The following is a 54,580-nucleotide window of genomic DNA, read 5'->3' as shown; positions in this document are numbered from 1 at the left end:
TACGAGAAATGCTGGGGAGAACTGATCAGCCCTGGCGCTGCTTGTGGCGCAGGTTGTCGCAGATCACCATGACCCGGCCGTGACGGCGGATCACCTTGCACTTGTCGCAGATCTTCTTGACGCTCGGCTTGACCTTCATGCTTCAGGTTCTCCGGGTCTAGATCTGACGTTCTTACTTGTAGCGGTAGACGATCCGGCCGCGCGTGAGGTCGTAGGGGCTGAGCTCCACCACGACCCGGTCGTCCGGCAGGATGCGGATGTAGTGCATGCGCATCTTGCCGCTGATGTGCGCGAGGACCTTGTGACCGTTCTGCAGCTCGACCTTGAACATCGCGTTCGGAAGAGACTCGATCACGGTGCCCTCGATCTCAATGGCGCCTTGCTTCTTAGCCATGAACTGCGAGATCCACCTTCCGGGACCGGCTACCGTATGCGGCACGCTCGTGCGAACCTGGGTCCACCCCGTCCCCCGAGAGGGAAGAGGGCGTGCTGGAGCACGCTACGAGTGAGCCGACGGTCCATCCTACGCCAGTGGGCCCGATGGGCCAAAACGAGGCCGCCGGGCGCGGCCGGCGCCGCCCGTCCGGCCGTCACAGGCCGGGGCTGACCACCAGCGGCTCGACCTGGGCGGTGCAGGCGCTGCAGCGGCGCGCGGCCTGCGGTATCTCGGTCAGGCACTCGGGGCAGGGGCGCTTCGGGGACTTCGGCTTCTTCGGCAGGTAGCGGGCGGTGGCCTTGGTCACCGGCAGCACGACGCAGAAGTACAGCACCGCGGCGGTCATGAGGAACGCGATCAGCACGTTGAGGAACTGCCCCCACGGGAAGATGACCCCGCCCAGGTTGGCCTTGTAGGAGCTGAAGTCGCCCGCGGCACCGACCACCACGCCGACCAGCGGGGTGAGGAAGGCCGACACGAAGCCGGTCACCACGCCGGTGAAGGCCGCACCGATGACGACACCGACGGCCATGTCGACCACGTTGCCGCGCATCATGAAGTCGCGGAATCCCTTGAGCACTGCACTCTCCTGCTTGATCGAAGCCGCTGAAGCCAGTGAAGCCACTGCCAGCCGATAAAAATAGGACAAAAGCCCTGGAGGTCCAAACCCCCAGGGCTCTGATCCGTTGTCGGACGCGGTAGTTGACCGCCTCCGCGACTACCCGAGGGGGTCCGGAGCTGCGGTGATGCCCAGCTTCGCGAGTTCGGCGCGGCCGCCGTCGAAGGCCGTCAGGACCAGCGGGCCCTGCTCGGTGACGGCCACCGAGTGCTCCCAGTGCGAGGCCCAGGTGCCGTCGGTGGTCACGACGGTCCAGTCGTCCTCCAGCACGGTGGTGTGCGGGGTGCCCAGCGAGACCATCGGCTCGATCGCCAGCACGGTGCCGGGGATCAGCTTGGGGCCCTTGCCGCGCCCCCGCTCGACGTAGTTCAGCACGTGCGGCTCCATGTGCATCGCGGTGCCGATGCCGTGGCCGCCGTAGCCCTCGGTGATGCCCCACTTGCCCTTCGGCGGGAGCGGCTGGCGCCGGATGAAGCCCTCGATCGCCTTGGAGACGTCCGCCAGGCGGTTGCCCTTCTTCATCTGGGCGATGCCGGCCCACATCGAGCCCTCGGTGACCCGGCTGAGCATCTCCACCTCGGGGCGCACCTCGCCGACCGCCACGGTGATCGCCGCGTCGCCGTGCCAGCCGTCCACGATGGCGCCGCAGTCGATCGAGATGACGTCGCCCTCCTGGAGCACCCGGTCGCCGGGGATGCCGTGCACGACCTCGTTGTTCACCGAGGCGCAGATCACCCCGGGGAACCAGAGCCCGCCGTGGTCGGCGCGGAAGTTCGAGGTGGCGCCGTGGTCGGTGATGACCTTGTCCGCGATGTCGTTGAGCTCCTGGGTGGTCACCCCCGGAGCGACCGCCTCCCGGCAGGCCTTGAGCGCCTCGGCGACGACCAGCCCGGCCACTCGCATCTTCGCGATCTGCTCGGGGGTCTTGATCTCCACCATCTGGTCACGCCTTCCTAGGGTTCCCGCCCGGTCCTTGCCGGGCGGCCGTGCACTCGTTCCACCGTACGACGCCGTACGGCCGCGCTGCCCCGGCGAGGGGCGGCGCGGCCGTACGGCGTCGCTCGGTAATGTCAGTTGTCCTGCTTCAGCGCCTCGATCGCGCGCTGGGTCACCTCGTCCACCTTGCCGAGCGCGGGGATCGTCGCCACCAGGCCCTGCTGGGCGTAGTAGTCGATGATCGGCTCGGTCTCGGTGTGGTAGACCTCCAGCCGCGTCCGCACCTTCTCCTCGGTGTCGTCCGAGCGCTGGTACAGCTCACCGCCGCACTCGTCGCAGACGCCCTCGGCCTTCGGCGGGTTGTAGTCCACGTGGAACACGTGACCCCCGTCGTTGCGGCACAGGCGACGGCCGGCGATCCGGCGGACGACCTCGTCCTCGGGAACCTCCAGGTCCAGCACGCCGTCCAGCGCGATGCCCTGCTCGGCCAGGAACTCGTCCAGCGCCTTGGCCTGGCCAAGGTTGCGCGGGAAGCCGTCGAGCAGGAAGCCGTTGCCGGCGTCGGGCTGGAGCATGCGGTCCTTGGCCATCCCGATGGTGACCTCATCCGGTACCAGGCGACCCGCGTCCATGAAGCTCTTGGCCTCGAGCCCCAGCGGGGTGCCCTGACCGATGTTGGCGCGGAACAGGTCGCCGGTGGAGATGTGGGGAATGGACAGGGTCTTGGCGAGCAGGTGCGCCTGAGTACCCTTCCCGGCCCCGGGAGGTCCGACGAGGACGATACGCATCAGCGGAGGAACCCTTCGTAATTGCGCTGCTGGAGCTGGCTCTCGATCTGCTTCACAGTTTCGAGTCCGACGCCGACGACGATGAGAACGCTGGTGCCGCCGAACGGGAAGTTGGTCTGCTGCCCGAAGGCCACCAGGGCGATCATCGGGATCAACGCGATCAGGCCCAGGTAGAGCGAACCCGGCCACGTGATGCGGGTGAGCACGTAGTTCAGGTACTCGGCCGTCGGCCGGCCGGCCCGGATGCCCGGGATGAACCCACCATACTTCTTCATATTGTCGGCAACTTCTTCGGGGTTGAAGGAGATGGCGACGTAGAAGAAGGCGAAGAAGACGATCAGCAGGAAGTAGGTGGCCATGTAGACCGGGTGGTCACCCTTGACGAAGTTGGTCCTGATCCACGTCGCCCAGCCGGCCTGGCTGCTGGTCAGCTGGACCACCAGGGCGGGGATGTACAGCAGCGACGAGGCGAAGATGACCGGGATGACACCGGCCTGGTTCACCTTGAGGGGGATGTAGGTCGAGGTGCCGCCGAAGGCGCGGCGCCCGATCATCCGCTTCGCGTACTGCACCGGGATCCGGCGCTGCGCCTGCTCCACGAAGATGACCAGCATCACAACGATGACGCCGACCGCGACCACGGACAGGAACTCGACCCAGCCGCCGCCGATGGTGCCGGAGGTCTTGATCGCCCACATCGAGCCCGGGAAGCCCGAGGCGATCGAGGTGAAGATGAGGATCGACATGCCGTTGCCGATGCCGCGGTCGGTGATCAGCTCACCCAGCCACATGATGAACGTGGTGCCGGCGGTCATCGTGATCACCATGACGGCGATCCGGAACACCGACTGGTCCGGCACGATCTGGTTGGCGTAGATGCAGCCCGAGAACAGCGCGCCGCTGGAGGCCGTCGCCACGATGCCGGTGCCCTGGAGCACGGCGAGCGCGATGGTCAGGTAGCGCGTGTACTGGGTGATCTTCGCGGTACCGGCCTGCCCCTCCTTCTTCAGCGCCTCGAGCCGCGGGATCACGACGGTGAGGAGCTGGAGGATGATGCTGGCCGTGATGTACGGCATGATGCCGAGCGCGAAGATCGTGAGCTGGAGGAGCGCGCCACCACTGAACAGGTTGACGAGCCCGAACAATCCGCTGCTCTTGGTGTCCTTCACACATTCGTTGACAGCTTGGAAGCTGACCCCGGGTACCGGGACGTGGGAGCCCAGCCGGAACAGCACCATGATGCCCAGCGTGAACAGCAGCTTCTTGCGCAGGTCGGGCGTCTGGAACGCCCGCGCGAACGCACTGAGCACGGTGCCTCCTGCGCCTCCCGCGCGTCGTCGGCGGGAGGGTCGGTCCTGAATGGGGAGTTTGCGGTTCGGGCCCCCGTACAGACGGCACAGGCGAGCCTACGCGCAGCCTACAAGGGAACTCCACGGACTCTAACAGTGCGCGGCCGCTCGAAAGAAGCGCGTACGGCCCCTCCCCCACTCACGGGGTACGGGATGCCCGGGTTTGCCACACAAAAGAACGAGGCCCGTACCCGCTTGAGTGCGGCTACGGACCACCGGGACAACGCACGAGCCCCGCACCTCCGTGAAGGAGGTGCGGGGCTCGTGGGGAGTCAGCGGGCTCAGACGAGCTCGGTGACGGTACCGCCGGCGGCGGTGATCTTCTCGGCGGCGGAGCCGGAGACGGCGTCGACCGTCACCTGCAGCGCGACCGAGATCTCGCCGGTGCCGAGCACCTTGACGAGGGAGTTCTTGCGAACCGCGCCCTTGGCGATCAGGTCCTCGACAGTGACCTCGCCACCCTGCGGGTAGAGCTCGGCCAGCTTGTCGAGGTTGACAACCTGGAACGTGATCTTGAACGGGTTCTTGAAGCCCTTCAGCTTCGGCAGGCGCATGTGGAGCGGCATCTGGCCACCCTCGAAGCGCTGCGGAACCTGGTAGCGGGCCTTGGTGCCCTTGGTACCACGACCGGCGGTCTTACCCTTGGAGCCCTCACCACGACCGACACGGGTCTTGGCGGTCTTGGCACCCGGGGCGGGACGCAGGTTGTGAACCTTGATCGGCGAGTCGCCCATAATCAGTCCACCTCCTCGACCGTGACGAGGTGACGCACGGTCTGGGCCATCCCGCGGATCTCGGGACGGTCCTCCTTGACGACCACATCGTGCATGCGCTTCAGACCCAGCGAGCGCAGCGTCTCGCGGTGGTTCTGCTTGCTGCCGATGTAGGACTTGGTCTGCGTGATCTTCAGGCGAGCCATCAGGCACTCACCCCTGCAGCACGAGCCCGCAGCAGAGCGGCGGGAGCCACGTCCTCCAGCGGCAGGCCACGACGGGCGGCGATCTCCTCGGGGCGCACGAGGCCCTTCAGAGCGGCCACCGTGGCGTGCACGATGTTGATCGCGTTGTCGGAGCCGAGCGACTTCGACAGGATGTCGTGGATACCGGCGCACTCGAGCACGGCACGCACCGGGCCACCGGCGATAACACCGGTACCGGGGGCAGCCGGCTTCAGGAGCACGACGCCGGCAGCCTTCTCGCCCTGGATCGGGTGAGGGATGGTGCCCTGGATACGGGGGACCTTGAAGAAGTTCTTCTTGGCCTCCTCAACACCCTTGGCGATGGCGGCCGGAACCTCCTTCGCCTTCCCGTAACCGACACCTACGGTGCCGTCACCGTCGCCCACCACGACCAGCGCGGTGAAGCTGAAACGACGACCACCCTTGACAACCTTGGCGACACGGTTGATCGCAACGACGCGCTCGACGTAAGCGGTCTTCTCGACGGCGGGGGCATTGCCCCGGTCGTCACGCTTACGGTCACGCCGCTCGCCACCGCCGGTGCCGCCGCCGGCGCCGCTACCGCGGCGCTGGGGTCCAGCCATTGGAATTACCTCTCTCGATTACGTCCGTCGACTGAGCCGACGAGCGGCTTAGAAGTCGAGCCCGGCCTCACGGGCAGCATCGGCCAGAGCGGCGATGCGGCCTGCGTACCGGTTGCCCGCGCGGTCGAAGACGACCGACTCGATGCCGGCGGCCTTGGCGCGCTCGGCGACCAGGCTCCCGACCTTCTTGGCCAGCTCGGTCTTGTCGCCCTCGACGCCCTTGATGGACACGTCGAGGGTGGACGCCGACGCCAGGGTGTGACCCTTGGCGTCGTCGATGACCTGGGCGACCATGTGACGGTTCGAGCGCGTCACAACGAGGCGCGGACGCACCTCGGTGCCGACGACGCGCTTGCGAACGCGGATCGCGCGGCGCTTGCGAGCGGCGCTCTTGTAGGCGTTGCCCTTGCCGATCTTGACAGAGACGCTCATCGCTTACTTACCACTCTTTCCGACCTTGCGGCGGATGACCTCGCCCGCGTACTTGACGCCCTTGGCCTTGTACGGGTCGGGCTTGCGCAGCTTGCGGATCTTCGCGGCGACCTCGCCGACCTTCTGCTTGTCGATGCCGTCCACGTGGAACTTGGTGGCCGACTCGACGACGAAGGTGATGCCCTCCGGGGCCTCGACCAGGATCGGGTGGCTGTAGCCGAGCTGGAACTCCATGTTGGAGCCCTTCGCCAGGACTCGATAGCCAACACCGCTGATCTCCAGCGACTTGCGGTAGCCCGCGGTCACGCCGGTGATCATGTTCGCCACCAGCGTGCGGGAAAGGCCGTGCAGGGCCTTCGACAGACGCTCGTCGTTGGGGCGGGTGACGAGCAGCGTGCCGTCCTCGCCCTTGCCGATCTCGATCGGCGCGGCGACATGGTGGGTGAGGGAGCCCTTGGGGCCCTTCACCGAGACCGCCTGGCCATCGATGGTGACGTCCACGCCGGCGGGAACCGGGATGGGCAGCCGTCCAATGCGCGACATTGCTGTACCTCCGTTTCCCGAATTACCAGACGTAGGCGAGAACTTCTCCGCCTACGCCCTTCTTGGCTGCCTGCTTGTCGGTGAGGAGACCGGAGGACGTGGAGATGATCGCCACGCCCAGGCCGCCGAGCACCTTCGGCAGGTTGGTGGACTTTGCGTAGACCCGCAGGCCCGGCTTGCTGATCCGCTTGATGCCAGCGATCGAGCGCTCACGGTTGGGACCGAACTTGAGCTCGATGGTCAGCTTCTTGCCGACCTCGCCCTCGACGGGCTCCTCAACCTTGTAGGAGGAGATGTACCCCTCCTGCTGCAGGATCTGGGCGACGTGCGCCTTGATCTTGCTGGCCGGCATCGCCACGGAGTCGTGGTACGCCGAGTTAGCGTTACGCAGACGCGTGAGCATGTCTGCGATGGGGTCGGTCATGGTCATGATGGCCTCAGGCCTCTCTCGCCGTGGTTTCTCCGCACCAGGTCCCCCGTGTTCCTGAGGAACACGGGGCACAGGCGCAGGGGACCTGCGACGTAGTAAGTCTGGGTGCGAGCCCTCGAAGAGGGTCAGCGGCCGCTACGGAGCGACCGTGACAGGGGGCCCGACCCCACTACCTTACGGGATTCCGTACGGGAGCCCAAAAACGGGCGATGTGGGATCGGGCACCCTGCTTCGCGTGATGCGACTAGAGCGGTTGCCCTCTAAGGGAAGAGGACTACCAGGAGCTCTTGGTCACGCCCGGCAGCTCGCCGCGGTGCGCCATCTCACGGAGGCACACACGGCAGAGGCCGAACTTGCGGTACACCGAGTGCGGGCGACCGCAGCGCTGGCACCGGGTGTAGGCCCGGACGCCGAACTTCGGCTTCCGCTCGGCCTTTGCGATGAGGGACTTCTTCGCCATTGGCTCACGCCTCCTTGAACGGGAAGCCCAGAGCGCGCAGGAGCGCCCGGCCCTCGTCGTCGGTCTGAGCGGTGGTCACGACGGTGATGTCCATACCGCGCTGACGGTCGACCTTGTCCTGGTCGATCTCGTGGAACATAACCTGCTCGGTCAGACCGAAGGTGTAGTTGCCACGGCCGTCGAACTGCTTGGGGGAGAGACCGCGGAAGTCACGGATACGCGGCAGAGCCAGCGACACCAGACGGTCCAGGAACTCCCACATGCGGTCACCACGGAGGGTGACGTGGGTGCCGATCGGCTGGCCCTCGCGCAGCTTGAACTGCGCGATGGACTTACGAGCCTTGGTCACGGCCGGCTTCTGACCGGTGATCGCGGTCAGGTCGCGGATCGCGCCCTCGATCAGCTTGCTGTCACGGGCGGCCTCGCCGACACCCATGTTGACGACGACCTTGACCAGGCCGGGCGTCAGCATGACGTTCTCGTACGAGAACTGCTCCTGCAGCTGACCCTTGATCTCGGAGTTGTAACGCTCCTTGAGACGGGGGGTCACCTTCTCAACAGACGTCTCAGACATCAGATGTCCTCACCGGTTCGCTTGGCAACGCGGATCTTGTTGCCCTCGTCGTCGAAGCGGTAGCCAACGCGGGTGACGACCTTCTTGCCGTCCTTCTCCACGACCAGCTGGACGTTGGAGACGTGCACCGGGGCCTCGACGGTGACAATGCCACCCTGAGTACCCGGGCCCGGCTTGGTGTGCTTCTTGACCCGGTTGACACCCTCGACCAGGACCTTGTTCTCGGCGGGCATGGCCTGGATGACCTTGCCCTGCTTGCCGCGGTCCTTGCCGGTGATGACCTGGACCAGGTCACCCTTCTTGATCTTCATGCTGTTCGCCATGGGTTAGAGCACCTCCGGCGCCAGCGAGATGATCTTCATGAACTTCTTGTCGCGCAGCTCGCGGCCCACCGGGCCGAAGATGCGGGTACCGCGGGGGTCACCATCGGTGTTCTTGAGAACCACGGCGGCGTTCTCGTCGAACCGGATGTACGAACCGTCGGGACGGCGGCGCGACTTCACGGTGCGGACGACGACGCACTTGACGACGTCACCCTTCTTGACCGAACCGCCGGGGATCGCGTCCTTGACGGTCGCGACGATGACGTCCCCGATACCGGCGTAGCGGCGACCGGAACCACCGAGAACGCGGATGCAAAGGATTTCCTTCGCGCCCGTGTTGTCGGCGACACGCAGTCGCGACTCCTGCTGGATCACAGCTTTCTCCTGATCGTCAACGAGAGCTGACGGGCCGGCCGCTGCTCACACCGGCGCCCGCGAGGGACCCGTTGCACATACGGCCGTACCACATCGACTTCGTTACTTGGCCTTCTCGAGGATCTCGACGACGCGCCAGCGCTTCGTCGCGGACAGCGGGCGGGTCTCCGCGAGGAGGACCCGGTCGCCGATGCCGCAGGCGTTCGCCTCGTCGTGCGCCTTCAGCTTGTTCGTACGGCGGATGACCTTGCCGTACAGAGCGTGCTTGACGCGGTCCTCGACGGCGACGACGACGGTCTTGTCCATCTTGTCGCTGACGACGAGGCCCTCACGGGTCTTGCGGAAACCGCGCGTCTCGTTGGTGTTCTCAGTCATCAGGCGTTCTCCACCGTCTCGATGCCCAGCTCGCGCTCGCGCATCAGGGTGTAGATCCGCGCGATGTCCTTACGGACGAGCTTGAGCCGTCCGTGGTTGTCGAGCTGCCCGGTCGCCGCCTGGAAGCGGAGGTTGAACAGCTCCTCCTTGGCCTCACGGAGCTTGGCAACGAGACCCTCGTTGTCCAGCTCGCGGAGGTCAGCAGCCTTGGTGCCGGCCGACATCAGCTCTCACCTGCCTCGCGCCGGATGATCCGGCACTTCATCGGGAGCTTGTGAGCTGCGCGGGTCAGCGCCTCACGAGCCACCTTCTCGTTGGGGTACGACAGCTCGAACATGACCCGACCCGGGTGCACGTTCGCGATCCACCACTCGGGCGAACCCTTACCGGAACCCATGCGGGTCTCGGCCGGCTTCTTGGTGAGCGGACGGTCCGGGTAGATGTTGATCCAGACCTTGCCGCCACGCTTGATGTGACGGGTGACGGCGATACGAGCGGACTCGATCTGCCGGTTCGTCACGTAGGCCGGGGTAACGGCCTGGATGCCGTACTCGCCGAAGGCGAGCTCGGTGCCACCCTTGGAGGCGCCGCGGCGCTTCGGGTGGTGCTGCTTGCGGTGCTTGACCCGACGGGGGATCAGCATTTGGGTCAGGCCTCCGTTCCGGTGTTCTCGGCAGCCGGGGTCTCGGCGGCGACCGGGGCCTGAGCCTCGGTGCCGGCGGGACGACGGCCACGGCCACCGCGCTCGCCACCACGGCGCTCGCCACCGCGGGCGGGACGACCACCCTCGGGACGGGCCGGACGGTTGCCCGAGCGGGCAGCGGCGTTCTCAGCGCGGACCTCGGCGATGTTCTTGACGTCGCCCTTGTAGATCCAGACCTTCACACCGATACGGCCGAAGGTCGTCTTGGCCTCGAAGAAGCCGTAGTCGACGTTCGCGCGCAGGGTGTGCAGCGGCACACGGCCCTCGCGGTAGAACTCCGAACGGCTCATCTCGGCGCCGCCGAGACGACCGGAGCACTGGACCTTGATGCCCTTGGCGCCGGACTTCATGGTGCCCTGCATCGACTTGCGCATGGCACGGCGGAAGGAGACGCGGGAGGACAGCTGCTCCGCGACGCCCTGAGCCACGAGCTGGGCGTCCAGCTCGGGGTTCTTGACCTCGAGGATGTTCAGCTGGACCTGCTTGCCGGTCAGCTTCTCCAGGTCGCCGCGGATGCGGTCGGCCTCGGTGCCACGGCGACCGATGACGATGCCGGGGCGCGCGGTGTGGATGTCGACGCGGACGCGGTCGCGGGTGCGCTCGATCTCAACCTTCGAGATGCCGGCGCGCTCCATGCCCTTCGTCATCATGCGACGAATGGCGACGTCTTCCTTGACGTAGTCCTTGTACAGCTTGTCGGCGTACCAGCGGGACTTGAAGTCCGTGCTGATGCCGAGGCGGAACCCGTGCGGGTTAACCTTCTGGCCCATTACCGGGTCCCTTCCTTGCTGCTGACGACCACGGTGATGTGGCTGGTCCGCTTGCGGATCCGGTAGGCACGGCCCTGGGCACGCGGACGGAACCGCTTCAGGGTCGGGCCCTCGTCAACGTACGCCTCGCTGATGACGAGGTCGTCCACGTTGGAGTGGTTGTAGTTGTGCGCGGCGTTGGCAATGGCGCTGTTGAGCACCTTGCTGACCGGCACGGTAGCGGCCTGCGGAGCGAAACGCAGGACCGCCTGGGCCTCCGTGGCGTTCAGGCCACGGATGAGGTCCACCACGCGGCGGGCCTTCATGGGCGTGACGCGGATGTACCGCGCCTGGGCCCTGGCTTCCATGGTTGTCCCCTTGCTGGTGTAAGTCATTGAGTCGGTAATCTCGCTGGCGACTAGCGACGCTTCGACTTGCGGTCGTCCTTGACGTGACCGCGGAAGGTACGCGTCGGCGCGAACTCGCCGAGCTTGTGGCCGACCATCGACTCGGTGACGAACACCGGGACGTGCTTGCGGCCATCGTGCACCGCGATCGTGTGGCCGAGCATGGCCGGGAAGATCACGGAGCGACGGGACCAGGTCTTGATGACGTTCTGGGTACCCGCCTCGTTCTGAGCGTCCACCTTCTTGAGAAGGTGGCCGTCAATGAAGGGGCCCTTCTTGAGACTGCGCGGCATCTGACCTGCTCCTAGCGCTTCTTGTTGGTCTTGCGGCGGCGCACGATGAGAGCGTCCGACGCCTTCTTCGGGCGACGGGTACGACCCTCCTTCTGGCCCCACGGCGAGACCGGGTGGCGACCACCGGAGGTCTTACCCTCACCACCACCGTGCGGGTGGTCGATCGGGTTCATGGCCACACCACGCACGGTCGGGCGAACGCCCTTCCAGCGCATACGGCCGGCCTTGCCCCAGTTGATGTTCGACTGCTCGGCGTTGCCGACCTCGCCGACGGTCGCGCGGCAGCGCGCGTCGACCAGGCGGATCTCACCGGAGGGCATGCGCAGGTGCGCCATCTTGCCCTCACGCGCCAGCAGCTGGATGCCGGCACCGGCGGAGCGGGCCATCTTGGCACCGCCGCCGGGACGCAGCTCCACCGCGTGGATGGTGGTACCGACCGGGATGTTGCGAAGCGGCAGGTTGTTGCCGGGCTTGATGTCGGCGCCAGGGCCGTTCTCGACCCGGTCGCCCTGCGCGATGCCGCGCGGCGCGATGATGTAGCGCTTCTCGCCGTCCGCGTAGTGCAGGAGCGCGATGCGCGCGGTGCGGTTCGGGTCGTACTCGATGTGCGCGACCTTGGCCGGCACGCCGTCCTTGTCGTGACGACGGAAGTCGATCACGCGGTAGGCGCGCTTGTGACCGCCACCCTGGTGGCGAACGGTGATCCGACCGGCGTTGTTACGGCCGCCCTTGCTGTGCAGGGGGCGAACCAGCGACTTCTCCGGCGTGGACCGCGTGATCTCTACGAAGTCGGCCACGCTGGAGCCACGACGGCCCGGCGTAGTCGGCTTGTACTTGCGGATGCCCATTTGGCTCTCTCGTCCTCGTCCTTATCGACGATCACGATCTCCGTTAGGAGACCGGACCACCGAAGATGTCGATGCGGTTGCCCTCAGCCAGCGTCACGATGGCGCGCTTGGTGTCCTTGCGCTTGCCAAAGCCCGTCTTGGAGCGCTTGCGCTTGCCCTGACGGTTGAGCGTGTTGACGGACTCGACCTTGACCGAGAAGACCGTCTCGACGGCCTGCTTGATCTGGGTCTTGTTGGCACCGGGCGACACGACGAACGTGTACTTGTTCTCGTCGAGGAGCGAGTAGCTCTTCTCCGAGATGACCGGCTTCACCAGGACGTCACGGGGGTCCGTGAACGTCTTGCTCGTGATCTCTGCAGCCATCAGGCGGCGCTCCCTTCGAGCTCGCCCTCAGCAGCCACGGCCTTGGCGGACGCGGCGGGACCCGCCACGAAACGCTCGAAGGCGGCCTGGGTGAAGACCACATCGTCGGAGACGAGCACGTCGTAGGTGTTCAGCTGGCCGGCGTCCAGGATGTGCACGTGCGGCAGGTTACGAGCGGACTTGAGGCCCAGCTCGTCCGCGCGCTCGACGACCAGAAGGACGTTCTTGCGCTCGGTGATCTTGCCGAACAGGCTCTTGGCGGCCTTGGTCGACGGCGCCTCGGTCGCGGTCACGTCGGTGATGACGTGGATGCGGTTGTGGCGGGCCCGGTCGGTGAGCGCACCGCGCAGGGCGGCGGCGATCATCTTCTTCGGGGTCCGCTGCGAGTAGTCGCGCGGCACGGGACCGTGCACGACGCCACCGCCGGCGAACTGCGGCGCGCGGGTCGAGCCCTGACGGGCGCGGCCGGTGCCCTTCTGGCGGTACGGCTTCTTGCCGCCACCGCGGACCTCGCCACGCGTCTTGGTCTTGTGGGTGCCCTGACGGGCCGCAGCGAGCTGCGCCACGACGACCTGGTGCATCAGCGGAACGCTGACCTTCGCGTCGAAGATCTCGGCCGGCAGCTCAAGGCTGCCGGTCTTGTCGCCCGAGGGCGACAGGATGTCAATGGTGCTCATATCCTCACAGCCCCTTCGCCGCGGTGCGGACGAGGACGAGGCCGCCGTTCGGGCCCGGGATTGCGCCCTTGATCAGGAGCAGCCCCTTCTCCGCGTCAACGGCATGGATGGTCAGGTTCTGGGTGGTCACGCGCTCGTGGCCCATCCGGCCGGCCATCCGTACGCCCTTGAACACACGACCCGGGGTGGCGCAGCCACCGATCGAGCCGGGCGAGCGGTGCTTGCGCTGCACACCGTGACCGGCGCCGAGGCCCCGGAAGTTGTGGCGCTTCATGACACCGGCGAAGCCCTTGCCCTTGGAGGTGCCGGTCACGTCGACCTTGACACCCGCCTCGAACAGCTCGGCGGTGATCTCCTGGCCCAGCGTGTACTCGGACGCGTCCGTGGTACGCAGCTCGACCAGGTGCCGGCGCGGGGTGACACCGGCCTTGGCGAAGTGACCCGCGAGGGGCTTGTTCACCTTGCGGGGGTCGATCTCGCCGAAGCCGATCTGGACGGCGTCGTAGCCGGCCGGGCTGTCGGCGGTGTGGACCTGGGTCACGACATTGGGCCCAGCCTTGACGACGGTCACCGGAACGATCCGGTTGTTCTCGTCCCAGACCTGGGTCATGCCGAGCTTCTCGCCCAGGATGCCCTTAATCTGCTTAGCCATCTTCGGTGTGCCTCTCAGAGCTTGATCTCGATGTCGACACCAGCCGGCAGGTCGAGACGCATCAGCGAGTCAACCGTCTTCGGCGTGGGGTCGAGGATGTCGATCAGACGCTTGTGAGTGCGCATCTCGAAGTGCTCGCGCGAGTCCTTGTACTTGTGCGGCGAGCGGATGACGCAGTACACGTTCTTCTCAGTGGGCAGCGGCACCGGGCCCGCGACCTGCGCACCAGTGCGAATGACGGTCTCGACGATCTTCTTCGCCGAGGAGTCAATCACCTCGTGGTCGTAGGCCTTGAGCCGGATGCGGATCTTCTGTCCCGCCATGGCTACTCAGTAGTCCTTTGTGTCGTCTGCTGCTTCTACGGCCGGATTCATCCAGGTGGACTGTGTCCGGTGGTGCCTGTGGATGGTTTCCTCCGACCCACGCGGTCGGGCGTGTCGCCCTGTCGCTTGCAAAAAGTCCGCGAAGAGGTTTCCCTCTGCGGATTTCCTACGGATCGGTGAGGTCTTGCATCCACCAGGCGCCGGATCGAGGCCCCGCCCACGCTTCCCGGAAGATTCCCGTACGTCCGCCCCGCAGCTGCCGCGGTGTCGCCTTCACACCACTGCGTCCACATACTTCTCGTGAACACATGAACGGCCATCACGGGAACGACGAGTACATGGGACTCGCTTCCAGTCCTCCCGGCGGGAGGCGCGTAGCATCGGCACTCAACCGAGCAACTTGGACATACTGCCACATGGAGCAGCGACAAAGCCAATCGGGGCCGGCGGGGATCTCCCCCGCCGGCCCCGATGGGGTCCGTCCCGGTCAACCGGCGCGTCCGGTCACCCGGTCCGCCCGGTCAATAGGCGCGTCCGGTCGCTCAGCGCTTGCGCCAGATCATCCAGCCCTGCTGCTTGTTGGTCCGCTCCACGTACCACTCGTCCGGATGTTCCTTCCAGTAGGACTCCGGCGCCTTCCCCTCCTCGGCGAGCGGGGTGACGATCGCGGTCGCCGCGGCCGGGACGGGCTGCCAGCGCGGGTCCAGGTACCAGACCCGGCCGTCGTAGACCTCGAAGGCCTGGGCCATCCGCAGGCTGCCGTCGAGGTCCCAGGCGAGCACCAGGTTGTCCTTGGGCTTGATCCCGGCGGCCTTGGTGAAGCCCGTCGCGAGCGGCTTGCGCCAGTCCGAGTGCGGGTAGGCGACCTGCTCGGTGATGGTCGCGGTGGCGAACCCGGCGAACAGCGCGAGCGAGAGGCCGACCGCCCAGAGCACCCGGCGGCCGCCGGCCACCAGCATCAGGGCGACGGCGCCGAGGATGATGAACGCCGCGGCGGTCGAGCGCATCATGTTCAGCCTGGACCAGTCGGCGGCCAGGAAGGTCACGTCCGGCATGCCCCAGCCGATGAAGACCTGGGTGTGGAGCAGCTTGCCGGCGGACCAGATCACCAGCTTGGCGAGGACGAGGGTGAGCACCACCGAGCCCGCCACCGTCAGGACGACGTTGCGCAGGCTGAACCGGGCGAGCACCGCGACCCCGGCCACGAAGGCCACCGGGACGAGGTAGGCCACGTAGCGGGCGTAGACCCAGTTGTCGATGCGGGCGTCGTCCGGCAGGGCGGCGGCCGAGGCGAGCGCGGTGCCGACCAGCAGGGCCACCATCACGCCGCCGACGATCCGGTGCGGGCGCGGGAAGCGGCCGCTGAACAGCGCGACCAGGCAGACCACGACCGCCAGGCCGCCGATCCCCCAGGTGGAGACGATGAAGTACCAGATCTGCCCGGTGGTCCTGGTCAGCGTGCGCTGCAGGATGTCGGGGTTCTTCAGGCCGTCGATCAGGTAGCTGCCGACCTTGCTCGGCTCGACGGTGAACTGGCGGTCGAGCCACCAGGACAGCGCCTTGGCGCCGACCGAACCGACGGCGAGCGCGCCCAGGCCGACCAGCGTGGTGCGCCACGGGGCCCAGCGCAGCACCAGGACGCCGACGAGGACCACTCCGGTGAGCGCCACCACGACACCGCCGCGGTCGTGCGTGGCCATCGTGTACGCGGCGGCCGCGCCGGTGCCGGCCGCGTACCAGTAGCGGTGCTTGACCGGGCCCTCGCTCAGCCAGCCGTGCATGCAGAGCAGCCAGGCCAGGATCAGCACCGGCAGCACGGTGTCCGACATGACGAACTCGGAGTAGAAGATCACCGGCGGCAGCAGCGCGGTGGCCCCGGCGAAGACGTACGCCAGCAGCCGGCGCAGACCGAGCCGGCGCAGCGCCAGGTAGGCCAGCGGGAAGACCAGCGCGTTCAGCAGCGCGTTGATCCCCATGATCAGGTGGTAGGCCATGACCGGGTCGTCGGCGATCCGGAACGCCGGGGAGATCAGCAGCGGGTAGCCGCCCGGGATCACCACGCCGACCGGCATCTCGGTGGTCGGCCGGCCGGCCAGCACGCGGGCCAGCACCAGGTACCCGTCCTCGTCCGCGTGGACGGAGGGGTAGCTCATGTGCCGGACGAGGACGAGCCGGAAGAGCACCTCCGCGGCGTACCCGGCCACCAGCGCGGCCGGCCAGAACCAGCGCCGCCCGCGGGCCTCCTCGAACCGCCGCACCGCCCGGGCCGCCAGACCCGCCGACCGCGAGGCGCCGACCCGTCTCGTCCCCTGGACACCGTCCAGCTGCTCGTCGACGGTCTCTGCTGAAGTCTGCACTGAACTCCGACTCTTCCCCTGGTAGCCCGGCTCTGAGGTGGATCCGGCAGGCCGCCCGGCCCGTTCGATGGTGGAGGTCACGCTAACAACTCGCGGAGGGCCCGTGCCCGGGCGCCCCGGCCCGCGGCCCGTGCCGGGACCTCAGCGCTGCGGTGGACCCGGCACCCATAGCACACTCCGCGCAGCGCTCAGCCTAGCGGCACGCGGCGGAGGTGCCCCGACGACCACCGGCGGCCGGCCCGTGGGGCCGACCGCCGGAGTCGTGTCGATCGCGGTACCGCTAGGCCTTGCCGACCAGCTCTCGCCGGTTCGCCGCCGCCGTGCGGGTGGCGGGCTCGATGGTCTTCAGGTGCTTGGGCATCCGGCGGATCATCGCGAGCAGGAGCACCAGGCCGGCGCGGGCCAGGTAGATCGTCGCCTTGATCGGGGAGGCGCTGGGCGTGCCGGTGGTCCGCTCGCGCATCGCCACCGGGACCTGCCTGATGACGAAGCCGCAGCGGGCGGCGCCGACCATGCTCTCGATGGTGTCGCCCAGGTACTCGACCGGGTACCACTGCGAGAAGAACTCGATCATCGGCTTGTTGCAGGCCTTGAAGCCCGAGGTGGTGTCGGTGAGGCGGGTCCGGGTGACCCTCGACAGCACCACCGAGAGCAGCTTCATCGCCCAGCTGCGCGGGCCGCGCACCTTGTAGCTGCCCTGGCCGGCGAACCGGGCGCCGATGACCAGGTCGGCCTCCTGGAGCTTCTCCAGCAGCGCCGGCACGTACGCGGGGTCGTGCTGGCCGTCGGCGTCGCACTGGATGGCGACGTCGTAGCCGTGCAGGTGCGCGTAGCGGTAGCCGAACCGCATGGCGCCGCCGACACCGAGGTTGTACGGCAGCTGCGCGACCCGGGAGCCGGCCGCGGCGGCCACGGCGGCGGTGTTGTCCACGGAGCCGTCGTCGACCACCAGGGTGTCCACGCCGGGGAGCTTCTGCTGGATCTCGTGGAGGATCTTGGGCAGACCCTCCGCCTCGTTCCAGGCGGGGAGGATGATCAGAACCCGCTTGCCGTCGATCATGCCGTCACCCCGGAGTCCGTCGCCTTGCCGGCGTCGTTGCTGCTGCGTGCGATCGGGTACCCGTGGTGCTCGGCCAGGTGGGCCCGCATCATGGCGACGTCCTCGGCCAGGGTCCGGGTCTCCGCCTCCAGCCGGGAGGCCTCCCAGCTCAGGTGCAGCGAGACCATCAGGACCAGGACGAAGCCCGCGAAGAGCACGAGGCTCACGCCGGAGGCGATGCCGAGCCGGCGGGCGGTCGAGTCGAGGATCGTCGGGAAGAACCCGAGCGGCGCCACGACGACGCCGATCGCGAGCCAGATAGCCGCGTACTTCTCCCGGAGCTGCTGTCGGCGCAGCAACTCCAGGATGTAGACGAGCACCAGCACGCCGGTGATCGAAGTGATGACGGTGAGATGCACGACTGGAGGCGCCTTTCAGCGGCAGTGGCGTGGCCAAGGGTAATCACATATTAAAGGCGCGGCGTGAACGTCCCGCCGCCGCCGGCTGTGGGCCCGGCGAACGGGCGTCATACCTCCGACGACTGGTGTGCCGCCAGGGGCGCCCGGTGTTCCGCCACGGGCCGGGCCGGGGCGGACAGCGAGCGGGCCAGCGCCCACAGCATGGCAGCAGCGCTGACCGACGCACCAGCCAGGTAGGCGAGTTCGACCCTCGTCGCGATGTCGCCGGGCACCAGGGTGACGGCCACCAGCACCACAGAACCGGCCAGCCAGGAGAACAGCTGGCGCTGGTGGCGCCCGAGCGCGAGCAGGGCCTGGCCGAAGACGGTCGCCAGCATGTAGCAGAGCGTGCCGAGGGCCAGCCAGAGGAAGTCCACCGAGCCCAGCACGTCCTGCGCCTTGAAGAAGAGCCGGATCGCCCAGGGGCCGAGGACCACCGTCGGCAGGCCGGCGGCGGCGCTCATCAGCACCACGATGCCGCCGGTGCGCAGCAGGACCTTGCGGAACTCCCCGTGGTTGCCGGCCGCGGCGGCGCCGGAGAGCGAGGAGACCAGAGAGGCCTGGATCGCCGCGTAGGCGAAGAGCGGCACCCGGGCCAGCACCACGGCGTTCAGCAGGGCGGCGATCAGCGCCTTGGAGGACGGCGAGAGCACGCCGACGCTGACCACGGCCGCGTTGACCATCAGCTGGGCCAGCAGCGTCGAACCGGTCAGCAGGCCGAGCCCGGTGACGACGTCGCGCCAGACCGGGGCCGGGCCGCCGCGCCGGTCCGCGAGGACCGAACGCATCCCGATCGCCGAGGCGGCGAGCGGTGCGGCGACCAGGATCAGCGCGAACGCGAACGCCGAGTGCGCGCCGAACACCGGGATCAGCGCGGCGAGCCCGATCCGCAGCCCGCCGTCGACGGCGAGCTGCATGCCGTACGCGCCGAAGTTGCCCAGGCCGGCCAGTGCCCCGCGGGCCACCGAGCTCACGGCCAGGCCGACCAGGGCGCCGCCCAGGCCGGCCACCAGGCCGAGGTCGCCGGAGAAGAAGCGGTCCGCGATCGGCCGGGCGGCGGCCGCGATCACGGCCAGCACCGCCACCAGGACCCCGGCGGTGACCAGCAGGACCCGCCGGATCGCCGGTCCGGGGCCCTGTCCGGCCACGTCACGGGCGGCCACCAGGCGGGTCAGCTCCAGCTCGACCGGCGAGAACAGCCCGTACCCGACGGACATGACCACGGTCCAGAGCATCGAGACGCCGGCGACCTGGGTGGTGTCCAAGCTGTGCCCGGCCAGGGCCAGGAAGATGTACGAGGAGACACCGAGGACCACGGTGCCCCCCGCGACGAGCCGCACACCGGGGGGCAGCGCCCCCAGCAGCTTGGCCACCGGGTTCGTCATCGCAGGGTGGCCTTGGCCTTCAGCGGCTCCCACCAGGCGCGGTTCTCGCGGTACCAGGCGATGGTGGCGGCGAGGCCGTCCTCGAAGCGGACCTGCGGGGCGTAGCCGAGCTCTTCGCTGATCTTGGTGATGTCCAGCGAGTAGCGCAGGTCGTGGCCCTTGCGGTCGGCGACCGGCTCGACCATCGACCAGTCGGCGCCGGCCGCCTGGAGCAGCAGCTCGGTGAGCTCCTTGTTGGTGATCTCGGTGCCGCCGCCGATGTTGTAGACCTCGCCGGAGCGGCCCTTGCGCATGGCCAGCTCGATGCCGCGGCAGTGGTCGGAGACGTGCAGCCAGTCCCGGATGTTGCCGCCGGTGCCGTAGAGCGGCACCTTCCTGCCGTCCAGCAGGTTGGTGGTGAACAGCGGGATGACCTTCTCCGGGAACTGGTAGTGCCCGTAGTTGTTGGAGCAGCGGGTGACCACCACGTCCATGCCGTGGGTGCGGTGGTAGGCGAGCGCCAGCAGGTCCGAGCCGGCCTTCGAGGCCGAGTACGGGGAGTTGGGCGCCAGCGGCCACTCCTCGGTCCACGAGCCCTCGGAGATGGAGCCGTAGACCTCGTCGGTGGAGACGTGGACGAAGCGGCCGACGCCGTGCTTCTTGGCCGAGTCCAGCAGCACCTGGGTGCCCAGGACGTTGGTGACCACGAACGGGCCGGCGCCCTCGATGGAGCGGTCCACGTGCGACTCGGCCGCGAAGTGGACGACCACGTCGTGGCCGGGCATGACCTGGTCGACGGCCTCCGCGTCACAGATGTCGCCACGCACGAAGGAGTAGCCGCTGTGACCGGCGACGGGCGCCAGGTTGGCCTCGACGCCCGAGTAGGTGAGCTTGTCGAAGACGGTGATCTGATCCGTTGCGTCGGCGCCGAGCAGCTGGCGGACGAACTCTGAACCGATGAAGCCGGCGCCGCCGGTGACGAGGATGCGCATAGTGCGGGCAGTCTACCGGTGTGCCCCGGGGCCCTCGCCCCGGGTCAGCGGCGGGCTCCGAACCTCACATAAGCTGCGCGCATGCGTGGAATCCTCTTGGCGGGCGGCACCGGGTCACGACTGTGGCCGCTGACCCGAGCAGTCTCGAAGCAGCTCCTCCCCGTCTTCGACAAGCCGATGATCTACTACCCGCTGTCGACCCTGGTCATGGCGGGCATCAGCGAGATCCTGATCATTACCACCCCGCAGGACCAGGAGCAGTTCCAGCGGCTGCTCGGCGACGGCTCCCAGTTCGGCCTCAAGCTGGAGTACGCCGTCCAGGAGAAGCCGGAGGGCATCGCCCAGGCCTTCGTGCTCGGCGCCGACTTCATCGGTGACGAGCCCGTCGCGCTGATCCTCGGCGACAACATCTTCCACGGCAGCGGCCTCGGCACCCGGCTCGCGCAGCGCACCGCGCCGCAGGGCGGCATGGTGTTCGCCTACCCGGTCGCCGACCCGACCGCGTACGGCGTGGTGGAGTTCGACGACAACGGCCAGGTCATCTCCATCGAGGAGAAGCCCACCCAGCCCAAGTCCCGCTACGCGGTGCCCGGCCTGTACTTCTACGACAACCGCGTGGTCAAGATCGCGGCCGGCCTGCGCCCGAGCGCGCGCGGCGAGCTGGAGATCACCGCGGTCAACGAGGAGTACCTCAAGACCGGTGAGCTGCACGTCACCATCCTCGACCGCGGTACCGCCTGGCTCGACACCGGCACGTTCGTGTCGATGGTGCAGGCCTCCGAGTTCGTCCGGGTCATCGAGGAGCGCCAGGGCTTCAAGATCGGCTGCATCGAGGAGGCGGCCTGGCGGGCCGGCCTGATCGACGACGCGCAGCTGCGCGAGCTGGCCGAGCCGCTGTGCAAGAGCGGCTACGGCGACTACCTGATCGCCCTGCTCGAAGAGGAGGCGGCCCGGTGAAGTTCCGTGAGCTCTCGATCCCCGGCGCCTTCGAGGTCACCCCGCAGCAGCACGGCGACCCGCGCGGCCTGTTCATGGAGTGGTACCGCTTCGACCGGCTCGAAGAGGTGGTCGGCCACCCGCTGAAGTTCGCCCAGGGCAACCTGTCGGTGTCCGCCAAGGACGTCGTGCGCGGCATCCACTTCGCCGACGTCCCGCCCGGCCAGGCCAAGTACGTCAGCTGCGTGCGCGGCGCCGTGCTCGACGTGATCGTGGACCTGCGGGTGGGCTCCCCCGCCTTCGGCCGCTGGGAGTTCGTCCGGCTGGACGACGCCGAGCGCAAGTCGGTCTACATCCCCGAGGGCCTCGGCCACGGTTTCTGCGCGCTGACCGACGACGCCACGCTGTCCTACGTCTGCTCCGAGACCTACAACCCGACCGGTGAGCACGCGGTGCACCCGCTGGACCCGGACCTCGGGATCGAGTGGCCCACCGACGCCCCGCAGCTGTCCGCCCGGGACGACGCCGCGCCCTCGCTGGCCGAGGCGCTCGCCACCGGCCTGCTGCCGGACTACGAGAAGTGCCTCGCCTTCACCGAGAGCCTGCGCACCCGCTGAACCGCCCGATGCCCGGGCCCGCCGCCCTCCGGCGCGGGCCCGGGCATCGTCGTCCGCCCCGGCGGGAGCCGCCGACCGGCTCAGTATGATGGGCCCGCCGCGGGGTCCTCGCCCCGTACCCGGCCCCGACTCAGACCAGCGGATGTGCCCTCCACCATGACCACTCTGGAAATCCTGCTTCCGTACTACGGCGACGTCGCGCTGATGCAGGCCGCGGTCCGCAGCGTGCTGGCGCAGAGCGATCCCGACTGGCGGCTGACCGTCGTCGACGACGGCCGGGAGCCCGGCGTCCCGGAGTGGTTCGCCGAACTCGGCGACCCGCGGGTGCGGTACTTCCGGAACGAGCGGAACCTCGGCGTCACCGGCAACTACCGCAAGTGCCTGGGCATGGCCGAGTACGAGTACATGATGTTCATGGGCACCGACGACATCATGCTGCCCAACTACGTCGCCACCATCCGCTCGATCCTGGCCCAGTACCCCGGCGTCGCGATGATCCAGCCGGGCGTCCAGGTGATCGACGGCGACGGGAAGCCGACCAGCTCGCTGGCCGACGAGGCCAAGCGCCGGATCTACGCGCCCAAGCAGCAGGGCCGCACCCTGCGGGGCGGCGAGGAGCTCGCGGTCAGCCTGCTCAAGGGCAACTGGCTGTACTTCCCGTCGATCTGCTGGCGCACCGAGGCCGTGCGGACCACCGGTTTCCGCGACAACCTGGAGATCATCCAGGACCTCGCGCTCGTCATCGACCTGCTCCAGGCCGGCGAGCACATGGTCGTCGACGACGTCCGGGCGTTCCAGTACCGCCGGCACACCGTCAGCATCTCCTCGAAGTCCGCCTACAGCGGCACCCGGTTCACCGAGGCCCGCCGGTACTTCCTGGACGCCGCCGACCGCCTGGACGCGCACGGCTGGCCGCGGGCCGCCAAGGCCTCCCGGATGCACCTCTCGGCCCGGATCCACGCCCTCACCCTGGTGCCCGGCGCGATGCGCGCCGGCCAGTGGGACGGGGCGAAGGCCCTGCTGCGCAACGCCACCAGCACCGCCGCCCGCCCCCGCTGACCCAGCCGCCACCGTCCCGGGCCGTCCACCGTCCCGGGCCCATCACCGTCCCAGGGAGTCACCGCACATGACCGCACCGCACCCGGCCCCCTCCCGGGTCGCCGTCCTCGGCGGCACCGGCTTCATCGGCCGCGTGGTCGGCGCCCGCCTGCTGGAGCAGGGCGCCGAGGTCGTCAGCCTCGCCCGCAAGGCCCCGGCCGTGCCGGCGCCCGGCCGGTTCGTCGCCTTCGACATCTCCTCCGACGCCGCCGCCGACCTCACCGCGCTGCTCGACCGCGAGCGGATCGACACCGTGGTCAACGCGGCCGGCGGCATGTGGGGCCTGAACGACGAGCAGATGTACCAGGCCAACGTGGTCCTGGTGGACCGGCTGATCGAGGCCGTCTGCGCGATGGCCTCCCCCGCCCGCCTGGTCCACCTTGGCACCGTGCACGAGTACGGCATGGCGCCGGTCGGCACCAGCCAGCGCGAGAGCGACCCCGCCGCGCCGGTGATGGAGTACGGCAAGCTCAAGCTCACCGCCACCGAGGCCGTCGTCCGCGCCGTCGAGGCCGGCCGGCTGGACGCGGTGTCGCTGCGGCTCGGCAACGTGGTCGGCGCCGGCCAGCCCGGTCACAGCCTGCTCGGGGTGATGGCCGCCAAGCTGGACGCCGCCCGCCGGGCCGGCGAGACCGCGCGGCTCTCGCTGCAGCCGCTCACCGCCCAGCGCGACTTCGTCGACCTCGGCGACACCCTGGACGCCGTGCTGCTCGCCGCCGTCCACCCGGACGTGCCGCCGGTGGTCAACATCGGCACCGGCGCCGCGTCCTCCGCCCGGCTGCTGGTCGAGCTGCTGATCGAGGAGAGCGGGGTGCCCACCGAGATCACCGAGGTCCCCGCGCCGGACGGCACCGGCCCGGAGACGGAGTGGCAGCAGCTCGACATCACCGTCGCCCGCGAGCGGCTCGGCTGGGAGCCCCGGCGCACCCTGCGCGAGGCCGTCCGCGACCTCTGGGAGGCCCAGATCGCCGCTCCGCAGGCGTAGGGCCCCGGCCCTCGTCCGACGAGCACCGCACGCCACAACGGGGCGGCGTCCGCGACGACCGCGGGCGCCGCCCGGCCGATCCGCCGGGGGGAGCCATCAGCCGACCAGCAGTGCTCCGCCCGCGCGGCACCCTCGCGCGGCTCCTCGACGACCGGGCGAACGGGCTCGGCGCGCTCCGCCTCCTGCTGGCCGCCACCGTCGTCGTCTCGCACGTCTTCCCGCTCGGCTGGGGACACCCCGATCCGCTCTGGCTCTGGAGCGGCCGGCAGACCGACCTCGGCAAGGCCGCCGTCCTCGGGTTCTTCGCACTCTCCGGATTCGTGATCACCGAGAGCGCCCGGCGGCTCCCGCCCGGCCGCTACCTCTGGCACCGGGCCCTGCGCATCGGGCCCGGCCTCGGCGGCTCGCTGCTGTTCTCGGCCGCCGTCCTGATGCCCGCCCTGTACTGGTGGCAGCACGGCACCCTGGGCGGCTTCTGGACCCGCCCGGACGGTCCGCTGAGCTATCTGACCAGCCTCGGCAGTGCCGCGCCCACCACCGGCTGGGACGTCTCGGGCGTGATCGCCGAGGGCGTCCGCAGCGGGACCAACTTCGACCGGAGCCTCAACGGCGCCCTCTGGTCGCTCAAGTACGAGCTGCTCTGCTACCTGGCGGCCGGGCTGCTGGCCGCCCTGGGGCTACTGCGCCGGCGGGCGTCCGTCGCCTCGGCGGCGCTCGCGCTCTGGCTTCTGGTCGCGAGCGGCGCGGTGGACCTCCCGGCCGAGGTGCCCCCGGCGGGCGGGCCCGGGGTGGCGCTCCCGCTGCTGGGACTGGTCACCTTCCACCTCGCCGCCACCCTCGGCCTGGCCTTCCTGCTCGGCGGCGTGCTGCGGCTCTACGCCGAGCGGATCCCGCTCCACGACGCCCTGGCGCTGACCGCCGCGCTCGTCCTGACCGGCTCGGCCCGCTGGGGCGGCTTCGCGGTGCTCGGCGTCCCCGCGCTGGTCTATCTGCTGTTCTGGGCCGCGTCGGCGCTCCCCCGCCGCTGGCGGGCGATCGGCGTGCGCGGCGACTACTCGTACGGCGTGTACGTGTTCGGCTTCCCGGTCGAGCAGGCGCTGGCACTGACCGGCGCGGCCCGCTTCGGTCCGCTCGGCTTCCTGGCCGGCGCGCTGGCCGTGACCGGTCTGCTGGCGGCGCTCTCGTGGCACCTCGTCGAGGCGCCCGCGCTGCGGCTGCGGTCCTGGACCCCGGGGCAGCGGCGGCGGGCCGCCGGGCGCGGGCCCCGGCCCCCGGCACCGCCGCGGCAGCCCCGGACGCCGTCCCAGCCGCCGCCGAAGCCGCCCGGGGTCACTTCTCCCTGAAGACCCAGATCTTCATCAGCAGGAACCGGACCACCGTCGCCAGACCGTTCGCGGCGATCAGCCCGGCCACCTCGACCGCCTTCGAGGCATTCGGCGCGGCCAGGTCGAGCAGCGCCAGCGCCCCGGAGCTCAGCCCCAGGCCGATCAGGAAGGCCACCGCGCCCTGGAGCTGGTGACGCAGCGCGCCCTCACTGCCGGTGATCCCGAAGGTGAACCGGCGGTTGGCCGCGGTGTTGGCGACCGCGCTGACCGCGAGCGCGATGAGGTTGGCCGCCTGGGGGTCGACGAAGCGCCGGGCCACCACGTAGAGGAGCAGGTAGAAGAGGGTGCTCAGGACCCCGATCACCAGGAAGGACGGGACCTGGCGCTTGGCCGTCCCGGTGTCGGAGGGCCGCGGGCCCTGGCCGGCCGGCGGCACCTCGGCCGCTTCGGTCGGCTGGTCGGTGGAAACCATGTGAGCACCCATGCGATCGGTTCGGCGGTTCAGGAAATCTCGTACACGGCCATCCGGCCGTTGTCGAAGACCGGCTTGGCGAGGGTCTTCAGGTCCGGCGACTCCGGCGCCACCTTGCGGTTCACCACCACGTAGCGGACGTGGTGCCGCTCGCTCAGCCGGTCGAGGATAGCGGCCGTCGGCCGGTAGACGGAGTCCTCGTTGAGCTTGAGCAGCTCCTGGTCCCAGAAGGACGCGGACTTCGCCGACATCAGCCGCGGCGAGTAGGCCCAGCCCTCCACCAGCACCGAGCGCTCGGAGTAGGCGCTCAGGTAGAAGGACAGGGAGTTCCAGCAGTTCTCCCCGGGGACGGTGTAGTCGCTCTCCGACCGGCAGTGGCCGTTGGTCACCAGGACGTCGGTCGGGTCGCTGTGCGCGCGGACCCAGCGCGCGGCCTCCACCTGACTGGCCGGGAGCGGCCACGCGCCGTCCCACGGGACCTGCCGGGACTGCTGGACGTCGAGCAGCAGCGAGGGGGCGCCGGCCGCCAGCGCCGCGGTGAGCAGCACCACGGCGCCGCGGCCGCGCAGCGCCGGCAGCGCCCGGCCGGCCGCCCACCAGAGCAGGCCGCAGACCGCCGCGGCCCCGGCCAGCGCCACCGCCGCGGCCAGCGCCGGCACCAGCGCCGTGTAGGACTCGGTGCCGTCGGCGTCGCCGACCGCCTTGAGCGCGAAGGCCGCCCAGTCGTCCGCGTAGTGGTAGATGCCGAGGGTGAGCAGGAGGACGAACGCCACCGTGCCGGCGCCGAGCGCGAACTTGCCCCGGGTGGGCAGCGCGGCCCGCTCGAAGACCTCGCAGTAGCCCCAGGCCGAGAGCAGCACGCCGAAGGAGAGGCCGGCGAGGGTGAAGTAGCTGGCGTTGAAGCCGTTGACCACCAGGTAGACGGCCGGGCCGGCGATGGCCCCGCCGAGCAGGAACCACTGGGTCTGCTCCAGGCGGAGCCGGCGGCGCCACAGGAGCGGGATCATGCCGACCATCCGCAGCTGGTGGTTGAGCAGGAACGCGATCAGCGTGGCGGCGACGACCACGCTCTGGGTCACCGCCGTCCGGGTCTGCTGCGGATCGGCCCAGTACTTCTCGATGTTGCCGAAGGGCACCACTTCGAGGCCGTAGCTCTCGAAGCGGAACAGCACCGCGGTGGCGAACACCTGGGCGCCGGCGATGACCGCGCCGAGGCCGACGATGGTCCACGGGACGCGCCGCGTGCCGATCAGCACCATCAGACCGGCGAAGGCCAGCGCGGCCAGCGTCACCGGCAGGGAGCTCGCCTTCGCCGCGCTGGAGGCCACCGCGAACAGCGCGGTGAGGACGAACGCGCCCCGGCCGAGCGCCGGGATCCGGGCGGGCCCGTCCTCCTCGGCGCGCGCCTCGCCGCCGCGCCCGCGCAGGGCGTCACCGACCACCCCGATCAGGGCCATCAGCAGCGGCTGGCTGTACGTCAGCGAGAGGCTCGCCCAGGACATCAGCGGTACCGCCGGAGCCCCGAAGGTCCAGTGGCCGACGTTGTTGGGGTAGATCGCGTTGAACTCGCCGACCGCGAAGATCAGCAGGGCGGCGACCGGGCCGGCCCACGGCCGCCCGGTCAGCCGGTGCGCCACCACGGCGGTGATCACCATGGCCAGGGCGGCGAGCGCCGGGACCATCAGGCGCATCTGGACCACGGTCAGGTCGATGTGCCCGACCAGGTCCGTCATCGCCATGTGGACGAAGGTGAACCAGTGGTAGTGCAGCGGCTCCCCGGCGGCCTGCGGGAAGGTCAGCGGGAAGTTGTGCTTGGCGTTCCCGGCCAGCGACAGCAGATAGGGCAGGTCGATGTACTGCCGGGTGGTCTCGCTGTCCGGCACGACCGGGTTCCGGCTGAGCACCGCCCCGTACATGTAGGCGCTGGTGAACGCGACGGTGCCGGCGACCGACCAGGACCAGCCCGGCGAGGTGCGGCGGTAGCCGCGCGGCCGCCAGTGCCGCCGCAGCCCCGGCACGGCGGCGAACGGGATCACCACCGCCAGCGGCCAGGCCGTGGCCACCGATTGCAGGCCGAGCCCGACCAGGACGGCCCAGGCGGCCAGCTCCAGCACCAGGCCGACCACGGCGCCGAAGGCCAGGTCCTCGACCAGCGTGTGCGGACGGCGCCGCAGCAGGCGGAAGACCAGCGTGCCCGGGAGCATGACGCCCCACAACACGTAGAAGGTGTACCGCGCGATGTCACTGACCGAGGTGTCGGCGGCCAGCAGCAGGACGACCAGGAAGAGGTAGGCCGCGACCGCGGGCAGGAACGCCACCACCCGGTCGCGCGGGCTCAGCGGGGCACCGCCGGCGTCCGGCGCGGAACTGCCGGTCCGCCCCGCGGGCGGGGTCGGCGTGCCCAGGGCGGGCGCGGTGCTGTCGGTAGTGCCCATCGCTCTTCTTCTCCTGCGGGCTGTGCGTCGGCTTCCTGGCGGTCGGCGGCCGGTCCGTCCCGCGGCGGCCGGCGCCGCGGGACGGACCAGGGGGTCACACCGCGTACTCGGAGACCTTCGCCGCCTTCGCGCGGTCCTCGGCCGAGTCGTACCCGACGAAGTAGGCCGGGCGGGCCTGCGCCGCCGAGTAGATCCGGCCGACGTACTCGCCCAGCAGACCGATGCAGACCAGCTGGACGGCGCCGAGGAAGAGCATGCCGACGAACAGCGAGGACCAGCCGGGCACGGTCTTGCCGAGCGCGTACTCGACCGTGGTGTAGATCCCCAGGCAGAAGCAGAGCACGAAGCTCAGCAGGCCGAGCCAGGTGGCGAGCCGCAGCGGGCTGGCGGAGAAGTTGGTGATGCTGTCGATGGCGAGACGGACCATCTTGGACAGCGGGTAGTGCGTGCTGCCCGCGACCCGCTCCTCGCGGACGTAGACGACCTCGCCGCTGGGGAAGCCCAGCCACGGGACCAGCAGGCGGTAGACCGGCTGGTGCTCGGGCATCGCCTTGAGCGCGTCCACCGCGGCGCGGCTGAGCAGGCGGAAGTCACCGGCCTGGTTCGGCATGTTCTTGCCGACCAGCTTGCGCATCAGCCAGTAGTAGGCGCCGGCCGTACGCCGCTTGAAGAAGGTGTCGGTGCCGCGGTCGCCGCGCACGCCGTAGACGATGTCGAGGTTCTTCTCGCGGGCGAGCGCGAGCATCTCGGGGATCTTCTCCGGCGGGTCCTGCAGGTCGGCGTCGATGGACACCACGTAGTCGCCGTAGGCGCGGTGGATGCCCGCGGTCAGCGCCGCCTGGTGACCGGAGTTGCGCGCGAAGCGGACGATCCGGAACTCCGGCCAGTCCTGGTGGATCTTCTGCATGATCGCCGGGGTGGCGTCGGTGCTGCCGTCGTCGATACCGACGACCTCGTAGTCGATCCCCAGCTCGTCCAGGATCGGGCGCAGGCGCTGGACCGTCAACGGCAGGGCCTCCTGCTCGTTGTAGATCGGCATCACGACCGACAACAGCGGCGCCGGCGGGACGGCCTGCTCTGCCGATACTGCTGCGTTGTACATCAGTTGTCGCCTGTCCCTTATGTCTTTGAGAACGATCGATCGATCCCGGAGTGCGGCCGGGTGGCCCGGACGACCGAGCTGATGGTTGCGAAGGAGGGGTGCGCGGCCTGGGTCCACCCCGTGATGGCGGCCAGGCTAGCAGCAGGATTTTGCGATTGCATGAATGATTCTTGGGACGCCGAATTCACGCGTCCCCCTGCATTGTCAGTGCTTCACCGGAGCGGGTTCGTCCGAGGCCCGGCGCAGGGTCGCCATCGAACGGTCCAACGCGTTCTTCATCATCTTCGACACCGGCCGCTCGACCAACCGGTGGATCAGCCAGGCCGCCACCATCACCGCGAGCAGGGTCGTCCCCAGGGCCGCCCGGACACCGAAGTCCTTGGTGAGCAGCCAGTGGATCAGCGTCCAGCCGATCTCCTGGTGGATCAGGTAGAGCGGGTAGGTCAGCGCACCGGCGACCGTCAGCCACTTCCACTGCACCCAGTCGAACACGCCCAGCGCGGCACCCAGCACCAGGGCGAACGCGGCCGTCACCACACCGGCCATGACGTTCCACGAAAGGGGGTGGCCGAGAACGTTGACGTACACCTCCTGGATGGAGGTCAGGCGGGTCAGCGCGAGGATCCAGGAGAATCCGACGATCCCCCAGAGCAGCAGGTTCTGACCGAAGCGGTACATCAGGAACATGCCGACGCCGGCGATGAAGAACGGCGACTCGTTCGGCATGGCGAGGGTGGTCAGCAGCGGGAGGTCCGCCTGCGGCGCGAGCACCGCGAGGATCGTCCAGATCCCGCAGAACGCCACCACCTTGCGGTAGGTGAGGCCCGTCGCCACGACGATCGCGAAGAGCAGGTAGAACCGCATCTCCACCCAGAGCGTCCAGTAGACGCCGTCGACGTGCCGCATCCCGAGCGGGGTCTGAAGCATGGTCAGGTTGCCGAGGATGGTGCCGGCGTTGAGCCCGTCACCGGCCCCCGAGCGGGCGAACTGCTTGAGGTTCAGCACCACCAGGCTGGTGAGCGCTATGCCCGCCCAGTAGCCGGGGTACAGCCGGACCACCCGGGAGACGAAGAACTCCCCCGGCCGCTTCCCCCAGCAGCTCATGCAGATCACGAAGCCGCTGATGACGAAGAACAGCTCCACCCCGAGCCAGCCGTAGGCCGCCATCCGGTTCACCGTCGGCAGTACGTCCTTCGGAGTGACGCCCTGCCACACCCCGGAGATGCCGACGTAGGCGGTCCAGTGGAAGGAGAGCACGCTCAGGGCCGCGAAGAGACGCATCCCGTCGAGCGCGTACAGCCGGGGGCGCTTGGCGCGACCGTCAGGCGACTGGCCCGCGCGCGCGGCCGAACGGCGCCGGAGAAGCGAGGGCTTCGTGAGAAGGGGGGCAGAGGTCATTCCGGAGCGCTTTCAGCGAGTGGGGCGGAGAGCCTCGGTCAGCCTCGCCCTGGCGACGGCTGCGGGTGGCTCAGTCTATCCGCAGCGCGATCGCCCTACGCACAGGACCCCCGCGCGCTCCGCGCGACACGCCGAAGGGCCCCGCACACCGAGGTGTGCGGGGCCCTTCGGACATCACCTGTGTGACACAGGCAGGTCCAGAGCCTCGATTACTTGAGGATCTTGGTGACCTGGCCGGCGCCGACGGTGCGGCCACCCTCACGGATGGCGAACTTCAGGCCCTCCTCCATGGCGATCGGCTGGATCAGCACGACCGTCATGGCGGTGTTGTCGCCCGGCATGACCATCTCGGTGCCCTCGGGGAGGGTCACGACGCCGGTCACGTCCGTGGTACGGAAGTAGAACTGCGGGCGGTAGTTGTTGAAGAAGGGGGTGTGACGGCCACCCTCGTCCTTCGACAGGATGTAGGACTGGGCCTCGAACTCGGTGTGCGGGGTGACCGAACCGGGCTTGATGATGACCTGGCCGCGCTCGACATCCTCGCGCTTGATACCACGGAGGAGCAGACCGACGTTCTCACCGGCCTGGCCCTCGTCGAGCAGCTTGCGGAACATCTCGATACCGGTGACCGTGGTGGTGGTCTTGGTCTCCTTGATGCCGATGATGTCGACAGTCTCGTTGACCTTGAGGATGCCACGCTCGATACGACCGGTGACGACGGTGCCACGACCGGTGATCGTGAAGACGTCCTCGATCGGCATCAGGAACGGCTGGTCCACGGCGCGGGCCGGGGTCGGGATGGCCTCGTCGACCGCGTGCATCAGGCCGAGGAGCTTCTCGCCCCACTCCTTGTCGCCCTCCAGCGCCTTCAGCGCGGAGACGCGGACGACCGGCAGGTCGTCGCCCGGGAACTCGTACTCGGAGAGGAGCTCACGGACCTCGAGCTCGACGAGCTCCAGGATCTCCTCGTCGTCCACCATGTCGGCCTTGTTCAGGGCGACGACGATGTAGGGGACGCCGACCTGGCGGGCCAGGAGGACGTGCTCCTTGGTCTGCGGCATCGGGCCGTCGGTGGCGGCGACGACGAGGATCGCACCGTCCATCTGGGCCGCACCGGTGATCATGTTCTTGATGTAGTCCGCGTGACCCGGGCAGTCGACGTGGGCGTAGTGACGCGCCTCGGTCTGGTACTCGACGTGCGCGATCGAGATGGTGATACCGCGCTGCCGCTCCTCCGGCGCCTTGTCGATCTGGTCGAACGGCGTGAAGGGGTTGATCTCCGGGTACGCGTCGTGCAGCACCTTGGTGATGGCCGCGGTAAGGGTCGTCTTACCGTGGTCGATGTGACCGATGGTGCCGATGTTGACGTGGGGCTTCGTCCGCTCGAACTTCGCCTTCGCCACTGCAGTCCTCCTGAGGACAGTTCTGTACGCCGTGCTGACGTCAGTTGGTCTTTGATCGGGTTGGGTATGCGGCGCTGGAGTGCGCCCCATGCCGTCCCGCGGGTGGGGGCGGAGGCCCCCGGGGGAATCCGAGTGGGTTCCCCCGGGTTCGCCTCCTAATAGCCTAAGGGTTCGCAATCGTCCCGAATGTCGGGATGTCCTGCGAGCTCGGGCAAGGACTCGGCTCGCGCCGGTCCTTACTCGCCCTTGGCCTTGGCGATGATGTCGTCCGCCACGTTCCGCGGAACCTCGGCGTACGAGTCGAACTGCATCGAGTAGCTTGCGCGACCAGAGGTCTTGCTGCGCAGGTCACCGACGTAGCCGAACATCTCGGAGAGGGGCACCAGCGCCGAAACGACGCGGGCACCGTAACGCTCGTCCATGGACCGGATCTGGCCACGGCGAGAGTTGATGTCGCCGATCACATCGCCCATGTAGTCCTCGGGCGTGGTGACCTCGACGGCCATCATCGGCTCCAGCAGGGTCGGAGAGGCCTTGCGGGCGCCCTCCTTGAATGCCATCGAGCCGGCGATCTTGAACGCGAGCTCGGAGGAGTCGACGTCGTGCGAGGCACCGTCGAGCAGCGTCACGCGGACACCCTGGAGCGGGTAGCCGGCGAGCACGCCGAACTCCATGGCCTCCTGGCAACCGGCGTCGACCGAAGGGATGTACTCCTTCGGCACGCGGCCACCGGTGACCTTGTTGACGAACTCGTAGCCCTCGCCGGACTCGATCGGCTCGATCGCGATCTGGATCTTCGCGAACTGGCCGGAGCCACCGGTCTGCTTCTTGTGCGTGAAGTCGATGCGCTCGACGGCCTTGCGGATCGTCTCGCGGTACGCGACCTGCGGCTTGCCGACGTTGGCCTCGACCTTGAACTCACGCTTCATACGGTCGACCAGCACCTCGAGGTGCAGCTCGCCCATACCCGCGATGATGGTCTGGCCGGTCTCCTCGTCCGTGTTGACCTGGAAGGACGGGTCCTCCTCGGCCAGGCGCTGGATGGCGGTACCGAGCCGCTCCTGGTCGCCCTTGGACTTCGGCTCGATCGCGACGCGGATGACCGGGGCCGGGAAGTCCATGGACTCTAGGATGACCGGGTGCTTCTCGTCGGACAGGGTCTCACCGGTGGTGGTCTGCTTGAGACCCATGACGGCGACGATGTCGCCGGCGCCCACCGACTCGATCTCCTCACGCTTGTTCGCGTGCATGCGGTAGATCTTGCCGATGCGCTCCTTGCGGCCCTTCACCGCGTTGAGGACGGCGGTGCCGGCCTCAAGGCGCCCGGAGTAGATCCGGACGAAGGTGAGCTTGCCCAGGTGCGGGTCGGACATGATCTTGAACGCCAGAGCCGCGAGCGGCTCGTCGTCCGACGCCTTGCGGGAGATCTTGACCGTGTCGTCGCCGGGCTTGGTGCCCTCGATGGACTCGATGTCCAGCGGCGACGGCAGGTAGTTGACGACCGCGTCGAGCAGGGGCTGAACGCCCTTGTTCTTGAAGGCGGTGCCGCAGAAGATCGGCGTGAAGTCCGAGTTCAGCGTGCCCTTGCGGATCGCGGCGATCAGGAGCTCCTCGGGGACGGCCTCGCCCTCCATGGCGAGCTCCATCACCTCGTCGCTGACGGTCGACACGGTGTCCAGCAGCTGCTCGCGGTACTCCTCGGCCTGGTCCACCAGGTCGGCCGGGATGTCGACGATGTCGTACATCTCGCCCTTGGCGGCCTCGGCCGTCCAGACCAGCGCCTTCATGCGGACCAGGTCGACAACGCCCTGGAAGTCCGCCTCGGCACCGATCGGGAGCTGCATCACCAGCGGGGTGGCGCCGAGGCGCTCCACGATGGTGTCGACGCAGAAGAAGAAGTTCGCGCCCGTGCGGTCCAGCTTGTTGATGAAGCAGATGCGCGGGACGCCGTAGCGGTCAGCCTGCCGCCACACGGTCTCGGACTGGGGCTCCACGCCGGCGACACCGTCGAACACCGTGACGGCACCGTCGAGGACGCGCAGCGAACGCTCCACCTCGACGGTGAAGTCGACGTGACCCGGGGTGTCGATGATGTTGATGGTGTTGTCGACGCCGTCGAGCGTCCAGTGACAGGTCGTCGCGGCCGACGTGATCGTGATGCCGCGCTCCTGCTCCTGCTCCATCCAGTCCATGGTGGCAGCGCCATCGTGGACCTCACCGATCTTGTACGAGACACCGGTGTAGAACAGGATCCGCTCGGTGGTGGTGGTCTTGCCCGCGTCGATGTGCGCCATGATCCCGATGTTGCGGACCCTGGCGAGGTCAAGGGAGGTTGCAGCCATGGTGGCTCGTTCTCTCTCTGTCTAGTGACGGGGTTCGGACTACCAGCGGTAGTGCGCGAAGGCCTTGTTGGACTCGGCCATCTTGTGGGTGTCCTCGCGACGCTTCACGGAAGCGCCCAGGCCGTTGCTGGCGTCGAGGATCTCGTTCATCAGGCGCTCGGTCATGGTCTTCTCGCGACGGGCGCGGGAGTAACCGACCATCCAGCGCAGCGCCAGGGTGCTGGCGCGGCCCGGACGGACCTCGACCGGAACCTGGTAGGTCGCGCCACCGACACGGCGGGACTTGACCTCAAGAGCCGGCTTGACGTTCTCCAGCGCGCGCTTCAGCGCCACGACGGGGTCGGAGCCGGTCTTCTCGCGGACGCCCTCGAGGGCGCCGTAGACGATCCGCTCGGCGGTGGAGCGCTTGCCGTGCAGCAGGATCTTGTTGACCAGCTGGGTGACGACCGGGGAGCCGTAAACCGGGTCGATGATGACCGGGCGCTTCGGGGCGGGGCCCTTACGAGGCATTCTTACTTCTCCTTCTTGGCGCCGTAGCGGCTGCGAGCCTGCTTGCGGTTCTTGACACCCTGGGTGTCGAGCGAACCGCGGATGATCTTGTAGCGGACACCAGGAAGGTCCTTCACACGACCACCGCGCACCAGCACGATGGAGTGCTCCTGCAGGTTGTGGCCCTCGCCCGGGATGTAAGCGGTGACCTCGATCCCGCTGGTGAGGCGCACACGGGCGACCTTACGAAGCGCCGAGTTCGGCTTCTTCGGGGTGGTCGTGTACACACGCGTGCAGACCCCGCGGCGCTGGGGCGAGCCCTTCAGCGCGGGAGTCTTGTTCTTCTCGACCTTGTCCTGCCGGCCCTTTCGGACCAGCTGCTGGATCGTAGGCACCGTTTCTCCGTTTTCTGTGTGCCAAGGCTTGGTAAAACTAACCTGCGGTGTCTCCATCGCACACGACCCCGTGGTCGACCCACGCGGTCGGGTGTGTTGGGCTTATTCCGACACGGAATCCCATGAGCTGATGTACAGCGACGGCGCTCAACGCGCGGAGCACTGGGAGGCGCTCCGGCTCGGCGCGGCGGCCGGTGTGCATGCACGCACAAGGACCCGGGGACACCCCAGGCACAAGGTCAGAGCGTACCTAGCGCATCGGGCTCGGTCAAAACAAATGCAACGCCGCAGGTCGCGGCGGTGGCCGGGCGGCGCCGGGGTGTCGCGCGCGCGACTTCCGGGTGACGAACCGCTCTTCTGCCGCTCTACCACACCCCGGCGGGCGCCGCCACCGGGGCGGGCGCCGGCCGGGGGGCCGGGCGGGCGAGGGCGATCGGCCGCTCAGGCGCTCAGGCGCTCAGGCGATCAGGCGATCAGGCGATCAGGCGATCAGGGCCAGCATCAGCAGGGTGTAGACGGCGCTGGCCAGGTAGCCGAAGACCAGGCCGACCGTGGCCATGGTGTCGCCCTCCTCGTTGCGCTCCCGGATCTGGGCCTTGGCGATGTGCCCGGTGATCACGGCCGGCAGCCCGAGCCCCATCAGGCCGAGCACCATCGACGCCACGGCCGTGCTGTTGGTCGGGCGGGACGGCACCGGCGGGGGCGGCAGCAGGAAGGTCTGCGGCACCGGCTGGCCGACCGCCGTCATCGGCGGCATCGGCGTCACCATCGGACCGGAGGGCAGATCGGCCACCAGCCGGGCCAGCTCGCCGTACGTCTGCGCGGCGCTGGCCGCGTCGAAGCGCTGGCCGTACTCGTCGGCGGAGAGCCGGCCCTCGGCGTACGCGGCCTTCAGCACGTCGACGGTGCGGTCCCGGTCGGTGTGGGCCGCCCGCATCGCCGACTGCGGCATCGGCGCCGGCTGCGCGTAGGACTGGGCGTACGGCTGCGGCTGCGGCTGCGCGTACGGCTTGGCCGGTACCTGGGGCGGCCGTCCTCCGTACCCGGGGCCCTGCTCGCCCCACGGTTGAACGGCCATCCGCCACCTCCGACACCCCGGCGCGCCGTGCGCGCTCACTGGCCTTCATAGTGCAGGACGAACAGGGGGCCTGAGTAGTTGCCACTTTCCGCGACCTGCCTCGGCGGCCCCCGAGGAGCGCCTCACACTCACCCGTTCGGCCCAGTCTCGCCCAAGATCATCAATCCGGACGACAGCCCGCCCCGGGCGATGGCAGGCTGGCCTGGACATTCACCCGTTTCCCAGCAGAGAAGGCCGCCATGCAGGCGTCAGCACCGCCGTCCCCGGTCCCCGCGTCCCCGGTCCCCGCCGCCGTCAGCATCCAGGGGCTGTGGAAGCACTTCGGCAGCCAGGCGGCGGTCGCCGGACTGAGCCTGGAGCTGCCGGCCGGCGCGTTCATCGGCCTGGTCGGCCCGAACGGCGCCGGCAAGACCACCACGCTCTCCATGGTCACCGGCCTGCTCCGGCCCGACCAGGGCACCGTCCTGGTGCACGGCGCCGACGTCTGGGCCGACCCGGTCGCCGCGAAGGCCCGGATCGGCATCCTGCCCGAGGGCCTGCGGATGTTCGAACGGCTCAGCGGCCGCGAACTGCTGCAGTACAACGGCCGGCTGCGCGGCCTGCCCGGGGCCGAGGTGGACCGCCGCGCCGAGGAGCTGCTGGCCGTCCTGGACCTCGCCGGTGACGCCGACAAGCTGGTCGCCGACTACTCCACCGGGATGCGCAAGAAGATCGGCCTGGCCGCCGCGCTGCTGCACAACCCCGACGTGCTCTTCCTGGACGAGCCCTTCGAGGGCGTCGACCCGGTCTCCGCCCAGACCATCCGCGGCGTGCTCAAGCGCTACGCCGCGGCCGGCTCCACCGTCATCTTCTCCAGCCACGTCATGGAACTCGTCGAGCAGCTCTGCGACTGGGTCGCCGTGGTCAACGCCGGCCGGGTGATCGCCCAGGGCCCGCTGGACACCGTGCGCGGCGACCGCAGCCTGCACGAGGCGTTCCTGGACCTGATCGGCGTCCGCGAGGACGACGGCCAGGCCCTCGGCTGGCTCGGGGGCGAGCGGTGAGCTCCACCCGCGCCGAGACCGGGGTCCGCACCGCCCGCGCGACCGTGCCCGACGGGCGCGTGGTCGTCCGCACCCTGGTGTCGCTCAAGCTGCGACTGCTCCGCAACGGCCTGCGGCGCAGCCGCGGACGCGCCGTGCTCTACGTCGTCGGCACGGTGGCCGGCCTGCTGTTCGCCTCGCTGATCGCGTTCCTGCTGGCCCTGCTGAACGGGCACGCCGGCGCCGGCGACGCGGGCGTGATGCTGGTCGGCGCCCTCACCATCAGCTGGGCCGCGCTGCCGCTGTTCCTCTTCGCCAGCGACGAGAGCGCCGACCCGACCCGGCTCACCATGCTGCCGCTGCGCCCCGGCCCGCTGCTGCGCGGCTCGGCGCTGGCCGCGCTGCTCGGGCCCGGCCCGCTGGTCGCCCTGGTGCTGGTCACCGGCGTGGCGCTGTCCGGCGCGGACGGCGCCCCCTCGGCGGCGGCCGCGGTGGTCGGCGTGCCGCTGACGGTGCTCACCCTGGTGACGCTCTCCCGCGCGGTCGCGGCGGGCAACGCCCGGCTGCTCTCCAGCCGGCGCGGCAAGGACTTCGCGATCTTCGGCGGTCTGCTCTTCGCGCTGCTGATCCAGGTCGCCAACGTCGGTTCGCAGAGCGTCTTCGGCAAGCCGGGGAAGGACGGCCTCGACCTCAGCCCGCTGGCACCGATCGCCTCGGTGCTGCGCTGGGTGCCGCCGGTCGGCGCGGCGGACGCCGGACGCACCGCCGGTGAGGGGCGGTACGGGCTGGCGCTGCTCCAGCTGGCCTCCACGGCCGTCGTGCTGGCCCTGCTGCTGCGCTGGTGGCGGGCCAGCCTCCAGCAACTGATGGTCACCGCCGACGCCTCCACCCTGGAGGTGGCGCGCGGCGTGCAGGCCTCGCGCGGCTGGGGCTTCCTGCCCGCCGGCCGGACCGGCGCGGTGATGCAGCGCCACCTGCGCTACGCCTGGCGGGAGCCGCGCGCCAAGGCCGCCGTCTTCACCGGCATCGGGATGACGGTGGTGATCTGCGTGCTCTCGGTGGTCCAGGGCTGGTCGACCGTCTACCTGGTGGCCGCCACCGGGATGTTCCTCGGTCTGCAGATGCTCAACCTGTTCGGCATGGACGGCTCGGCGTTCTGGATGGTCGCCGCGACCCTGCTGACCCCCGCCGACGCCCGCGAGGAGCTGCGCGGGCGGGCGTTCGCGATCCTCTCCTACGCGGTGCCGGTCACCCTGGTGCTGGCGCTGCTGCTGGCCGCCGTCACCGGTGACTGGGCCGGTCTGGCGCCGGCCTTCGGCCTGGCGCTCGGCCTGCTCGGCTGCGGCATCGCGATCGGCGCGGTGCTCAGCGTGCTGGCCCCGTACACCATGCCGTCCGACAACAACCCGATGCGCAACGCCGCCCCCGGCCAGGGCGGGCTGGTGATGCTCAACAGCTTCGGCTCGATGTTCGGCGCCGCGCTGCTCAGCCTGCCGGTCTCCGGCTACCTCGGCTGGGCGCTGCTCTCCGACGGCCCGGCCTGGCCGGTGCTGGCGCTCGGCCCGCTGTACGGCGCGCTGGTCGCCTTCCTCGGCATCCGGCTGGCCGCCGGCCGCCTGCTGGAGCGCGCCCCGGAGATCCTGGCCAAGGCCGTCGAACGCTGACGGCAGCGCCGTCGGGCACCCCCGCGAGCGCCCGGTCCCCGTCGTCGGGGCCGGGCGCTCCGGCATCATGGGCGGAGGCCGCCCCGACCGCGGGACGGGCACGACGAGAGCAGGCGACACCGTGGGCAAGCGCAGGCAGCAGGGCGGGACCGGGGCGGACGGGAGCGCCGGACCGCTACTGGAGCAGGCGGTGCGAGCGGTGCTGACCGCACCGGACGAGGGGCTGGACCTCGCCCTGGACACCGGCGCCTCGCTGCTGGCCGCCTCCCCCGCCCAGTGGCCGGCGGTGAGCCGGGCACTGCTCGGGTACGCGGACACGGCGGTCGGGCGCTGCTGGTCGGCGGGCTGGCGGCCGGCCGACCTGGCCCGGGTGGTGCGGCGGGAGCTGAAGCCGGTGCACCTGGCCCTCGCGGTGGACCTCATCGCCGCCGAGAACCGCCGCCACCCGGCGGCCGCCACCGACCGGCGCTGGCAGGAGCAGCTGCGCGAGCTGGAGACCGCGGTGTGGTGGCCGGGCGACGAGGCGTACCTGGGCGCCTTCGCCGACCGCCACCGGCTGGACCGGTTCGCGCTGGCCACCCACGTGCTGGAGCTGTTGCGCAGCTGGGGCCGGCTGCCCCCGATCGCCCCGGTCGGCCCGGCTCCCGGGCCGGGCGGGCAGGCCCCCCGGACGGAGCGGCGGGCCGCGGGCCCGGTGCCGGGCGAGCCGCGGATGCTGTCCCGGATCCGGGCGCTGCTGGCGAAGGCCGAGTCCACCGAGTACCCGGAGGAGGCCGAGGCGCTGACCGCCAAGGCCCAGCAGCTGATGGCCCAGCACAGCATCGACGACGCGCTGCTGGCGGTCGGCGGCGAGGACCGCGACGCCCCGGCGGCGCTGCGGATCGGCGTGGACAACCCCTACGAGGTCCCGAAGACGATGCTGCTGGACGCGGTGGCGGCGGCGAACCGGTGCCGGGTGGTCTGGGCGAAGGAGTTCGGCTTCTGCACCATCATCGGCTTCGACGGCGACCTGGACGGCGTCGAGCTGCTCTACACCTCGCTGCTGGTGCAGGCGACGCACGCGATGAACAAGGCCGGTTCGCGCCAGCACCTGGACGGCGCCTCGCGCACCAAGGCGTTCCGGCACTCCTTCCTGGTCGCGTACGCGGCGCGGATCCGTGAGCGGCTGACCGCCGCGACCGAGCAGGCCACCAGCGACGCGGCGGCCGGGCGGCACCTGCGCGAGGACGGCACCGAGGAGCAGCTGGTGCCGGACGAGCGGCTGCTGCCGGCGCTGGCGGCCCGGACCGAGGCGGTCGACCAGCAGGTCGGGCGGATGTTCCCGAAGCTGGTCTCGCAGCGGGTCCGGGTGAGCGACGGCGAGGGCTGGGTGGCGGGCCGGGCGGCGGCCGACCGGGCCGCCCTGCACGGCCGGGCCGGGGAGATCCGGCGGTAGCGGTCGGGCCTGATAGAACGGACGTCGGCAGGGCCGGTCCGGCCGGTCCGGCCTCGGCCCGACCGGCCGGGCGGGCCCCGGGAACGAGGGGGAGCGACGGTGGCGGTGACGGAGTCGGGGTATGCCGACCGGGTACGCGGGGCGCTGCTCGGCGGGGGCGTCGGCGACGCCCTGGGCTGGCCGGTGGAGTTCCGGCAGTTGCAGCAGATCCGGGAGCAGTACGGCCGGGCCGGGGTGACCGGGCTGCCCGGTGGCGGCCGGATCGCCGAGGTCACCGACGACACCCAGATGACGCTGTTCACCGCCGAGGGGCTGATCCGCGGCTTCGTCCGGGGCTGGTCGGGCGGCGGCGGATCGGTGCCGGAGGCCGTCCACGGCGCCTACCGGCGCTGGCTGCTGACGCAGCAGCAGGGCGCCCCGGACCAGGGTCCGCTCCCCCGCCCGTACGACGGCTGGCTGCTGCGGCAGCCGTTCCTGTACGCGCGGCGGGCGCCGGGCAACGCCTGTCTGAGCGGGGTGTCGTACCACCCGGAGTTCCGGGCACCGGCGCCGTTCGGGCAGCCGGGGCCGATCAACGCGCACTCCAAGGGGTGCGGCACGGTGATGCGCTCGGCGCCGTTCGGGCTGGCCCGGCTGGGCGTCGAGCAGTCCTTCGGGCTGGCCGCGCAGTGCGCGCAGCTCACCCACGGGCACCCGACCGGCTACCTGGCGGCGGGCGCGTTCGCGTCGCTGGTCGAGCGGCTGGTGGACGGGGTCGAGCCGTGGACGGCGGTCGGGCAGGTCGTCGAGCAGACCCGGGACTGGCCGGGCTCCAAGGAGACCGTCCTGGCGCTGCACCGGGCGGTGCGGGTGGCCGAGGAGGCCGAGCCCTCGGCGGAGGCGGTGGAGCGGGTCGGGCTCGGCTGGATCGCCGAGGAGTGCCTGGCGATCGCGGTGTACTGCCTGCTGGCGGCCGCGTCCGGGCCGGACCCGGCCCGGACGGCGCTGCTGCTGTCGGTGAACCACTCCGGGGACAGCGACTCCACCGGCGCGGTCTGCGGCAACCTGGTGGGCGCGGCGTACGGCGCGGCGGCCCTGCCGACGGCCTGGACCGAGGCGGTCGAGGGCACGGAGACGCTGCTGCGGGTGGCGGACGACCTGCTGGTGCTGTTCGGCAGCCGCGAGCCGACCCACCCGGCCCTGGACGGGCGCTACCCGGCCTGGTGACGGGGCTACCCGGCCTGGTGACGGGGCGGGCCGCCGGGGCGGGCCGCCGCACGGCCCCGGCGGCGCCGGTCACCCGGCCTGCGGGTCGGTGACCTGGCCGAGGAAGAGCGGGCGGCCGGTCGTGGTGTCCCTGATCAGGAACAGGAACGGCCGGTCGATGTGCAGTTCCTCGGCCCTCTTGGGGGCCGCCCCGGCCGCCGCCTCGATCCCGACGCCGCTTCCGGCGGCGGCCACCGTGCCGTCCTCGTCCACCTGCACGGTGGCCTTCTGCACCACCGTGCCGACCTTCAGCCGCTCGTCCGTCCCCGGTCCGGGGATGCCGCCGAGGTCCGCGGCGTCGAAGGCCGCGGCGACCCCGAGCGCCCGCAGGGTCGGCGTCAGCTCGTTGGCGGTCTCGAAGTGGAAGCGCGGCAGGGTGAGGTCGACCGAGCGCTCGGTGAGCGAGTCGAGGATCATCGTGAGCTGGGCCTGGTCCAGGCCCTTGCGGAAGGCCTCGAACCCGCCCTGGGCGGGCACCAGCAGGTCCATCGCCATCCCGCCGTCCGCGTAGGGCAGTTCGACGGCTTGCCAGGGCTGGCCGAGGATCCCGCCGGAGCCGTCGGCGTAGCGCAGGGTGCCGGTCCGGGCCATCGTGGCGACGGACGGGGTCGAGCCGTCCGGCCGGTGGAACGGCCGGTCGGAGGTCTGCGAGGCCTTGAACGGGGTGGCCCACCTCGCCTTCAGGTAGAGCGCGTCGGTGAGCGCCAGGCGGGTGTCCTGGTTGATCGTCCGCTCGGCGAAGAGGTCCTTGATCCGGCCCTCGGTCGCCTTCTCCACCGTCGCGTTGACGGTCCTGCGGGCGCTCTCCGGGTCCTTGCGGAAGTCGGCGGTGTGCACGCCGGTGCCGAAGGCGGCGGCGAGGGTGGCCAGGTAGCCCTGGTCGAGCGGGAAGCCCTGCTGGACCCAGAGGTCGTCCGCCTGGCGCAGAGTCAGGCCGTCGGTGGGCGGGCCGGTCCGGTTCAGGGCGCCGGTGGCGAGGGCGTACTGCTGCGGGGTGAGCCCGGTGTGCAGGGCCTTGGCGAGCTCGTCGGCGGTGGCGCCGCGGGCACCGGGCAGCACCATGGCGAGCACGGTGGCCAGGCCGGACGGCGAGAGCACGAGGTTGCGGCCGGCCCCGTCGGGCGTGGCGGTGAGGGTGCGCAGCAGGTCCAGGCCGAAGGCGTTGGTGGCGGCGGCGGTCGCCGCGACGTGGGCCGGGTCGGCCGGCGGGGCGGAGGTGGGTGCGGGGGCCCGGACGACCTGGTCCGCGACGCCGGTGCTGCCGCAGCCGGTGAGCAGCGGTGCGGCGAGCGCGGCGACGAGGACCGGGGCGAGGAGCGGGGCCGCCGGGCGGCGGCGGGTGCGACTGCGGGTGCTGCGCGTGCGACTCGTCATGGCGGTTCGACGCGGCGCCCGCCGGACCGGTTCCCCCGCCCGACCGGCTCCCTCGCCCCCGGGGCCGGGGTCAGTCCCAGAGCGCGCCGAGCGCGAGCAGCTCGTCCCGGTGCTCGATCCGCTCGACCCAGTCCGCCGGCCAGGCCGACGCGCCCAGGTGCGCGCCGGCGAAGGCGCCGGTCAGGCAGGCGAGGGAGTCGGAGTCGCCGGAGGAGTAGGCGGCTCGGCGCACGGCGGCCACCGGGTCGTCGGGCAGCAGCAGGAAGCAGAGCAGGCCGGTGGCGAGCGCCTCCTCGGCGATCCAGCCCTCGCCGGTGGCCAGGCACGGGTCCGCCTCGACGTCGGGCTCGGCGAGCGCCGCGTCCAGCCGGTCGAGGACGCCGAGGCACTCGTCCCAGCCGCGGGCGGCGAAGTGCTCGGGCGAGGGGTCCTGGGCGTGCGCCGCGAGGTCGCCGAGCCAGCACTCGTCGTACCGGGTGCGGGCGGCCCGCGCGTACGCGCGCAGCTCGGCGGTCAGCGCGGCCGGCACCAGGCCGTCGGCGAGCCTGCGGACCGCGTAGGCGGTGAGGTCACTGGCCGCGAGCGCGGTCGGGTGACCGTGGGTCAGCGCGGACTGCAGCTGGGCGGCGCCGGAGAGCTGGCGCGGCGTCAGCTCCCTGACCAGGCCGATCGGCGCGACCCGCATGTTGGCGCCGCAGCCCTTGGAGCCGAGGTCGCTCGCCTCCTGCCAGCGGCGGCCGTCGCTGAGCCGCTGGCAGGAGCGCAGGCAGGTCATCCCCGGCGCGCGGTTGTTCTCGGGCGAGCGCCACCAGTCGACGAACTCCTCGCGCAGCGGCCGCTCCAGCCGCGGCGGGCCGAGCGGGCCGCCCTCCAGGGCGGTGCGCAGGGCGCGTCCCAGGGCGAGCGTCATCTGGGTGTCGTCGGTGACCAGGGCCTTCCTCGGCAGCGGCAGTCGGCGCCAGTCGGGGTCGTGGGCGGCGATCAGCTCGATCGTGCGGAATTCGGTCATCCGCCCCAGGGCGTCGCCGAGCGCCAGGCCCAGCAGTGTTCCGGTCGCCTTGTCCACGGCTCCCCCTCAGATCTCGACCAGCAGTTCCTCCAGCCCCCGGATCACGTAGCCCGGGCGCCACCGCGGCTCGCGGACCAGCCGCAGGCCGGGCACCCGGCGCAGCAGTGCGCCGTAGGACTCGGTGAGCTCCAGTCTGGCGAGCGGGGCGCCGAGACAGAAGTGGATTCCGGCGCCGAAGGTGACGTGCGGGTTGTCGGCACGGCCGAGGTCGAGCCGGTCCGGGTCGGCGAACCGGGCCGGGTCCCGGTTGGCGGAGCCGAAGAGCAGCGCGACCTCGGAGCCGCGCGGGACGGTGACGCCGCGGACCTCGATGTCCTCCAGCACCCAGCGTTCGAACATCTGGAGCGGGGTGTCCCAGCGCATCAGTTCCTCGACCGCGGTGGGGAGCAGCTCGTCCACCGAGCCGCGCAGCCGGGCGAGTTCACCGGGGTTGCGGAACAGCGCCCACCAGCCGTTGCCGGTGGTGTTGACGGTCGCCTCGTGGCCGGCGTTCAGCAGCAGCACGCAGGTGGAGACCATCTCCTGCTCGCTGAGCGCGTCGGCGCCCTCCTGGGCCTGGATCAGCGCGCTGATCAGGTCGCCGCCGGGCTCGGTCCGGCGCTCGCGGATCAGGGCGCGCAGGTAGTCCGAGAACTCGGTGCTCGCGGTGACGGCCCGGCGGGCGGCCTCCTCGGTCGGGTTGAGTTCGAACATGCCGGTGATGTCGGCGGACCACGGCCGCAGCAGGTGCCGGTCGCCCTCCGGTACGCCCAGCATCTCGGCGATCACCGCGACCGGCAGCGGCTCGGCGACGGCGGCGACCAGGTCGCCGCCGCCGGCCGCGAGCAGCCCGTCCACGAGCTCCGCGGCGAGCCGCCGGACGGTCGGGCGCAGCCCCTCGACCATGCGCGGGGTGAAGGCCTTGGAGACCAGCCGCCGGATCCGGGTGTGGTCCGGCGCCTCCAGGTCGAGCAGCCCGTGGTCGTTGAGGGTGTGGAACGGCTCGTGCGCCGGGTCGGGCGCGGGCCGGCCGAACTCCTCGTGGGTGAAGCGGTGGGTGTACGTCCGCCCCAGCCGCCGGTCCCGCAGCAGCGCGCTGACGTCCTCGTGGCGGGACACCAGCCACTGACCGGTCGGCTCGTAGTACGTCACCGGGGCGTGCTCGCGCAGCTCGCTGTACGCGTCGTAGGGGTGGGCCACGAACGCCGCCGACCAGGGGTCGAACTTCGCCGTCGTCGTCATCGGTCGATCACTCCTGGCCTGAGGGGGAGCCGGGGTGATCATCGTACGCAGGCGGCCGGTCCGGTCCACTAGGCCTGCTCGGCCACCAGCCGGCGGACCAGGGCCGGGAGCGCGGTGGAGATCGGCTCCCGGATCACCTCGTCCGCCGCCTCGTCGAACGGCGTGGGCTCGCCGTTGACGACGACCAGCCGGGCACCGGACTCCAGCGCGATCTGCGGGAGGGCGGCCACCGGGTACACCTGGAGGCTGGTCCCGACGGCGACGAACAGGTCGCAGGCCCGGGCCACCGCGTCGGCCCGCTGGAGCACCACCGGGTCCAGCGCCTCGCCGAACATCACCGTGCGGGGCTTGAGCACCCCGCCGCACGCCCGGCAGGCCGGGTCCGGCTCACCGGCGGCGACGCGTTCCAGCGCCTCGGCCGTCGGACCGACGACGTGGCAGCGCACGCACTCCACCTCCCGTGCGGTGCCGTGCAGTTCGAGCACCTTGCGGGCGGGCAGCCCGGCCCGCTGGTGCAGGCCGTCCACGTTCTGGGTGAGCACCCGCACCGGCAGGCCGCTGCGCTCCAGCTCGACCAGCGCGAGGTGGCCGGCGTTCGGCTCGGCGGCCAGCGCGCCGGTGTCCCGGCGCAGCAGCCAGGCCCGGCGGCGGACGTCCGGATCGGCCAGGTAGGGGCCGATGGTGACGAGTTCCTGGGCCCGCGGATCGCGCTGCCAGAGGCCGTTCGGGCCGCGGTAGTCGGGTATGCCGGAGTCGGTGGAGACGCCGGCGCCGGTGAGAACGGCGATCAGTGGACGCTTGGCGGTCATGCCCGGGACGTTACGGGCCCGCCGCCGCGCGCCGCCACCGGAATTCCCCGGGCACGACGGGCCGGCCGCCCCACCCCCGTGCGAACGGCCCGCCCGCTCAGGCCGCGACCGGGCGACGCACCCCGCCGAACCCCGCCAGCGGTGCCAGCGCCGCCAGGTAGAGCGCGGCGGCCGGCGGGATCAGCGCCAGGTCGGCGGCCGTCATCGCCGTCCCGACCAGCACCAGCACCGGGCTCCACCACCGCAGCGCCCGGGTCGCCCCGGCCGAGGCGGCGACCAGCAGCGCCAGCAGGCCGACGTAGAACAGCGGCGGACCGACCGAGTAGAAGGCCGGCAGCACGCCCGGCCGGCTCTGGATGCCGTCGAACAGCCGGTGCTGGTCGGCCTTGTCCACGGCGACCGCCCCCACGTACAGGTCGATCCCGATCTGGACCACCGAGGCCGCCAGTCCCGCGAAGGCCACCGCCGTGGCCGCGTTCGCGGCGATCCGGCCGGCCGGACGGCGCGGCGCCAGCAGCCCGCGCAGCGCGGCGAGCAGCGGACCGAACAGCAGCAGCCCCGCCAGCATCAGGGCGTGGCCCACCGTCCAGCCGGGGCCGGGCTCCCGTGAGCCCTCCAGCAGCCGGACACCGCCGTACAGGGCCATCAGGACGGGGGCGCCGACGGCGGCGATCGGGGTGAGGCGGTCGAGCCTGGTGACGGTCATGGGTGTTCTCCGCTCCGCGAGTGCGTTTCCGACACTCCGGATGCTGTCCGCCGCGCCCCTCGTCGCGGATCACCCGCCCCGGCGATCCCGCCGGCTCCCCCGCGCGGGGGACTCCCCCGGGCCGGGCCGCGGTCAGCCCTCCCCCGCGACGACCGCCCCCGCCTCGTACGCGAACACCACCGCGTGCACCCGGTCCCGCAGCCCCAGCTTGCCCAGCACATTGCTGACGTGCGTCTTCACGGTGTGCTCGCTGACCACCAGCTCGGCGGCGATCTCCGCGTTGGAGAGCCCCCGGGCCAGCAGCCGCAGCGTCTCCCGCTCCCGCAGGGTCAGCTGCTCCAGCAGCCGGGACGGCGCCCGGACGCCCTGCGCGGGCGGCCTGGCCCCGCCCGGCCGGCGGGCGGCGAACTCGCCGATCAGCCGGCGGGTCACCGACGGCGCCAGCAGCGCCTCGCCCGAGGCCACCATCCGCACGCCGTGCGCCAGGTCGTCCCGGCGGACGTCCTTGAGCAGGAACCCGCTCGCCCCGGCGTAGAGCGCGTCGAAGACGTAGTCGTCGATGTCGAAGGTGGTCAGCATGATCACCTTGGTCTCCGGGTGGTCCGCGCAGACCCGGCGGGCCGCCTCCAGGCCGTCCATCACCGGCATCCGGACGTCCAGCAGCAGGACGTCCGGGCCGTGCTCGCGCACCGCCTCGACCGCCTCGGCGCCGTCGCGCGCCTCCGCGACCACCTCGATGTCCGGCTGTGCGTCCAGGATCATCCCGAACCCGGCCCGCACCAGCTCCTGGTCGTCCGCGACGACCACCCGGATCGGCTTCACCGGCCCACCCCCCTCCCTCGACGCGTCCTCGCCCAGCGGCAGCCTGGCACTCACCAGGAAGCCGTTCCCCTCCGGTCCCGGCCCGGCCTCGGCCCGCCCGCCGCAGGCCGCGGCCCGCTCCCGGATGCCGACCAGCCCGCGACCGCCGGACCAGTCCGCCGCGCGGTCCGCCGGCCGGCGCACCCCGCGCCCGTTGTCGGACACCACGATCTCCAGCACCCCGCCCGAGCGGACCACCCGCACGGCCGCCCGGTCCGCCCCGGCGTGCTTGACCGTGTTGGTCAGCGCCTCCTGCACGATCCGGTAGGCGGCCGCCTCCACGTCCGCGGGCAGCGGGCCCGGCGTGCCCTCCGGGTCCAGCTCCAGCTCCACCCGCAGTCCCGCCCCGCGGACCCGCTCGACCAGGCCCGCGAGTTCGGCCAGCCGCGGCTGCGGCGCCAGCTCCGGAGCCGCGCCGTCCTCCTTCAGCACCCCGAGCACCCGCCGCAGCTGCACCATGGCGTCCCGGCCGGAGTCGGCGATGGTGTCGAAGGTCCTGATCGCCCGCTCCGGGTCCTTGTGCACCACCAGCGGGCCGGCCTCCGCCTGGATCACCATCAGCGACACGGCGTGCGCCAGGATGTCGTGCATCTCCCGGGCGATCCGGCCGCGCTCCTGCGCCACCGCGCGCGCCGCGTCGCTGGCCGCCCGCCGGCCGGCCTCCCGGGCCCGCTCCGCCTCCACCTGCGCCAGCCGGCGCAGTTCGCGCACCAGCGAGCCGAAGACGAAGGCACCGACCGAGGTCAGCAGCGAGAACAGCATGCCGTTGAGCGAGTGGGTCCCCACCACGTTGGCCGCCACCACCACGGCCAGCACCGCCCAGCGCTGCCGGTCCGGCGCGCGCTCGGCCACCGTGTACACGGTGATCACCGCGTACAGCGGCAGCTGCGGCATCACCGGGTGCGCCACCACCGAGAGCACCGCCGACACCCCGCCGCTGACGGCCATCACGGCGAGCGGGGCCCGCCGCCGCCAGGGCAGCGGAAGCGCGGTGCCGAGCGCCAGCAGATAGACCCACCAGGGGCGGGTGACGTCGTCGTGGTACACCGCCCAGAACGAGACCCCGGCCGATCCGACGGCCAGCAGGGTGTCCAGCACGTAGGGGCTCACCCCGGCGAACCGCGCCCGCCAGGCCCGCCCCGGCGCGAACCGGTCCTCGTCCACGTACCCCCCGTACCCGGGGACCCCGCCCCCGCGGAGAAGATCATGCCCTACCGGCAGCACCGTGGGCACCGGCCCGTCAGGCACCGCCGACCGTCACGCCGCCGGTCTCGGCCCGCGCCGTGATGCTGCGCGCCGCCCCCGCCGCGCGGGGCACCTCCACCGAGACGTCGCCCGTCCCGGCGCTCGCGTCCACCGCGTACGCCTGCCCCGCCGGCACCCGGACCCGGACCCCGCCCGTCCTCGCCCGGGCCTCCACGGTGGTCGGGCTCCCCGCGAAGGAGGCCTCGATCCCGCCCGTCCCGGTGCTCAGCCGCACCACCGGCGAGGTCAGCCCGCTCGCCTCCACACCACCGGTGCCGGCCTTCACCTCCACCTCGGCGGCCAGCCCGGTCAGCCGCACCCCGCCGGTCTCCGTGCCGACCCGCACCCGGGTGCCGGCCGGCACGTCCACCTCGTACCCGACCCCGCAGTCGTCGCAGTCGTAGCGCAGCGTCAGGGTGCCGTCCCGGACCTCGTGGCTGCTCGTCGGCGCCGCGCCCCGGTAGTTCTGGTGCTCGGTGACCCGCACCGCCTCCCCGCCGCCGCGGATCGTGACCCCGCCGGTGCGCCCCTCGACCACCAGCTCCCGCACCGGCCCGTCCACGCCGTAGCCGACGTCCCGCCGCTGCTCGTCGCCCGGCAGACAGCCCGACACCCCGGCCAGCACCGCCCCGGTGACCGCCATCGCACCCAGTACCCGCTTCATCGCCGGCTCCCCTCCACGTCCGTCGTTCCGACGCCGCCCAGCCTCCCCCGCCGCCCCCGGCCGGCGCCTCGCCCTCCCGAGCGGTTCCCCCGGCTCCCCCGCGCGAGGGAGGCGGGCGACCCGGGAACGCCGAAGGGCCCGGAGGCTGAATGCCTCCGGGCCCTTCACTGTGTAGCGGGGACAGGATTTGAACCTGCGACCTCTGGGTTATGAGCCCAGCGAGCTACCGAGCTGCTCCACCCCGCGTCGGTAAACACGACTCTACGCGACTTCGTCCGGGGAACCTAATCGGTTTGATATTCGCCCCCGCCACCGGCCCCGCGGAGCCGGTGCGGAGCCCCCCCCGCCGAGTCCTCGCCGGCCCGCGCCCGGCCCGCGGAGCGGCCCCCGGAAGGCCCCGGGAACGCCGCCGGGCGGCCACCCCCGTGAGGGGTGACCGCCCGGCGGTTCAGGGACCGTCGACTCAGCCGGTGTAGGGGCCGTAGTCGTAGTCGTCCAGCGGGACCGCCTGGCCGGAGCCGGCGCCGAAGGGCGACAGGTCGTAGTCGTCGTAGCCGACGGCCGAGTACATCGCGGCCTTGGCCTCCTCGGTCGGCTCGACCCGGATGTTGCGGTAGCGGGGCAGACCCGTACCGGCCGGGATGAGCTTACCGAGGATGACGTTCTCCTTGAGGCCCAGCAGCGGGTCCGACTTGGCGTGGATCGCCGCGTCGGTGAGGACCCGGGTCGTCTCCTGGAAGGAGGCGGCCGACAGCCAGGACTCGGTGGCCAGCGAGGCCTTGGTGATACCCATCAGCTGCGGACGGCCGGAGGCGGGGTGACCGCCCTCGGAGACCACACGACGGTTCTCGGTCTCGAAGCGGCCGCGCTCGACGAGCTCGCCCGGGAGCAGCTCGGCGTCGCCCGACTCGATGATCGTCACGCGGCGCAGCATCTGCCGGATGATGATCTCGATGTGCTTGTCGTGGATCGACACGCCCTGCGAGTTGTAGACCTTCTGGACCTCGGCGACCAGGTGGATCTGGACGGCACGCTGGCCCATGATCCGCAGCACGTCGTGCGGGTTGGTGGCACCCATGGTCAGCTTCTGGCCGACCTCGACCGCCTCGCCCTCGCTGACGAGCAGCTTCACACGCTTCGAGACCGGGTAGGCGATCTCGTCGGTGCCGTCGTCCGGCGTGACGACCAGCTTGCGGGTCTTCTCGGTGTCCTCGATGCGGACCCGGCCCTGCGCCTCCGAGATCGGGGCCACACCCTTGGGGGTACGGGCCTCGAAGAGCTCGACGACACGGGGCAGACCCTGCGTGATGTCGTCACCGGCCACACCACCGGTGTGGAAGGTACGCATCGTCAGCTGGGTACCGGGCTCACCGATGGACTGGGCGGCGATGATGCCGACCGCCTCACCGATGTCGACCAGCTTGCCGGTGGCCAGCGAGCGGCCGTAGCAGAAGGCACAGGTGCCGACGGCCGACTCACAGGTCAGGATCGAGCGGGTCTTGACCTCGCTGATGCCGTGGCGGATCAGCTCGTCGATCAGCACGTCACCGAGGTCGGTGTTGGCGGTGGCGAGGAGCTTGCCGTCCACCGTGATGTCCTCGGCCAGCATGCGGGCGTAGACGCTGGTCTCGACGTCGTCCGTCTTGCGCAGGACGCCGTTCTCGACCGTGCCGATCGCCAGCTTGAGGCCGCGCTCGGTGCCGCAGTCCTCCTCGCGGATGATGACGTCCTGGGAGACGTCGACCAGACGACGGGTGAGGTAGCCGGAGTCGGCGGTACGCAGCGCGGTGTCGGCCAGACCCTTACGGGCACCGTGGGTCGAGATGAAGTACTCGAGAACGGTGAGGCCCTCACGGAACGACGCCTTGATGGGACGCGGGATCGTCTCGTTCTTGGCGTTGGACACCAGACCACGCATACCGGCGATCTGACGCATCTGCATCATGTTTCCACGAGCACCCGAGTCGACCATCATGAAGATGGGATTCGTCTTCGGGAAGTTCGCGTTCATGGCCTCGGCGACCTCGTTGGTCGCCTGGGTCCAGATGCCGATGAGCTCCTGCTTGCGCTCGTCGTTGGTGATCAGGCCGCGCTCGTACTGACGCTGGACCTTCTCCGCCTTCGCCTCGTAGCCCTCGAGGATCTGGGGCTTGCTCGGCGGGACGACGACGTCGGAGATCGAGACCGTGACACCCGAGCGGGTGGCCCAGTGGAAGCCGGCCGCCTTCAGGTTGTCCAGGGTCGCCGCGACGACGACCTTGGGGTAGCGCTCCGCCAGGTCGTTGACGATCGCGGAGAGCTGCTTCTTGCCCACCTCGTAGTCGACGAACGGGTAGTCCTCGGGCAGCAGCTCGTTGAAGAGCGCGCGGCCCAGGGTGGTCTTCAGGCGGAAGGACTCGCCCTCGAACCAGTTCGACTGACCGTCCTCGTCGACCGGCGGGGTCCAGCCACGGGGCGGGACGGTGCCGATCGGCAGGCGGATGTCGATGACGGCCTGGACGTCCAGCTCCTTGGCGTCGAAGGCCATGACGGCCTCGGCGGTCGAGGAGAAGGAGCGGCCGGCGCCCTTGACGTTGTCGCGGTCCGAGGTCAGGAAGAACAGACCCAGCACCATGTCCTGGGTCGGCATGGTGACGGGGCGACCGTCGGCCGGCTTCAGGATGTTGTTCGAGGACAGCATCAGGATGCGGGCCTCGGCCTGCGCCTCCGCGGAGAGCGGCAGGTGGACGGCCATCTGGTCACCGTCGAAGTCCGCGTTGAACGCGGTGCAGACGAGCGGGTGGATCTGGATGGCCTTGCCCTCGACCAGCTGGGGCTCGAAGGCCTGGATGCCGAGGCGGTGCAGGGTGGGTGCGCGGTTCAGCAGCACCGGGTGCTCGGCGATGACCTCTTCGAGCACGTCCCACACGACCGGGCGGGCACGCTCGACCATGCGCTTGGCCGACTTGATGTTCTGCGCGTGGTTCAGGTCCACCAGGCGCTTCATCACGAACGGCTTGAAGAGCTCCAGCGCCATGGCCTTGGGCAGACCGCACTGGTGCAGCTTGAGCTGCGGGCCGACGACGATGACCGAACGGGCCGAGTAGTCGACTCGCTTGCCGAGCAGGTTCTGACGGAAACGACCCTGCTTGCCCTTCAGCATGTCGCTGAGGGACTTCAGCGGGCGGTTGCCGGGGCCCGTGACCGGGCGACCACGACGGCCGTTGTCGAACAGCGCGTCGACGGCCTCCTGGAGCATGCGCTTCTCGTTGTTCACGATGATCTCGGGGGCACCGAGGTCGAGAAGGCGCTTCAGGCGGTTGTTGCGGTTGATCACGCGGCGGTACAGGTCGTTCAGGTCGGAGGTCGCGAAGCGGCCACCGTCCAGCTGCACCATCGGACGCAGGTCCGGCGGGATGACCGGGACGCAGTCCAGCACCATGCCGTTGGGCTTGTTGGTGGTCTGCAGGAACGCGGAGACGACCTTGAGGCGCTTCAGCGCACGGGTCTTCTTCTGGCCCTTGCCGGTGCGGATGATCTCGCGCAGGCGCTCGGACTCCTCCGCCAGGTCGAAGGTCTCGAGGCGGTCCTTGAGGGCCGCCGCGCCCATCGAGCCGGAGAAGTAGGTGCCGAAGCGGTCGCGCAGCTCGCGGTAGAGCAGCTCGTCGCCCTCCAGGTCCTGGACCTTGAGGTTCTTGAAGCGGGCCCACACCTCGTCGAGGCGGTCGAGCTCGCGCTGCGCGCGGTCGCGCAGCTGCTTCATCTCGCGCTCGGCACCCTCGCGCACCTTGCGGCGCACGTCGGCCTTGGCGCCCTCGGCCTCCAGCTCGGCCAGGTCGGTCTCGGCCTTCTTGGCGCGGGCTTCGAGGTCGGAGTCGCGGCGGTTCTCGATCTGCTGGCGCTCGACCGAGACGTGCGCCTCCAGGGACGGGAGGTCGCGCTGGCGACGCTCGTCGTCCACCCAGGTGATCATGTAGGCGGCGAAGTAGATGACCTTCTCGAGGTCCTTCGGCGCCAGGTCGAGCAGGTAGCCCAGGCGGGACGGGACACCCTTGAAGTACCAGATGTGGGTGACCGGGGCGGCCAGCTCGATGTGGCCCATCCGCTCACGGCGCACCTTGGCGCGGGTCACCTCGACGCCGCAGCGCTCACAGATGATGCCCTTGAAGCGGACGCGCTTGTACTTACCGCAGTAGCACTCCCAGTCCCGGGTCGGACCGAAGATCTTCTCGCAGAAGAGTCCGTCCTTTTCGGGCTTCAGGGTGCGGTAGTTGATGGTCTCCGGCTTCTTGACCTCGCCGTGCGACCACTGGCGGATGTCGTCGGCGGTGGCCAGGCCGATGCGGAGCTCGTCGAAGAAGTTGACGTCAAGCACTGGTCGTCAAGCCCTCTTTCGTAAGTCGAGAGTCGTTCATGTGGTCTGAGGGGGGCCTGGGGGCGGGCCGGCTCCCAGTGGTGAAGAGCCGGCCCTGCCTCCGTCAGACCTCTTCGACGCTGCTCGGCTCGCGCCGGGACAGGTCGATGCCGAGCTCCTCGGCGGCGCGGAACACGTCCTCGTCGGAGTCCCGCATCTCGATGGACTGGCCGTCCGAGGACAGCACCTCCACGTTGAGGCAGAGCGACTGCATTTCCTTGATGAGCACCTTGAAGGACTCGGGAATGCCGGGCTCGGGGATGTTCTCGCCCTTGACGATGGCCTCGTAGACCTTCACACGGCCGAGAACGTCGTCGGACTTGATGGTGAGGAGTTCCTGCAGCGCGTAGGCGGCGCCGTACGCCTCAAGGGCCCACACCTCCATCTCA

At 70.5% G+C, this 54,580-nt stretch carries 59 protein-coding genes, 1 tRNA gene and 1 pseudogene (1 of these 61 running past the window's edge); 9 read left to right on the top strand and 52 right to left on the bottom strand.

The features are described from left to right. Nucleotides 1-25: 25 nt before the first annotated feature. The 32 genes from rpmJ to rfbB all read right to left on the bottom strand — a co-directional run bounded on the left by rpmJ (nucleotide 26) and on the right by rfbB (nucleotide 20,408). Entirely contained in the window at nucleotides 26-139 is a 114-nt protein-coding gene (gene rpmJ / locus ACFWA9_RS02250; protein WP_003956441.1) for a 50S ribosomal protein L36, read from the bottom strand. A 33-nt stretch (nucleotides 140-172) separates the two neighbouring features. After that, complete coding sequence (infA, locus tag ACFWA9_RS02245) at nucleotides 173-394, bottom strand: translation initiation factor IF-1 (RefSeq protein WP_003956442.1); 222 nt, start codon at nucleotides 392-394, stop codon at nucleotides 173-175. Nucleotides 395-590: 196 nt separating this feature from the next. Next, nucleotides 591-1,016 (bottom strand): large conductance mechanosensitive channel protein MscL, encoded by a 426-nt coding sequence (mscL, locus tag ACFWA9_RS02240; RefSeq protein ID WP_380382406.1) that lies wholly within the window; start codon nucleotides 1,014-1,016, stop codon nucleotides 591-593. 138 nt (nucleotides 1,017-1,154) lie between these two features. After that, on the bottom strand, nucleotides 1,155-1,994 hold the full coding sequence (gene map, locus ACFWA9_RS02235; RefSeq protein WP_329488116.1) for a type I methionyl aminopeptidase: 840 nt from the start codon (nucleotides 1,992-1,994) through the stop codon (nucleotides 1,155-1,157). A 131-nt stretch (nucleotides 1,995-2,125) separates the two neighbouring features. Further along, nucleotides 2,126-2,779: an adenylate kinase gene (locus ACFWA9_RS02230; RefSeq protein WP_329488117.1), complete on the bottom strand. Its 654-nt coding sequence runs from the start codon at nucleotides 2,777-2,779 to the stop codon at nucleotides 2,126-2,128. After that, nucleotides 2,779-4,089: a preprotein translocase subunit SecY gene (gene secY, locus ACFWA9_RS02225; RefSeq protein ID WP_380382403.1), complete on the bottom strand. Its 1,311-nt coding sequence runs from the start codon at nucleotides 4,087-4,089 to the stop codon at nucleotides 2,779-2,781. Before secY ends, ACFWA9_RS02230 begins: the two co-directional genes overlap by 1 nt. A gap of 320 nt (nucleotides 4,090-4,409) precedes the next feature. Further along, nucleotides 4,410-4,862, bottom strand: a complete 453-nt coding sequence (rplO, locus tag ACFWA9_RS02220; RefSeq protein ID WP_380382401.1) for a 50S ribosomal protein L15 — start codon at nucleotides 4,860-4,862, stop codon at nucleotides 4,410-4,412. 2 nt (nucleotides 4,863-4,864) lie between these two features. Next, nucleotides 4,865-5,047: a 50S ribosomal protein L30 gene (gene rpmD, locus ACFWA9_RS02215; RefSeq protein ID WP_030300409.1), complete on the bottom strand. Its 183-nt coding sequence runs from the start codon at nucleotides 5,045-5,047 to the stop codon at nucleotides 4,865-4,867. Then, on the bottom strand, nucleotides 5,047-5,670 hold the full coding sequence (gene rpsE, locus ACFWA9_RS02210; RefSeq protein ID WP_030055834.1) for a 30S ribosomal protein S5: 624 nt from the start codon (nucleotides 5,668-5,670) through the stop codon (nucleotides 5,047-5,049). Before rpsE ends, rpmD begins: the two co-directional genes overlap by 1 nt. 48 nt (nucleotides 5,671-5,718) lie before the next feature. Next, nucleotides 5,719-6,102 (bottom strand): 50S ribosomal protein L18, encoded by a 384-nt coding sequence (rplR, locus tag ACFWA9_RS02205; RefSeq protein WP_209414075.1) that lies wholly within the window; start codon nucleotides 6,100-6,102, stop codon nucleotides 5,719-5,721. 3 nt (nucleotides 6,103-6,105) lie between these two features. Beyond that, a complete protein-coding gene (gene rplF / locus ACFWA9_RS02200; RefSeq protein WP_329488120.1) occupies nucleotides 6,106-6,645 on the bottom strand; it encodes a 50S ribosomal protein L6 in 540 nt (179 codons plus the stop codon). Nucleotides 6,646-6,667: 22 nt separating this feature from the next. Then, nucleotides 6,668-7,075 carry a 30S ribosomal protein S8 gene (gene rpsH, locus ACFWA9_RS02195; RefSeq protein WP_031063036.1) on the bottom strand — a complete coding sequence of 136 codons (408 nt, stop codon included), beginning with the start codon at nucleotides 7,073-7,075 and terminating at the stop codon, nucleotides 6,668-6,670. A gap of 274 nt (nucleotides 7,076-7,349) precedes the next feature. Continuing rightward, nucleotides 7,350-7,535 carry a type Z 30S ribosomal protein S14 gene (locus ACFWA9_RS02190; protein ID WP_030393303.1) on the bottom strand — a complete coding sequence of 62 codons (186 nt, stop codon included), beginning with the start codon at nucleotides 7,533-7,535 and terminating at the stop codon, nucleotides 7,350-7,352. 4 nt (nucleotides 7,536-7,539) lie between these two features. Further along, nucleotides 7,540-8,109: a 50S ribosomal protein L5 gene (gene rplE / locus ACFWA9_RS02185; RefSeq protein WP_030300393.1), complete on the bottom strand. Its 570-nt coding sequence runs from the start codon at nucleotides 8,107-8,109 to the stop codon at nucleotides 7,540-7,542. Next, nucleotides 8,109-8,420, bottom strand: coding sequence for a 50S ribosomal protein L24 (gene rplX, locus ACFWA9_RS02180; protein WP_030055828.1), 312 nt, complete (start codon nucleotides 8,418-8,420; stop codon nucleotides 8,109-8,111). Before rplX ends, rplE begins: the two co-directional genes overlap by 1 nt. A 15-nt stretch (nucleotides 8,421-8,435) precedes the next feature. After that, nucleotides 8,436-8,807 (bottom strand): 50S ribosomal protein L14, encoded by a 372-nt coding sequence (gene rplN, locus ACFWA9_RS02175; RefSeq protein ID WP_030393301.1) that lies wholly within the window; start codon nucleotides 8,805-8,807, stop codon nucleotides 8,436-8,438. A 102-nt stretch (nucleotides 8,808-8,909) separates the two neighbouring features. Further along, a complete protein-coding gene (gene rpsQ / locus ACFWA9_RS02170) occupies nucleotides 8,910-9,182 on the bottom strand; it encodes a 30S ribosomal protein S17 (protein ID WP_030055826.1) in 273 nt (90 codons plus the stop codon). Further along, nucleotides 9,182-9,406 carry a 50S ribosomal protein L29 gene (gene rpmC, locus ACFWA9_RS02165; RefSeq protein ID WP_063348970.1) on the bottom strand — a complete coding sequence of 75 codons (225 nt, stop codon included), beginning with the start codon at nucleotides 9,404-9,406 and terminating at the stop codon, nucleotides 9,182-9,184. Before rpmC ends, rpsQ begins: the two co-directional genes overlap by 1 nt. Next, on the bottom strand, nucleotides 9,406-9,825 hold the full coding sequence (rplP, locus tag ACFWA9_RS02160; protein WP_030393299.1) for a 50S ribosomal protein L16: 420 nt from the start codon (nucleotides 9,823-9,825) through the stop codon (nucleotides 9,406-9,408). The genes rpmC and rplP overlap by 1 nt, the downstream gene beginning before the upstream one ends. Before the next feature lie 5 nt (nucleotides 9,826-9,830). Next, nucleotides 9,831-10,655, bottom strand: coding sequence for a 30S ribosomal protein S3 (rpsC, locus tag ACFWA9_RS02155; protein WP_327677868.1), 825 nt, complete (start codon nucleotides 10,653-10,655; stop codon nucleotides 9,831-9,833). After that, nucleotides 10,655-11,002, bottom strand: a complete 348-nt coding sequence (gene rplV / locus ACFWA9_RS02150) for a 50S ribosomal protein L22 (protein ID WP_329488124.1) — start codon at nucleotides 11,000-11,002, stop codon at nucleotides 10,655-10,657. Before rplV ends, rpsC begins: the two co-directional genes overlap by 1 nt. A 50-nt stretch (nucleotides 11,003-11,052) precedes the next feature. Next, nucleotides 11,053-11,334, bottom strand: coding sequence for a 30S ribosomal protein S19 (rpsS, locus tag ACFWA9_RS02145; protein WP_030055821.1), 282 nt, complete (start codon nucleotides 11,332-11,334; stop codon nucleotides 11,053-11,055). A gap of 11 nt (nucleotides 11,335-11,345) precedes the next feature. Then, nucleotides 11,346-12,182: a 50S ribosomal protein L2 gene (rplB, locus tag ACFWA9_RS02140; RefSeq protein WP_327677872.1), complete on the bottom strand. Its 837-nt coding sequence runs from the start codon at nucleotides 12,180-12,182 to the stop codon at nucleotides 11,346-11,348. Nucleotides 12,183-12,225: 43 nt separating this feature from the next. Then, a complete protein-coding gene (gene rplW, locus ACFWA9_RS02135) occupies nucleotides 12,226-12,546 on the bottom strand; it encodes a 50S ribosomal protein L23 (RefSeq protein WP_380382396.1) in 321 nt (106 codons plus the stop codon). After that, complete coding sequence (gene rplD, locus ACFWA9_RS02130; RefSeq protein WP_329488126.1) at nucleotides 12,546-13,223, bottom strand: 50S ribosomal protein L4; 678 nt, start codon at nucleotides 13,221-13,223, stop codon at nucleotides 12,546-12,548. The genes rplW and rplD overlap by 1 nt, the downstream gene beginning before the upstream one ends. A 4-nt stretch (nucleotides 13,224-13,227) precedes the next feature. Next, complete coding sequence (gene rplC, locus ACFWA9_RS02125) at nucleotides 13,228-13,875, bottom strand: 50S ribosomal protein L3 (protein WP_327677876.1); 648 nt, start codon at nucleotides 13,873-13,875, stop codon at nucleotides 13,228-13,230. Between the two features lie 14 nt (nucleotides 13,876-13,889). Continuing rightward, nucleotides 13,890-14,198, bottom strand: coding sequence for a 30S ribosomal protein S10 (rpsJ, locus tag ACFWA9_RS02120; protein ID WP_012785157.1), 309 nt, complete (start codon nucleotides 14,196-14,198; stop codon nucleotides 13,890-13,892). Between the two features lie 542 nt (nucleotides 14,199-14,740). After that, nucleotides 14,741-16,555 (bottom strand): phospholipid carrier-dependent glycosyltransferase, encoded by a 1,815-nt coding sequence (locus tag ACFWA9_RS02115; protein WP_380382393.1) that lies wholly within the window; start codon nucleotides 16,553-16,555, stop codon nucleotides 14,741-14,743. Between the two features lie 280 nt (nucleotides 16,556-16,835). Then, the gene (locus ACFWA9_RS02110) at nucleotides 16,836-17,615 is read right to left on the bottom strand and encodes a glycosyltransferase family 2 protein (protein WP_329488129.1); all 780 of its coding nucleotides are present in this window, start codon (nucleotides 17,613-17,615) and stop codon (nucleotides 16,836-16,838) included. After that, nucleotides 17,612-18,013: a DUF2304 domain-containing protein gene (locus tag ACFWA9_RS02105; protein ID WP_329488130.1), complete on the bottom strand. Its 402-nt coding sequence runs from the start codon at nucleotides 18,011-18,013 to the stop codon at nucleotides 17,612-17,614. The genes ACFWA9_RS02110 and ACFWA9_RS02105 overlap by 4 nt, the downstream gene beginning before the upstream one ends. 107 nt (nucleotides 18,014-18,120) lie before the next feature. Continuing rightward, on the bottom strand, nucleotides 18,121-19,437 hold the full coding sequence (locus tag ACFWA9_RS02100) for a lipopolysaccharide biosynthesis protein (RefSeq protein ID WP_380382391.1): 1,317 nt from the start codon (nucleotides 19,435-19,437) through the stop codon (nucleotides 18,121-18,123). Next, nucleotides 19,434-20,408 (bottom strand): dTDP-glucose 4,6-dehydratase, encoded by a 975-nt coding sequence (gene rfbB, locus ACFWA9_RS02095; protein ID WP_329488132.1) that lies wholly within the window; start codon nucleotides 20,406-20,408, stop codon nucleotides 19,434-19,436. The genes ACFWA9_RS02100 and rfbB overlap by 4 nt, the downstream gene beginning before the upstream one ends. Before the next feature lie 81 nt (nucleotides 20,409-20,489). On the opposite strand from rfbB, the gene rfbA reads away from it, so the two are divergent. The 5 genes from rfbA to ACFWA9_RS02070 all read left to right on the top strand — a co-directional run bounded on the left by rfbA (nucleotide 20,490) and on the right by ACFWA9_RS02070 (nucleotide 25,387). Further along, a complete protein-coding gene (gene rfbA / locus ACFWA9_RS02090) occupies nucleotides 20,490-21,365 on the top strand; it encodes a glucose-1-phosphate thymidylyltransferase RfbA (RefSeq protein ID WP_329488133.1) in 876 nt (291 codons plus the stop codon). Further along, nucleotides 21,362-21,961: a dTDP-4-dehydrorhamnose 3,5-epimerase gene (rfbC, locus tag ACFWA9_RS02085; protein WP_352286363.1), complete on the top strand. Its 600-nt coding sequence runs from the start codon at nucleotides 21,362-21,364 to the stop codon at nucleotides 21,959-21,961. Before rfbA ends, rfbC begins: the two co-directional genes overlap by 4 nt. A 156-nt stretch (nucleotides 21,962-22,117) precedes the next feature. Then, nucleotides 22,118-23,020, top strand: a complete 903-nt coding sequence (locus ACFWA9_RS02080; protein ID WP_380382389.1) for a glycosyltransferase family 2 protein — start codon at nucleotides 22,118-22,120, stop codon at nucleotides 23,018-23,020. A 67-nt stretch (nucleotides 23,021-23,087) separates the two neighbouring features. After that, nucleotides 23,088-24,044 (top strand): NAD-dependent epimerase/dehydratase family protein, encoded by a 957-nt coding sequence (locus ACFWA9_RS02075; protein WP_380382387.1) that lies wholly within the window; start codon nucleotides 23,088-23,090, stop codon nucleotides 24,042-24,044. Between the two features lie 110 nt (nucleotides 24,045-24,154). Next, nucleotides 24,155-25,387 (top strand): acyltransferase family protein, encoded by a 1,233-nt coding sequence (locus tag ACFWA9_RS02070; RefSeq protein ID WP_352286357.1) that lies wholly within the window; start codon nucleotides 24,155-24,157, stop codon nucleotides 25,385-25,387. Here ACFWA9_RS02070 and ACFWA9_RS02065 read toward each other — a convergent pair. The 9 genes from ACFWA9_RS02065 to ACFWA9_RS02025 form a co-directional block, all read right to left on the bottom strand. Then, nucleotides 25,374-25,841, bottom strand: coding sequence for a GtrA family protein (locus tag ACFWA9_RS02065; protein WP_329488140.1), 468 nt, complete (start codon nucleotides 25,839-25,841; stop codon nucleotides 25,374-25,376). The genes ACFWA9_RS02070 and ACFWA9_RS02065 overlap by 14 nt on opposite strands. 29 nt (nucleotides 25,842-25,870) lie before the next feature. Beyond that, entirely contained in the window at nucleotides 25,871-28,276 is a 2,406-nt protein-coding gene (locus tag ACFWA9_RS02060) for a hypothetical protein (RefSeq protein ID WP_380382384.1), read from the bottom strand. Between the two features lie 94 nt (nucleotides 28,277-28,370). After that, on the bottom strand, nucleotides 28,371-29,378 hold the full coding sequence (locus ACFWA9_RS02055) for a glycosyltransferase family 2 protein (RefSeq protein ID WP_329488142.1): 1,008 nt from the start codon (nucleotides 29,376-29,378) through the stop codon (nucleotides 28,371-28,373). Between the two features lie 204 nt (nucleotides 29,379-29,582). Continuing rightward, entirely contained in the window at nucleotides 29,583-30,776 is a 1,194-nt protein-coding gene (locus ACFWA9_RS02050) for an acyltransferase family protein (protein WP_380382382.1), read from the bottom strand. A gap of 209 nt (nucleotides 30,777-30,985) precedes the next feature. Continuing rightward, the gene (gene tuf / locus ACFWA9_RS02045) at nucleotides 30,986-32,179 is read right to left on the bottom strand and encodes an elongation factor Tu (protein ID WP_329488145.1); all 1,194 of its coding nucleotides are present in this window, start codon (nucleotides 32,177-32,179) and stop codon (nucleotides 30,986-30,988) included. A gap of 236 nt (nucleotides 32,180-32,415) precedes the next feature. Further along, nucleotides 32,416-34,521: an elongation factor G gene (fusA, locus tag ACFWA9_RS02040; protein ID WP_329488147.1), complete on the bottom strand. Its 2,106-nt coding sequence runs from the start codon at nucleotides 34,519-34,521 to the stop codon at nucleotides 32,416-32,418. Between the two features lie 39 nt (nucleotides 34,522-34,560). Beyond that, nucleotides 34,561-35,031, bottom strand: a complete 471-nt coding sequence (gene rpsG, locus ACFWA9_RS02035; RefSeq protein WP_148644378.1) for a 30S ribosomal protein S7 — start codon at nucleotides 35,029-35,031, stop codon at nucleotides 34,561-34,563. Between the two features lie 2 nt (nucleotides 35,032-35,033). Then, nucleotides 35,034-35,405: a 30S ribosomal protein S12 gene (rpsL, locus tag ACFWA9_RS02030; protein ID WP_014144289.1), complete on the bottom strand. Its 372-nt coding sequence runs from the start codon at nucleotides 35,403-35,405 to the stop codon at nucleotides 35,034-35,036. 481 nt (nucleotides 35,406-35,886) lie between these two features. Beyond that, a complete protein-coding gene (locus ACFWA9_RS02025) occupies nucleotides 35,887-36,483 on the bottom strand; it encodes a DUF1707 and DUF4190 domain-containing protein (RefSeq protein ID WP_380382379.1) in 597 nt (198 codons plus the stop codon). 239 nt (nucleotides 36,484-36,722) lie between these two features. Here ACFWA9_RS02025 and ACFWA9_RS02020 point away from each other — a divergent pair, with 239 nt between their 5' ends. From ACFWA9_RS02020 to ACFWA9_RS02005, 4 genes are all read left to right on the top strand, one after another. Then, on the top strand, nucleotides 36,723-37,526 hold the full coding sequence (locus ACFWA9_RS02020; protein ID WP_329488150.1) for an ABC transporter ATP-binding protein: 804 nt from the start codon (nucleotides 36,723-36,725) through the stop codon (nucleotides 37,524-37,526). Next, on the top strand, nucleotides 37,523-39,169 hold the full coding sequence (locus tag ACFWA9_RS02015; RefSeq protein WP_380382377.1) for a transporter: 1,647 nt from the start codon (nucleotides 37,523-37,525) through the stop codon (nucleotides 39,167-39,169). Before ACFWA9_RS02020 ends, ACFWA9_RS02015 begins: the two co-directional genes overlap by 4 nt. Nucleotides 39,170-39,290: 121 nt before the next feature. Next, a complete protein-coding gene (locus tag ACFWA9_RS02010; protein WP_352286347.1) occupies nucleotides 39,291-40,604 on the top strand; it encodes a DUF2786 domain-containing protein in 1,314 nt (437 codons plus the stop codon). Nucleotides 40,605-40,709: 105 nt separating this feature from the next. After that, nucleotides 40,710-41,810 carry an ADP-ribosylglycohydrolase family protein gene (locus ACFWA9_RS02005; RefSeq protein WP_352286345.1) on the top strand — a complete coding sequence of 367 codons (1,101 nt, stop codon included), beginning with the start codon at nucleotides 40,710-40,712 and terminating at the stop codon, nucleotides 41,808-41,810. Between the two features lie 69 nt (nucleotides 41,811-41,879). Here the strand turns inward: ACFWA9_RS02005 and ACFWA9_RS02000 are convergent, their stop codons facing one another. The 11 genes and pseudogenes from ACFWA9_RS02000 to rpoB form a co-directional block, all read right to left on the bottom strand. Next, nucleotides 41,880-43,223 (bottom strand): serpin family protein, encoded by a 1,344-nt coding sequence (locus ACFWA9_RS02000; protein WP_352286343.1) that lies wholly within the window; start codon nucleotides 43,221-43,223, stop codon nucleotides 41,880-41,882. A gap of 70 nt (nucleotides 43,224-43,293) precedes the next feature. Beyond that, complete coding sequence (locus ACFWA9_RS01995; protein ID WP_380382433.1) at nucleotides 43,294-44,232, bottom strand: ADP-ribosylglycohydrolase family protein; 939 nt, start codon at nucleotides 44,230-44,232, stop codon at nucleotides 43,294-43,296. A gap of 66 nt (nucleotides 44,233-44,298) precedes the next feature. Then, a complete protein-coding gene (locus tag ACFWA9_RS01990; protein WP_380382374.1) occupies nucleotides 44,299-45,513 on the bottom strand; it encodes a cytochrome P450 in 1,215 nt (404 codons plus the stop codon). 68 nt (nucleotides 45,514-45,581) lie between these two features. Further along, on the bottom strand, nucleotides 45,582-46,322 hold the full coding sequence (locus ACFWA9_RS01985; protein WP_329488158.1) for a Sir2 family NAD-dependent protein deacetylase: 741 nt from the start codon (nucleotides 46,320-46,322) through the stop codon (nucleotides 45,582-45,584). A gap of 97 nt (nucleotides 46,323-46,419) precedes the next feature. Further along, nucleotides 46,420-47,028: a hypothetical protein gene (locus ACFWA9_RS01980; protein WP_380382372.1), complete on the bottom strand. Its 609-nt coding sequence runs from the start codon at nucleotides 47,026-47,028 to the stop codon at nucleotides 46,420-46,422. Nucleotides 47,029-47,160: 132 nt separating this feature from the next. Next, a complete protein-coding gene (locus ACFWA9_RS01975; protein ID WP_380382432.1) occupies nucleotides 47,161-47,835 on the bottom strand; it encodes a response regulator in 675 nt (224 codons plus the stop codon). A 60-nt stretch (nucleotides 47,836-47,895) separates the two neighbouring features. Continuing rightward, nucleotides 47,896-48,651, bottom strand: a pseudogene (locus ACFWA9_RS01970) (sensor histidine kinase); the annotation flags it as partial. A 478-nt stretch (nucleotides 48,652-49,129) separates the two neighbouring features. After that, nucleotides 49,130-49,798 (bottom strand): DUF4097 family beta strand repeat-containing protein, encoded by a 669-nt coding sequence (locus tag ACFWA9_RS01965; RefSeq protein ID WP_380382370.1) that lies wholly within the window; start codon nucleotides 49,796-49,798, stop codon nucleotides 49,130-49,132. Between the two features lie 172 nt (nucleotides 49,799-49,970). After that, a tRNA-Met gene (locus ACFWA9_RS01960) sits at nucleotides 49,971-50,044 on the bottom strand. Between the two features lie 217 nt (nucleotides 50,045-50,261). Next, a complete protein-coding gene (locus ACFWA9_RS01955) occupies nucleotides 50,262-54,152 on the bottom strand; it encodes a DNA-directed RNA polymerase subunit beta' (RefSeq protein ID WP_329488164.1) in 3,891 nt (1,296 codons plus the stop codon). Between the two features lie 103 nt (nucleotides 54,153-54,255). Beyond that, on the bottom strand, nucleotides 54,256-54,580 hold the 3' portion of the coding sequence (gene rpoB, locus ACFWA9_RS01950; RefSeq protein WP_329488165.1) for a DNA-directed RNA polymerase subunit beta. 3,152 nt of this gene lie beyond the right edge of the window; only the last 325 of its 3,477 coding nucleotides appear in the window; its start codon lies off the right edge, out of view; the stop codon is at nucleotides 54,256-54,258.

The sequence above is a fragment of the Kitasatospora sp. NPDC059973 genome (assembly GCF_042737525.1).
Lineage (GTDB): Bacteria > Actinomycetota > Actinomycetes > Streptomycetales > Streptomycetaceae > Kitasatospora.
This window is presented reverse-complemented; position numbering and strand designations above follow the sequence as displayed.

What these genes read in the sequence shown, in the direction of transcription:
- map (WP_329488116.1), bottom strand. Translation starts at nt 1,994, where the DNA reads ATGGTGGAGATCAAGACCCCCGAGCAGATCGCGAAGATGCGAGTGGCC.
- ACFWA9_RS02060 (WP_380382384.1), bottom strand. Translation starts at nt 28,276, where the DNA reads ATGGGCACTACCGACAGCACCGCGCCCGCCCTGGGCACGCCGACCCCG.
- infA (WP_003956442.1), bottom strand. Translation starts at nt 394, where the DNA reads ATGGCTAAGAAGCAAGGCGCCATTGAGATCGAGGGCACCGTGATCGAG.
- ACFWA9_RS02020 (WP_329488150.1), top strand. Translation starts at nt 36,723, where the DNA reads ATGCAGGCGTCAGCACCGCCGTCCCCGGTCCCCGCGTCCCCGGTCCCC.
- ACFWA9_RS02065 (WP_329488140.1), bottom strand. Translation starts at nt 25,841, where the DNA reads ATGGTTTCCACCGACCAGCCGACCGAAGCGGCCGAGGTGCCGCCGGCC.
- ACFWA9_RS01985 (WP_329488158.1), bottom strand. Translation starts at nt 46,322, where the DNA reads ATGACCGCCAAGCGTCCACTGATCGCCGTTCTCACCGGCGCCGGCGTC.
- ACFWA9_RS01980 (WP_380382372.1), bottom strand. Translation starts at nt 47,028, where the DNA reads ATGACCGTCACCAGGCTCGACCGCCTCACCCCGATCGCCGCCGTCGGC.
- ACFWA9_RS02000 (WP_352286343.1), bottom strand. Translation starts at nt 43,223, where the DNA reads ATGACGAGTCGCACGCGCAGCACCCGCAGTCGCACCCGCCGCCGCCCG.
- rfbB (WP_329488132.1), bottom strand. Translation starts at nt 20,408, where the DNA reads ATGCGCATCCTCGTCACCGGCGGCGCCGGCTTCATCGGTTCAGAGTTC.
- ACFWA9_RS02190 (WP_030393303.1), bottom strand. Translation starts at nt 7,535, where the DNA reads ATGGCGAAGAAGTCCCTCATCGCAAAGGCCGAGCGGAAGCCGAAGTTC.
- rpmD (WP_030300409.1), bottom strand. Translation starts at nt 5,047, where the DNA reads ATGGCTCGCCTGAAGATCACGCAGACCAAGTCCTACATCGGCAGCAAG.
- rpsJ (WP_012785157.1), bottom strand. Translation starts at nt 14,198, where the DNA reads ATGGCGGGACAGAAGATCCGCATCCGGCTCAAGGCCTACGACCACGAG.
- ACFWA9_RS01995 (WP_380382433.1), bottom strand. Translation starts at nt 44,232, where the DNA reads ATGACCGAATTCCGCACGATCGAGCTGATCGCCGCCCACGACCCCGAC.
- ACFWA9_RS02110 (WP_329488129.1), bottom strand. Translation starts at nt 17,615, where the DNA reads ATGATCGACGGCAAGCGGGTTCTGATCATCCTCCCCGCCTGGAACGAG.
- rplF (WP_329488120.1), bottom strand. Translation starts at nt 6,645, where the DNA reads ATGTCGCGCATTGGACGGCTGCCCATCCCGGTTCCCGCCGGCGTGGAC.
- rplP (WP_030393299.1), bottom strand. Translation starts at nt 9,825, where the DNA reads ATGCTGATCCCCCGTCGGGTCAAGCACCGCAAGCAGCACCACCCGAAG.
- rplD (WP_329488126.1), bottom strand. Translation starts at nt 13,223, where the DNA reads ATGAGCACCATTGACATCCTGTCGCCCTCGGGCGACAAGACCGGCAGC.
- rplE (WP_030300393.1), bottom strand. Translation starts at nt 8,109, where the DNA reads ATGTCTGAGACGTCTGTTGAGAAGGTGACCCCCCGTCTCAAGGAGCGT.
- ACFWA9_RS02050 (WP_380382382.1), bottom strand. Translation starts at nt 30,776, where the DNA reads ATGACCTCTGCCCCCCTTCTCACGAAGCCCTCGCTTCTCCGGCGCCGT.
- rpsS (WP_030055821.1), bottom strand. Translation starts at nt 11,334, where the DNA reads ATGCCGCGCAGTCTCAAGAAGGGCCCCTTCATTGACGGCCACCTTCTC.
- rpmC (WP_063348970.1), bottom strand. Translation starts at nt 9,406, where the DNA reads ATGTCGGCCGGCACCAAGGCTGCTGACCTCCGCGAGCTGGACAACGAG.
- rpmJ (WP_003956441.1), bottom strand. Translation starts at nt 139, where the DNA reads ATGAAGGTCAAGCCGAGCGTCAAGAAGATCTGCGACAAGTGCAAGGTG.
- rpsH (WP_031063036.1), bottom strand. Translation starts at nt 7,075, where the DNA reads ATGACCATGACCGACCCCATCGCAGACATGCTCACGCGTCTGCGTAAC.
- rpsC (WP_327677868.1), bottom strand. Translation starts at nt 10,655, where the DNA reads ATGGGCCAGAAGGTTAACCCGCACGGGTTCCGCCTCGGCATCAGCACG.
- rplX (WP_030055828.1), bottom strand. Translation starts at nt 8,420, where the DNA reads ATGAAGATCAAGAAGGGTGACCTGGTCCAGGTCATCACCGGCAAGGAC.
- ACFWA9_RS01965 (WP_380382370.1), bottom strand. Translation starts at nt 49,798, where the DNA reads ATGAAGCGGGTACTGGGTGCGATGGCGGTCACCGGGGCGGTGCTGGCC.
- ACFWA9_RS02055 (WP_329488142.1), bottom strand. Translation starts at nt 29,378, where the DNA reads ATGTACAACGCAGCAGTATCGGCAGAGCAGGCCGTCCCGCCGGCGCCG.
- rpsE (WP_030055834.1), bottom strand. Translation starts at nt 5,670, where the DNA reads ATGGCTGGACCCCAGCGCCGCGGTAGCGGCGCCGGCGGCGGCACCGGC.
- rplO (WP_380382401.1), bottom strand. Translation starts at nt 4,862, where the DNA reads ATGGGCGACTCGCCGATCAAGGTTCACAACCTGCGTCCCGCCCCGGGT.
- ACFWA9_RS02025 (WP_380382379.1), bottom strand. Translation starts at nt 36,483, where the DNA reads ATGGCCGTTCAACCGTGGGGCGAGCAGGGCCCCGGGTACGGAGGACGG.
- rplC (WP_327677876.1), bottom strand. Translation starts at nt 13,875, where the DNA reads ATGGCTAAGCAGATTAAGGGCATCCTGGGCGAGAAGCTCGGCATGACC.
- rplR (WP_209414075.1), bottom strand. Translation starts at nt 6,102, where the DNA reads ATGAGCGTCTCTGTCAAGATCGGCAAGGGCAACGCCTACAAGAGCGCC.
- ACFWA9_RS01990 (WP_380382374.1), bottom strand. Translation starts at nt 45,513, where the DNA reads ATGACGACGACGGCGAAGTTCGACCCCTGGTCGGCGGCGTTCGTGGCC.
- rpsQ (WP_030055826.1), bottom strand. Translation starts at nt 9,182, where the DNA reads ATGACTGAGAACACCAACGAGACGCGCGGTTTCCGCAAGACCCGTGAG.
- rplW (WP_380382396.1), bottom strand. Translation starts at nt 12,546, where the DNA reads ATGGCTGCAGAGATCACGAGCAAGACGTTCACGGACCCCCGTGACGTC.
- fusA (WP_329488147.1), bottom strand. Translation starts at nt 34,521, where the DNA reads ATGGCTGCAACCTCCCTTGACCTCGCCAGGGTCCGCAACATCGGGATC.
- rplV (WP_329488124.1), bottom strand. Translation starts at nt 11,002, where the DNA reads ATGGAAGCCAGGGCCCAGGCGCGGTACATCCGCGTCACGCCCATGAAG.
- ACFWA9_RS02080 (WP_380382389.1), top strand. Translation starts at nt 22,118, where the DNA reads ATGACCACTCTGGAAATCCTGCTTCCGTACTACGGCGACGTCGCGCTG.
- rplB (WP_327677872.1), bottom strand. Translation starts at nt 12,182, where the DNA reads ATGGGCATCCGCAAGTACAAGCCGACTACGCCGGGCCGTCGTGGCTCC.
- rfbA (WP_329488133.1), top strand. Translation starts at nt 20,490, where the DNA reads ATGCGTGGAATCCTCTTGGCGGGCGGCACCGGGTCACGACTGTGGCCG.
- ACFWA9_RS02230 (WP_329488117.1), bottom strand. Translation starts at nt 2,779, where the DNA reads ATGCGTATCGTCCTCGTCGGACCTCCCGGGGCCGGGAAGGGTACTCAG.
- ACFWA9_RS02100 (WP_380382391.1), bottom strand. Translation starts at nt 19,437, where the DNA reads ATGACGAACCCGGTGGCCAAGCTGCTGGGGGCGCTGCCCCCCGGTGTG.
- ACFWA9_RS02075 (WP_380382387.1), top strand. Translation starts at nt 23,088, where the DNA reads ATGACCGCACCGCACCCGGCCCCCTCCCGGGTCGCCGTCCTCGGCGGC.
- rpsG (WP_148644378.1), bottom strand. Translation starts at nt 35,031, where the DNA reads ATGCCTCGTAAGGGCCCCGCCCCGAAGCGCCCGGTCATCATCGACCCG.